The sequence below is a fragment of the Hydrogenophaga sp. genome (assembly GCF_965657535.1).
GTDB lineage: Bacteria > Pseudomonadota > Gammaproteobacteria > Burkholderiales > Burkholderiaceae_C > Hydrogenophaga.
Window position 1 is genome coordinate 277,114 of the sequence record NZ_CBFHOP010000002.1, and the last position, 55,155, is coordinate 332,268.

At 65.8% G+C, this 55,155-nt stretch carries 55 protein-coding genes (2 of these 55 cut by a window edge); 28 read left to right on the forward strand and 27 right to left on the reverse strand.

Features of this window, described 5'->3' with window-relative positions:
• The 14 genes from gspG to ACTG4K_RS04145 all read left to right on the forward strand — a co-directional run.
• Positions 1-122, forward strand: the end of a protein-coding gene (gene gspG / locus ACTG4K_RS04080) for a type II secretion system major pseudopilin GspG (protein WP_439112913.1). Its footprint begins 349 nt before the window's first position; the window shows 122 of its 471 coding nt (coding positions 350-471); the start codon falls outside the window, past its left edge; it ends in the stop codon at positions 120-122.
• Positions 123-205: 83 nt separating this feature from the next.
• The gene (locus tag ACTG4K_RS04085) at positions 206-658 is read left to right on the forward strand and encodes a prepilin-type N-terminal cleavage/methylation domain-containing protein (RefSeq protein ID WP_439112914.1); all 453 of its coding nucleotides are present in this window, start codon (positions 206-208) and stop codon (positions 656-658) included.
• On the forward strand, positions 655-1,020 hold the full coding sequence (gene gspI, locus ACTG4K_RS04090; RefSeq protein ID WP_439112915.1) for a type II secretion system minor pseudopilin GspI: 366 nt from the start codon (positions 655-657) through the stop codon (positions 1,018-1,020). Before ACTG4K_RS04085 ends, gspI begins: the two co-directional genes overlap by 4 nt.
• 116 nt (positions 1,021-1,136) lie before the next feature.
• Positions 1,137-1,898, forward strand: coding sequence for a PulJ/GspJ family protein (locus ACTG4K_RS04095; protein ID WP_439112916.1), 762 nt, complete (start codon positions 1,137-1,139; stop codon positions 1,896-1,898).
• Positions 1,895-2,896: a type II secretion system minor pseudopilin GspK gene (gene gspK, locus ACTG4K_RS04100; RefSeq protein ID WP_439112917.1), complete on the forward strand. Its 1,002-nt coding sequence runs from the start codon at positions 1,895-1,897 to the stop codon at positions 2,894-2,896. The genes ACTG4K_RS04095 and gspK overlap by 4 nt, the downstream gene beginning before the upstream one ends.
• Positions 2,897-2,988: 92 nt before the next feature.
• Positions 2,989-4,278, forward strand: a complete 1,290-nt coding sequence (gspL, locus tag ACTG4K_RS04105) for a type II secretion system protein GspL (RefSeq protein ID WP_439112918.1) — start codon at positions 2,989-2,991, stop codon at positions 4,276-4,278.
• Between the two features lie 2 nt (positions 4,279-4,280).
• Entirely contained in the window at positions 4,281-4,811 is a 531-nt protein-coding gene (gene gspM / locus ACTG4K_RS04110; RefSeq protein ID WP_439112919.1) for a type II secretion system protein GspM, read from the forward strand.
• Positions 4,812-4,814: 3 nt separating this feature from the next.
• Entirely contained in the window at positions 4,815-5,609 is a 795-nt protein-coding gene (gene gspN, locus ACTG4K_RS04115; RefSeq protein WP_439112920.1) for a type II secretion system protein N, read from the forward strand.
• Positions 5,610-5,761: 152 nt separating this feature from the next.
• On the forward strand, positions 5,762-7,909 hold the full coding sequence (gspD, locus tag ACTG4K_RS04120; protein ID WP_439112921.1) for a type II secretion system secretin GspD: 2,148 nt from the start codon (positions 5,762-5,764) through the stop codon (positions 7,907-7,909).
• A gap of 10 nt (positions 7,910-7,919) precedes the next feature.
• Positions 7,920-9,362, forward strand: a complete 1,443-nt coding sequence (gspE, locus tag ACTG4K_RS04125; RefSeq protein WP_439112922.1) for a type II secretion system ATPase GspE — start codon at positions 7,920-7,922, stop codon at positions 9,360-9,362.
• A gap of 151 nt (positions 9,363-9,513) precedes the next feature.
• Complete coding sequence (gene gspF, locus ACTG4K_RS04130) at positions 9,514-10,743, forward strand: type II secretion system inner membrane protein GspF (RefSeq protein WP_439112923.1); 1,230 nt, start codon at positions 9,514-9,516, stop codon at positions 10,741-10,743.
• A 366-nt stretch (positions 10,744-11,109) separates the two neighbouring features.
• Positions 11,110-12,006 (forward strand): 5'-nucleotidase, encoded by an 897-nt coding sequence (locus ACTG4K_RS04135; RefSeq protein ID WP_439112924.1) that lies wholly within the window; start codon positions 11,110-11,112, stop codon positions 12,004-12,006.
• Between the two features lie 105 nt (positions 12,007-12,111).
• Positions 12,112-13,902, forward strand: a complete 1,791-nt coding sequence (locus ACTG4K_RS04140) for an ABC transporter ATP-binding protein/permease (protein WP_439112925.1) — start codon at positions 12,112-12,114, stop codon at positions 13,900-13,902.
• Positions 13,903-14,038: 136 nt separating this feature from the next.
• Positions 14,039-15,280: an MFS transporter gene (locus ACTG4K_RS04145; protein WP_439112926.1), complete on the forward strand. Its 1,242-nt coding sequence runs from the start codon at positions 14,039-14,041 to the stop codon at positions 15,278-15,280.
• Positions 15,281-15,391: 111 nt separating this feature from the next.
• On the opposite strand, the gene ACTG4K_RS04150 is transcribed toward ACTG4K_RS04145, so the two are convergent.
• The 15 genes from ACTG4K_RS04150 to flgB all read right to left on the reverse strand — a co-directional run bounded on the left by ACTG4K_RS04150 (position 15,392) and on the right by flgB (position 29,736).
• Complete coding sequence (locus ACTG4K_RS04150; protein WP_439112927.1) at positions 15,392-16,528, reverse strand: type I restriction endonuclease; 1,137 nt, start codon at positions 16,526-16,528, stop codon at positions 15,392-15,394.
• An 80-nt stretch (positions 16,529-16,608) separates the two neighbouring features.
• Complete coding sequence (queC, locus tag ACTG4K_RS04155; RefSeq protein WP_439112928.1) at positions 16,609-17,343, reverse strand: 7-cyano-7-deazaguanine synthase QueC; 735 nt, start codon at positions 17,341-17,343, stop codon at positions 16,609-16,611.
• A 56-nt stretch (positions 17,344-17,399) separates the two neighbouring features.
• Positions 17,400-18,653 (reverse strand): HDOD domain-containing protein, encoded by a 1,254-nt coding sequence (locus ACTG4K_RS04160; protein WP_439112929.1) that lies wholly within the window; start codon positions 18,651-18,653, stop codon positions 17,400-17,402.
• Between the two features lie 35 nt (positions 18,654-18,688).
• Entirely contained in the window at positions 18,689-19,903 is a 1,215-nt protein-coding gene (gene flgL / locus ACTG4K_RS04165) for a flagellar hook-associated protein FlgL (protein ID WP_439112930.1), read from the reverse strand.
• A 24-nt stretch (positions 19,904-19,927) separates the two neighbouring features.
• Positions 19,928-21,841: a flagellar hook-associated protein FlgK gene (gene flgK / locus ACTG4K_RS04170; protein ID WP_439112931.1), complete on the reverse strand. Its 1,914-nt coding sequence runs from the start codon at positions 21,839-21,841 to the stop codon at positions 19,928-19,930.
• 69 nt (positions 21,842-21,910) lie between these two features.
• Positions 21,911-22,780, reverse strand: coding sequence for a flagellar assembly peptidoglycan hydrolase FlgJ (flgJ, locus tag ACTG4K_RS04175; RefSeq protein ID WP_439112932.1), 870 nt, complete (start codon positions 22,778-22,780; stop codon positions 21,911-21,913).
• Between the two features lie 11 nt (positions 22,781-22,791).
• Positions 22,792-23,025 carry a hypothetical protein gene (locus ACTG4K_RS04180; RefSeq protein WP_439112933.1) on the reverse strand — a complete coding sequence of 78 codons (234 nt, stop codon included), beginning with the start codon at positions 23,023-23,025 and terminating at the stop codon, positions 22,792-22,794.
• A complete protein-coding gene (locus ACTG4K_RS04185) occupies positions 23,022-24,215 on the reverse strand; it encodes a flagellar basal body P-ring protein FlgI (protein WP_439112934.1) in 1,194 nt (397 codons plus the stop codon). The genes ACTG4K_RS04180 and ACTG4K_RS04185 overlap by 4 nt, the downstream gene beginning before the upstream one ends.
• Before the next feature lie 20 nt (positions 24,216-24,235).
• On the reverse strand, positions 24,236-24,940 hold the full coding sequence (locus ACTG4K_RS04190; RefSeq protein ID WP_439112935.1) for a flagellar basal body L-ring protein FlgH: 705 nt from the start codon (positions 24,938-24,940) through the stop codon (positions 24,236-24,238).
• A gap of 193 nt (positions 24,941-25,133) precedes the next feature.
• The gene (gene flgG, locus ACTG4K_RS04195) at positions 25,134-25,916 is read right to left on the reverse strand and encodes a flagellar basal-body rod protein FlgG (RefSeq protein WP_439112936.1); all 783 of its coding nucleotides are present in this window, start codon (positions 25,914-25,916) and stop codon (positions 25,134-25,136) included.
• A 151-nt stretch (positions 25,917-26,067) separates the two neighbouring features.
• Positions 26,068-26,805 (reverse strand): flagellar basal-body rod protein FlgF, encoded by a 738-nt coding sequence (gene flgF, locus ACTG4K_RS04200; protein WP_439112937.1) that lies wholly within the window; start codon positions 26,803-26,805, stop codon positions 26,068-26,070.
• A 146-nt stretch (positions 26,806-26,951) separates the two neighbouring features.
• Positions 26,952-28,166 (reverse strand): flagellar hook protein FlgE, encoded by a 1,215-nt coding sequence (gene flgE, locus ACTG4K_RS04205; RefSeq protein WP_439112938.1) that lies wholly within the window; start codon positions 28,164-28,166, stop codon positions 26,952-26,954.
• Between the two features lie 72 nt (positions 28,167-28,238).
• Positions 28,239-28,904, reverse strand: coding sequence for a flagellar hook assembly protein FlgD (locus ACTG4K_RS04210; RefSeq protein WP_439112939.1), 666 nt, complete (start codon positions 28,902-28,904; stop codon positions 28,239-28,241).
• A 15-nt stretch (positions 28,905-28,919) separates the two neighbouring features.
• Positions 28,920-29,324, reverse strand: coding sequence for a flagellar basal body rod protein FlgC (gene flgC, locus ACTG4K_RS04215; RefSeq protein WP_439112940.1), 405 nt, complete (start codon positions 29,322-29,324; stop codon positions 28,920-28,922).
• A gap of 10 nt (positions 29,325-29,334) precedes the next feature.
• On the reverse strand, positions 29,335-29,736 hold the full coding sequence (gene flgB, locus ACTG4K_RS04220; protein ID WP_439112941.1) for a flagellar basal body rod protein FlgB: 402 nt from the start codon (positions 29,734-29,736) through the stop codon (positions 29,335-29,337).
• A gap of 250 nt (positions 29,737-29,986) precedes the next feature.
• On the opposite strand from flgB, the gene flgA reads away from it, so the two are divergent.
• From flgA to ACTG4K_RS04235, 3 genes are all read left to right on the forward strand, one after another.
• Positions 29,987-30,754: a flagellar basal body P-ring formation chaperone FlgA gene (gene flgA, locus ACTG4K_RS04225; protein ID WP_439112942.1), complete on the forward strand. Its 768-nt coding sequence runs from the start codon at positions 29,987-29,989 to the stop codon at positions 30,752-30,754.
• A 137-nt stretch (positions 30,755-30,891) separates the two neighbouring features.
• A complete protein-coding gene (gene flgM / locus ACTG4K_RS04230; protein WP_439112943.1) occupies positions 30,892-31,221 on the forward strand; it encodes a flagellar biosynthesis anti-sigma factor FlgM in 330 nt (109 codons plus the stop codon).
• A gap of 26 nt (positions 31,222-31,247) precedes the next feature.
• Positions 31,248-31,619 carry a hypothetical protein gene (locus tag ACTG4K_RS04235; RefSeq protein ID WP_439112944.1) on the forward strand — a complete coding sequence of 124 codons (372 nt, stop codon included), beginning with the start codon at positions 31,248-31,250 and terminating at the stop codon, positions 31,617-31,619.
• 282 nt (positions 31,620-31,901) lie between these two features.
• Here the strand turns inward: ACTG4K_RS04235 and ACTG4K_RS04240 are convergent, their stop codons facing one another.
• The 11 genes from ACTG4K_RS04240 to flhD form a co-directional block, all read right to left on the reverse strand.
• Entirely contained in the window at positions 31,902-32,618 is a 717-nt protein-coding gene (locus ACTG4K_RS04240) for an RNA polymerase sigma factor FliA (RefSeq protein WP_439112945.1), read from the reverse strand.
• 5 nt (positions 32,619-32,623) lie between these two features.
• Entirely contained in the window at positions 32,624-33,439 is an 816-nt protein-coding gene (locus ACTG4K_RS04245) for a hypothetical protein (RefSeq protein ID WP_439112946.1), read from the reverse strand.
• The gene (gene flhF / locus ACTG4K_RS04250; RefSeq protein ID WP_439112947.1) at positions 33,432-34,967 is read right to left on the reverse strand and encodes a flagellar biosynthesis protein FlhF; all 1,536 of its coding nucleotides are present in this window, start codon (positions 34,965-34,967) and stop codon (positions 33,432-33,434) included. The genes ACTG4K_RS04245 and flhF overlap by 8 nt, the downstream gene beginning before the upstream one ends.
• Positions 34,964-37,048, reverse strand: coding sequence for a flagellar biosynthesis protein FlhA (gene flhA, locus ACTG4K_RS04255; protein WP_439112948.1), 2,085 nt, complete (start codon positions 37,046-37,048; stop codon positions 34,964-34,966). The genes flhF and flhA overlap by 4 nt, the downstream gene beginning before the upstream one ends.
• Positions 37,045-38,202 (reverse strand): EscU/YscU/HrcU family type III secretion system export apparatus switch protein, encoded by a 1,158-nt coding sequence (locus ACTG4K_RS04260; protein WP_439112949.1) that lies wholly within the window; start codon positions 38,200-38,202, stop codon positions 37,045-37,047. Before ACTG4K_RS04260 ends, flhA begins: the two co-directional genes overlap by 4 nt.
• Positions 38,203-38,451: 249 nt before the next feature.
• Entirely contained in the window at positions 38,452-39,063 is a 612-nt protein-coding gene (locus tag ACTG4K_RS04265) for a protein phosphatase CheZ (RefSeq protein ID WP_439112950.1), read from the reverse strand.
• Positions 39,064-39,084: 21 nt separating this feature from the next.
• Complete coding sequence (gene cheY / locus ACTG4K_RS04270; RefSeq protein WP_439112951.1) at positions 39,085-39,471, reverse strand: chemotaxis response regulator CheY; 387 nt, start codon at positions 39,469-39,471, stop codon at positions 39,085-39,087.
• 52 nt (positions 39,472-39,523) lie between these two features.
• Positions 39,524-40,522: a flagellar motor protein MotB gene (gene motB, locus ACTG4K_RS04275; protein ID WP_439112952.1), complete on the reverse strand. Its 999-nt coding sequence runs from the start codon at positions 40,520-40,522 to the stop codon at positions 39,524-39,526.
• A gap of 249 nt (positions 40,523-40,771) precedes the next feature.
• Positions 40,772-41,632: a flagellar motor stator protein MotA gene (gene motA / locus ACTG4K_RS04280; protein WP_439112953.1), complete on the reverse strand. Its 861-nt coding sequence runs from the start codon at positions 41,630-41,632 to the stop codon at positions 40,772-40,774.
• A gap of 162 nt (positions 41,633-41,794) precedes the next feature.
• Entirely contained in the window at positions 41,795-42,334 is a 540-nt protein-coding gene (flhC, locus tag ACTG4K_RS04285; protein ID WP_439112954.1) for a flagellar transcriptional regulator FlhC, read from the reverse strand.
• A gap of 58 nt (positions 42,335-42,392) precedes the next feature.
• Positions 42,393-42,728 (reverse strand): flagellar transcriptional regulator FlhD, encoded by a 336-nt coding sequence (flhD, locus tag ACTG4K_RS04290; RefSeq protein ID WP_439112955.1) that lies wholly within the window; start codon positions 42,726-42,728, stop codon positions 42,393-42,395.
• A 642-nt stretch (positions 42,729-43,370) separates the two neighbouring features.
• Between flhD and ACTG4K_RS04295 the strand changes: the two genes are divergently transcribed.
• The 4 genes from ACTG4K_RS04295 (at position 43,371) to ACTG4K_RS04310 (ending at position 46,694) form a co-directional block, all read left to right on the forward strand.
• Positions 43,371-44,207 (forward strand): flagellin domain-containing protein, encoded by an 837-nt coding sequence (locus ACTG4K_RS04295; RefSeq protein WP_439112956.1) that lies wholly within the window; start codon positions 43,371-43,373, stop codon positions 44,205-44,207.
• Positions 44,208-44,353: 146 nt separating this feature from the next.
• Positions 44,354-45,766, forward strand: coding sequence for a flagellar filament capping protein FliD (fliD, locus tag ACTG4K_RS04300; RefSeq protein WP_439112957.1), 1,413 nt, complete (start codon positions 44,354-44,356; stop codon positions 45,764-45,766).
• Between the two features lie 194 nt (positions 45,767-45,960).
• Positions 45,961-46,395 carry a flagellar export chaperone FliS gene (fliS, locus tag ACTG4K_RS04305; RefSeq protein WP_439112958.1) on the forward strand — a complete coding sequence of 145 codons (435 nt, stop codon included), beginning with the start codon at positions 45,961-45,963 and terminating at the stop codon, positions 46,393-46,395.
• Between the two features lie 2 nt (positions 46,396-46,397).
• Positions 46,398-46,694, forward strand: coding sequence for a flagellar protein FliT (locus ACTG4K_RS04310; protein ID WP_439112959.1), 297 nt, complete (start codon positions 46,398-46,400; stop codon positions 46,692-46,694).
• 315 nt (positions 46,695-47,009) lie between these two features.
• Here the strand turns inward: ACTG4K_RS04310 and fliE are convergent, their stop codons facing one another.
• A complete protein-coding gene (fliE, locus tag ACTG4K_RS04315) occupies positions 47,010-47,324 on the reverse strand; it encodes a flagellar hook-basal body complex protein FliE (RefSeq protein ID WP_439112960.1) in 315 nt (104 codons plus the stop codon).
• Between the two features lie 187 nt (positions 47,325-47,511).
• Between fliE and fliF the strand changes: the two genes are divergently transcribed.
• The 7 genes from fliF to ACTG4K_RS04350 all read left to right on the forward strand — a co-directional run.
• The gene (gene fliF / locus ACTG4K_RS04320) at positions 47,512-49,194 is read left to right on the forward strand and encodes a flagellar basal-body MS-ring/collar protein FliF (protein ID WP_439112961.1); all 1,683 of its coding nucleotides are present in this window, start codon (positions 47,512-47,514) and stop codon (positions 49,192-49,194) included.
• Between the two features lie 39 nt (positions 49,195-49,233).
• Positions 49,234-50,232, forward strand: a complete 999-nt coding sequence (gene fliG, locus ACTG4K_RS04325; RefSeq protein WP_439112962.1) for a flagellar motor switch protein FliG — start codon at positions 49,234-49,236, stop codon at positions 50,230-50,232.
• Positions 50,216-50,920, forward strand: a complete 705-nt coding sequence (locus ACTG4K_RS04330) for a FliH/SctL family protein (RefSeq protein WP_439112963.1) — start codon at positions 50,216-50,218, stop codon at positions 50,918-50,920. Before fliG ends, ACTG4K_RS04330 begins: the two co-directional genes overlap by 17 nt.
• 132 nt (positions 50,921-51,052) lie before the next feature.
• Positions 51,053-52,534: a flagellar protein export ATPase FliI gene (fliI, locus tag ACTG4K_RS04335; RefSeq protein ID WP_439112964.1), complete on the forward strand. Its 1,482-nt coding sequence runs from the start codon at positions 51,053-51,055 to the stop codon at positions 52,532-52,534.
• Positions 52,531-53,058 carry a flagellar export protein FliJ gene (gene fliJ / locus ACTG4K_RS04340; RefSeq protein WP_439112965.1) on the forward strand — a complete coding sequence of 176 codons (528 nt, stop codon included), beginning with the start codon at positions 52,531-52,533 and terminating at the stop codon, positions 53,056-53,058. The genes fliI and fliJ overlap by 4 nt, the downstream gene beginning before the upstream one ends.
• Entirely contained in the window at positions 53,055-54,416 is a 1,362-nt protein-coding gene (locus ACTG4K_RS04345; protein WP_439112966.1) for a flagellar hook-length control protein FliK, read from the forward strand. The genes fliJ and ACTG4K_RS04345 overlap by 4 nt, the downstream gene beginning before the upstream one ends.
• 194 nt (positions 54,417-54,610) lie before the next feature.
• Positions 54,611-55,155: the 5' portion of a flagellar basal body-associated FliL family protein gene (locus ACTG4K_RS04350; protein WP_439112967.1), read on the forward strand. Its footprint extends 31 nt past the window's final position; 545 of the gene's 576 nt are visible here — the first part of the coding sequence; it begins with the start codon at positions 54,611-54,613; its stop codon lies beyond the right edge, outside the window.

Sequence of the window (55,155 nt, forward strand, 5' to 3'; positions counted from 1 at the left end):
GGAGCCGCCCTTACCAGTACCTCAACCCTGGCGTGCATGGCGAGGTGGACGTGCTGTCGCTCGGTGCCGACGGCCAGCCCGGCGGCGAAGGCCGCGATGCGGATATAGGCAGCTGGCAGTGAGCCAGCGCCCTTTTGCCAGCTGCGTGGCCACCGTTTCCCTTGGGAAATGCGGCGCGTTGGTTGGCGACCACTGAATCTTGGGCATGCCCAGCCAGGCGCGCGGTTTCACCCTGCTGGAGCTGATGGTGGTGGTGGCCATTGTGGCGCTGGCCACCGCTGGCGCCACGCTGGCCCTGCGCGACAGCAGCGCCACGCAGCTGGAGCGAGAAGGCCTGCGCTTGTCGGCGTTGCTGGAGTCGGCACGGGCGCAGTCGCGCACCAGCGGCGTGCCGGTGGTGTGGCGCCAGCGGCCAGACGGATTTGAATTTTTGGGTGTGAAACCCCGGCGCAACAGCCAAGATTCCCTGGCCGAACCGCGCGCCTGGCTCAACCCCGAAACCCGCGCCGAGGTGACGCAACCGACCGGCGCCCAGGTGCTGGTGCTCGGCCCCGAGCCGCTCATTGCGGCGCAGCGGCTGGTGCTGCTGCAGGGCGACAAGCAGCTGACGCTGGCCACCGACGGCCTGTCGCCCTTTGCGGTGGTGCCCACACCATGAAACAACGCGGCTTCACGCTGGTCGAAATTTTGGTGGCGCTGGCGGTGGTGGCCATTACCTTGTCGGCTGGACTGCAGGCCACGGGCGCCCTGACCCGCGCAGCCTCCCGCCAGAGCGACCAGTGGCTGGCCCAGCTCTGCGCCGAAAACGAATTGACGCGGCTGCGCCTTGCGCGCCAGCTGCCGGGGGTGGGCGACAGCACCGTGAGCTGCGAGCAGGCCGGGCAGGCGCTGCAGGTGCGGTTGGCGGTGCTGCCCACGCCCAACCCAAACTTTCGCCGCGTTGACGCGGTGGTGACGGCGCCAGTGGACGGGGTGGCGGTGCAGCTGCTCACACTGTCCACGGTGCTGGGGAGGTATTGATGGCTCCCCCCCGCAGCGCTTCGCGCTACCCCCTCCAGGGGGCAACGCCTGCGGTCCGGCAAAGCCGGCCCCGCGGCATTCTGGGTTCGGGCATGTCGCGCCGGTCAAAAGAACGTTTGGGACCTCCTTCACGGTCGCGCGGCTTCACGCTGATCGAATTGCTGGTCGCCATCACGATCATGTCGATGCTGGCGCTGCTGAGCTGGCGTTCGCTGGACGGCATGACGCGCACCCAGACGCTGACCCAGCAGCGCGCCGACGAGTTGCTGCGGCTGCAGGCAGCGCTGGGCCAGTGGGGCGCCGATCTGGACGCGGTGGTGGAAACGGGCGAAGTGACCGCGCTGGAGTTCAACGGCCAGGTGCTGCGCATGACGCGGCGCGACAGCAGCGAAGCGGGTTTGCAAAGCCCTGGCATTCGCGTGGTGGCCTGGGCGCGGCACACGCCAGATCAGCGCTCGGACCCGGCAGCAATAGGGTCGGCTGGCAACGCCAGCGCGGGCTCGGCCCAATGGGTGCGCTGGCAGTCGCCCCCGCTGGTGCGGCGCGACGAGCTGGCACGGGCTTGGCAGCGAGCGGCCGAATGGGGCAGCGGCTCGCGGCTGACCGCCAGTGGCAGCGCGGGCGGTGGCAACGACAGCGCGATGGCGCTCTTTGGCCTTGACCAGTGGCAACTGTTCTACCACCGTGGCGAGACCTGGGTGAACCCGCAGTCGTCGGTGGGCACAGAGGCCACCGGCGGTGAAGTGGCGGGCACCACGCCAGCCACCGAGATGCCCGATGGCGTGCGGCTGGTGTTGACGCTGTCGACCGGGCAAAGCCTGTCGGGCCAGCTGGTGCGCGACTGGGTGCGCCCCAATTTGCAGGCGGGCCGGCCATGAGCCGCCCACGCCAGCTCCGGCACGCTGCACAGCGCCAGCGCCAGCGCGGCGCGGCACTGCTGCTGGCCATGCTGGTGGTGACGCTGGTGGCCACGCTGGCTTCGGCCGCGCTGTGGCAGCAGTGGCGGGCCACCGAGGTGGAAACCGCCGAACGCCAGCGCTTGCAGGCGGGCTGGATTCTCACCGGCGCTTTGGACTGGGCGCGCCTGATCTTGCGCGAAGACGCTCGCGGCAACCAGAACAACGGCAACGCCGACCACCTGGGCGAGCCCTGGGCCATGCCGCTGGAAGAGGCCCGCTTGTCCGGCTTTCTGGCGGCCGATCGCGACAACAACACCGACGATGTGCTGCAGGCTTTTTTGTCGGGCGAAGTGATTGACATGCAATCGCGGCTCAACTTCATGAACGTGGTGAAGCTGGACAACACCGGCACAGCGACCACGGCCGAGATCTCAGAACCCGACTTGGCGGCCCTCACGCGCTTGTACGAACAACTGGACCTGCCATTGCCTGAACTCACCGCCGCAGTGAACGAACTGCGCAGCACCATCGAGCTGGCCGCCAACGACCCCATGCCCTCGCGCACCGCGCTCAAGCCCCGCAAGCTGGCCCACCTGGGCTGGCTGGGCATTGGGCCGGGCAGTCTGGCGGCGCTGGAGCCGCATGTGGCGGTGTTGCCCGAGCGCACCACGCTCAACATCAACACGGCCAGCCCGCAGGCCCTGGCGGCCAGCATGCCGCAGCTGGATATGGCGCAAGCGCAGCGCCTGGTGACCGAGCGCGAGCGCAGCCCCTTCAAGACCCTGGCCGAGGCCAGTCGACTGCTGCCGGCGTTGGAGGGCCAGTTGTCCGGCGCCCGGCACGGCACCCGAAGCCGCTATTTCGAGGTGCTTGGCCGCCTGCGGCTGGACGACGCGGTGATTGAAGAGCGCTCGCTGGTGGTGCGGAACAACCTGGATGTGCGCGTGAGCTGGCGCGAGCGCACCGCCGGGCGGTAATTCGGCCACGGACTGCACCCCCTCAATTCACTGCCTTGCAGGCTCTCTAGAATGGTACCCACCCGTTTCCCACCCCACCGACGCTCCACCCTGTGCTGATCCTCACCCCATCCGACTTCTCCGTCGCGCCCGCCAGCGGGCCCACGGCCCTGCTCGACTGGGCGACGTCCAGCGACGGCCAGCTGGTGCTGGACCACGGACACTGCGCGGCCTCGCTGTTGCCGCGCGACGACGATGTGGTGCTGGTGTTGCCCCTGCGGGCCATTTCGTGGCACCGCCTGGCGCTGCCCAAAGTGGCCAGTGCCAAGCTGCGGGCCGTGCTGGACGGCTTGCTGGAAGAACGCGTGCTCAGCGACACCGGCGAGCTGCATTACGCCCTGGAACCGGGCGGTCGCTCGGGGCAGACGGTGTGGGTCGCCGCCTGCAACAAGGCCTGGCTGCAAAGCTGGCTGCAGGCCCTGGAAGCCGCAGGGCGCCCGGTGGCGCGCATCGCGCCCGCGCTGTGGCCATTGCCTGCGTCGGCGCTGACCACCCCCGAGCACCCCGCTTCACCCACGCTGCACTGGGCGCACGACGAGGGCAACCAGGTGTGGCTGGCCAGCGCCAGCCCGCTGGGCGTGCGCTGCACCCCGCTGCGCGAAGGCGGCCACAGCACATTCGGCGAGTCGGCCTTTGGCGCCCTGGCGGCAGCCACCGGCACACCGCCCACCGACCCCTGGGCAGCCGACCCGCAGACCACGCGCTGGCTCGCCGACCCGGCTGCAGCCTCACTGGCCGAGCGCACGCTGGACCAACGCTTTGAACCCGTGCCCCGACCCGTGTGGCTGCTGCAGTGCGCGCAGTCCGACTGGAACCTGGCCCAGTTTGACCTGAGCCTGTCATCGGGCGCACGGCGCGGGCAGCGCTTGAAACAACAGCTGCGCCGCTGGCGCAGCGCACCCGCCTGGCGGCCAGCCCGCTGGGGCTTTGTGGCCCTGCTGGCGGTGCAACTGGTGGGGCTGAACGTGGCGGCGTGGTCTGAACGCAGCAGCCTGGACGCCAAGCAGCAAGCCATGCGCCAGACCCTGCAACAAGGCTTTCCGCAGGTGGCGCTGGTGCTGGACGCGCCGCTGCAAATGCGCCGCGAGCTGACCCGGCTCCAGCAAGCCAGCGGCACGCTGTCGGCCGGCGACCTGGAAACCATGCTGGGTGCGCTGACCCAGGCGGCCCCTGGCGATCTGCCTGTGCCCACCGTGCTGGGCTACACCCCGGGTGAAGGCCGTTTCAGTGGCTGGCGTGCCAGCGAAGACCAGGTGCGCGCCCTGCAGCAGAGCCTGGAGCGCAGCGGCTGGCGAGCCCGCTTTGACGGCAACGAACTGACGCTGCAACCCACCGAGCGCTGACCATGGCCAAGACCCTCAACACAACCCCCTTGACCCGCTGGGCCGCGCCACTGCAAGCCGCGCTGGCCCGCTTGGCCCCGCGCGAACGGCGCGCCGTCACCTTGGCGGCCTGGGTGGTGGGCCTGGGCCTGCTGTGGTGGCTGGCGGTGGCGCCCGCCCTCTCCACGCTGCGACAGGCACCCGAGCGCCACGCTCGCATCGACGCTCAGCTAAGCCAGATGCGCAGCATGGCTGCCACCGCAGACAACTTGCGCGCGCAAAACAGCGCCAGGCCCATGAACCGCGACGACGTGTTGCGCGCGCTGGAACAAGCCACCGCCGGCCTGGCCGGCACCGCCCAGCTGGCGGTGCTGGGTGACCGCGCCACCCTGACGCTGAAAAACACACCTCCCGATGCGCTGGCGCAATGGCTGTCGCAGGTGCGCGTGAATGCCCGGCTGATGCCGCTGGAAGCCAAGCTCAACCGCGCCACCGAGCCCGCCGCCTGGAGCGGCACGCTGGTGCTGGGCGGCCCCGGATTGGGCGGGAGCTGACGCATGGCAGGCACCTGGCCCCAACGCGCCGCCTGGCTGGGCGCTCTGGCCGGGCTGGCGCTGGCGCTGCTGCTATTTGCTCCGGCACGCTGGCTGGCACAGGCGCTCAACAGCGCCACTGGCGGTCAGCTGCAACTGGTCAACCCCAGCGGGACCCTCTGGCGAGGCCAGGCCGACCTGCTGCTGACCGGTGGCGAGGGCAGCCGCAGCGAGTCGGCCCTGCCCCAGGGTGTGCGCTGGCGGCTGAGCCCGCAGTGGGCCTCGGGCGCACCGGCTGTGGGCTTGCTGCTTGTGGCGCCTTGCTGCACGCCCAAGCCCGTCGCGCTGCGGCTGCTGCCCCGCTGGGGTGGCGCCGAATTGCGCGTGGCAGCGTCCAGCAGCCGCTGGCCAGCCGACCTGCTGGTGGGCCTGGGAACCCCCTGGAATACGCTGCACATGGAAGGCCAGCTGGCCCTGCAGACCGAAGGCCTCACGCTGCGCTGGGACCAGGGCCGCACCAACCTGCAAGGCAGCCTGGTGGTTGACGCACAAGACCTGTCTTCGCGCCTGTCGCGCCTGCGCCCCCTGGGCAGCTACCGTTTTGAACTCAAAGCCGCTGCCGATGGTCACACCGCCACACTGGACCTGAGCACCCTGCGCGGCGACCTGCTGCTGCAAGGCAACGGTCAGTGGGTGGGTGGCCGGCTGCGCTTCAAGGGCGAGGCCCAGGCCGCCGCTGGCCGCGAAGAAGCCTTGGCCAACCTGCTCAACATCATGGGCCGGCGCCAGGGGCCGCGCTCGGTGTTCAACATTGGCTGACCGAGCCACAACCGCCACGATGGCCCCTGCCTTATGCCCGCAAGACCATGCCGATCACGTGCCCGGAACCCTTGGGCGGTGGACCGGTTCATTCAACGCAACATTGCGCCACCCCACGGCCTGCGCACCGGTGTTCGCGATAGGATCAAAACATGAACAAGAATGACTTCTGTGGCAACGCGACACGCCCCGCCTCTGGGCCGCGTACACCATCCCACAGCGCCACGTTGACCGGTTTGGCCCTGAGCACCTGCCTGGCGCTGAGCCTGGGTGGGGTGCCCGCGCCCTCGCAGGCCCAGAGCCGCGCCAGCGAGCCGGTGGTACTGAATTTTGTGGGCGCTGAAATTGAGGCCGTGGCCCGCACCATGGCCACCATCACCGGGCGCAATGTGGTGGTGGACCCGCGGGTGAAGGGCACCATCAACCTGGCGACCGAACGCGCCGTGACGCCCGCCGCAGCGCTCAACCAGTTTGCGGCCGTGCTGCGGCTGCAGGGTTTTTCGCTGGTGGACACGGGGGGCCTTTACAAGATTGTTCCCGAGTCCGACGCCAAGCTGCAAGGCACCGTGGTCAATGCGGGGGCGGTGGCCTCGCTGCCCACCTCCAACCAGATCGTGACGCAAATCTTCCGACTCAACCACGAATCAGCCAACAACCTGGTGCCGGTGCTGCGCCCACTCATCGGGCCCAACAACACCATCAACGTCAACCCCGGCAACAACTCGCTGGTGATCACCGACTACGCCGACAACCTGCAGCGGATTGGCCGGATCATCTCAGCGCTCGACATTGCCGGTGCCACCGATGTGGAAGTTATCCCGCTGCAGCATGCGGTGGCGGTGGACATGGTGGCCTTGGTGAGCCGCCTGATTGAATCGGGCAGCGGTGGCGCTGCCGGACAGGCGGACCAAAGCTACAAAACCACGCTGGTGGCCGAGCCACGCAGCAACAGCCTGGTGCTGCGCGCGGCCAACCCGGCGCGGCTGGCGCTGGTGCGCTCGTTGGTGGCGCGGCTGGACCAGCCCACCTCACAAAGCATGAGCGGCAACATCCACGTGGTGTACCTCAAAAACGCCGACGCCGTGTCGCTGGCGACCACGCTGCGCGCGGCCATGGCCGGTGAGTCGGGTGGCGGAGGCGGTGGTGGCTCAGCCGCTGCAGCCCGCCCAGCCACGGCAGGCAGCCCGGCCACTTCGCCAGTGGCGGCCAGCGCGGCGCCATCAACCGGCGGCCAGATTCAGGCCGACCCGGCCACCAACGCGCTGATCATCACCGCGCCCGAGCCGCAATACCGCCAGCTGCGCGCCGTGATCGACCAGCTCGACTCGCGCCGGGCGCAGGTGTATGTGGAGAGCCTGATCGCGGAGGTCAATGCCGACAAGGCGGCCGAGTTCGGCATCCAATGGCAAGGACCCCTCGGCAACTCAGGCAGCAGCCTGATCGGTCTGCTCGGCACCAACTTCGGCGCTGGTGGCAACAACATTTTCAACCTCGCCGCAGCCGCTCCAGGCACCGTCGCACCCGGGGCGGGTTTCAATCTGGGCTTGGCTGCGCAGAAAAACGGTGTGTACTTCCTGGGTTTCCTGGCCCGCTTCCTGCAGTCCACGGGCGAGGGCAACGTGCTGTCCACCCCCAACCTGCTGACGCTGGACAACGAAGAAGCCAAGATCGTGATCGGCCAGAACGTGCCGTTTGTGACCGGCCAGTTCACCAACACCGGCAGCAACGAGGGCTCGGTCAACCCGTTCCAGACCATCGAACGCAAGGACGTGGGCATCACGCTGCGGGTCAAGCCGCAGATCAGTGAAAACGGCAGCATCAAGATGACCCTCTTCCAGGAGGTCAGCAGCGTGCAGGCCTCGTCGGTCGGGTCCAGCAACGGCCTCATCACCAACAAGCGCACCATTGAGTCGACGGTGCTGGTGGACGACGGCGCCATTGTGGTGCTGGGCGGTCTGCTGCAAGACGAGTATTCGGGCAACGAAGACAAGGTGCCCGGACTGGGCGATGTGCCGCTGTTTGGCAACCTGTTCAAAAACCAAAAGCGTGCCCGCAAGAAAACCAACCTGATGGTGTTTTTGCGACCGGTGGTGATGCGCGATGCGCGCGAGACCAGCAACCTCACCATGGACCGCTACGAGTTGATGCGCGCCATACAAAAGGACAACCAGCCCAAGGCCAGCAGCATGCTGGGCGTGAACGAAGCGCCGGTGCTGCCGCCGCAGCGAGCCCCCGCTGCGCTGCTGCCCACCGAGCCGGGCGTGCCCGCACCGCTGGCACCGGCAACCGCTCCGCAGTGAGGCCCCGGCTGTGAAATACCCGCTGCCCTACGCCTTTGCCCGCGAACACCACTGGCTGCTGGAAGACGACGGTCAGGCCCTGACCTTGCTCGGCAGCAACTCGCAGGCCGCCGACGCGGCCGCACAAATCCGCCGGCTGTCGGCGCTGTCTGAAATTTTGCGCCGCCACGACGTGCGCGACATCCACTGGGAAAGCGGCGACACGCTCAAGCAGCGCATCAGCGCCGCTTATGCCCAGGGCGAGTCCAGCGCGGCGGCGGTGGTGAGCGAAGTGCAGAGCGACGTGGACCTGAGCCGCATGATGCAAGACCTGCCGGCCATTGAAGACCTGCTGGAAGCGGCCGACGACGCACCCATCATCCGCATGCTCAACGCCCTGCTCACGCAGGCCGCGCGCGACGGCGCCAGCGACATCCACATTGAGCCCTACGAACGCCATTCCAGCGTGCGGTTTCGGGTGGACGGCACGCTGCGCGAGGTGGTGCAGCCCAACCGCGCGCTGCACGCCGCGCTCATCAGCCGCCTGAAGATCATGGCCGAGCTGGACATTTCAGAAAAACGCCTGCCGCAAGACGGCCGCATTTCGCTGCGTATCGGCACCCGCGCAGTGGACGTGCGCGTGTCCACCCTGCCGAGCGCCCACGGCGAACGCGCGGTGCTGCGCCTGCTGGACAAAAGCGAAAGCAAGCTCAGCCTGGAAGCGGTGGGCATGCAAGGCGATGTGCTGGCGCGCTTTCGCCACCTCATCACGCAGCCCCACGGCATCATTCTGGTGACCGGCCCCACCGGCTCGGGCAAAACCACCACGCTCTACGCCGCCCTGCAGCGCCTGGACGCCAGCGCACAAAACATCATGACGGTGGAAGACCCGATTGAATACGAGCTGGCCGGCGTGGGCCAGACGCAGGTGAACGCCAAGATCGACCTCACGTTTGCCAAAGCGCTGCGGGCCATCCTGCGGCAAGACCCGGACGTGATCATGATCGGCGAGATCCGCGACTTCGAGACCGCGCAAATCGCCATCCAGGCCTCGCTCACCGGCCACCTGGTACTGGCCACGCTGCACACCAACGACGCGGCCAGCGCCGTGACCCGACTGGCCGACATGGGCATTGAGCCGTTTTTGCTGTCCAGCTCGCTGCTGGGCGTGCTGGCACAGCGGCTGGTGCGCAAGCTGTGCACCCACTGCCGCCGCCAAGACGACCAGGGCCGCTGGCACCCGGTGGGCTGCGCCCACTGCGGCAACACCGGCTACAAGGGCCGCACCGGCATTTATGAATTGCTTGTGGTGGACGACGCGATCCGCCCGCTCATTCACAACCGCGCCGCCGAAAGCCAGATCTTCGCGGCTGCCCAGGCCGGTGGCTTGCGCTCCATGCGAGAAGACGGCCAGCACCTGATCGATGCCGGCATCACCTCACTGGAGGAGGTGATGAGTGTGACCAGGGATTGACCCCCCACGCCGCCTGCGGCTTCACCCCCCAGGGGGCGATGCGGTGCGGTCGGCCAAGCCGGTTCCGCTGCCTCCTGGATGGGGGGCTCGCGCACAGGACTGGTCAGATGTACGCTAGCGACGGCTCACCTCATACCCCACTCTTCTTCACATGCCCGCCTACACTTTTGAAGCCCTGGACGCCCGGGGTGCCACGCAAAAAGGCCTGATCGACGCCGACACCGCCAAGGCTGCGCGCAGCCTGTTGCGCGCGCGCTCGCTCGTGCCCCTGTCGGTGGAGCCCGCCACTTCGGCCGGGGGTGAACAGCGGGCGCAGGGGCTCAACATCACGCTGTGGGGCGGTAGCGTGTTCAACGCCACCACCCTGGCGGTGTGGACCCGCCAGCTCGCGGGCCTGGTGGCGGCAGGCTTGCCGCTGGAACGCGCCCTGGCCGCCCTGACCGAAGAAGCAGAAGAAGACAAGCAGCGCAACCTGATGGCCGACCTGCGCTCCGAGGTGAACGGTGGCTCGCCATTTGCGCGTGCGCTGGCGCGGCACCCCAAAGAGTTTGCCGACATCTACACCGCCGTGATCGCGGCCGGGGAGCAAAGCGGCCAGCTCGGCACGGTACTGGAGCGCCTGGCGGACGACCTGGAAACGCGCGAAGCGCTCAAAAACAAGCTGATTGCCGCCTCGCTCTACCCGGCCATCGTCACTGTGGTGGCCATCGTCATCGTGGTGTTTCTGGTGGCTTATGTGGTGCCGCAGGTGGCCGGGGTGTTTGCTGGCAGCAAGCGCGCCCTGCCGTTTTTGACGGTGGTGATGCTGAACCTGAGCGACTTCGTGCGCAGCTACGGCTGGCTGATGCTGGGCGCTCTGGTGCTGGGCAGCGGCGCGCTGACGATGGCGCGGCGCAACGCCGGCCTGCGCCTGACCATGGACGCCGCCTGGCTGCGTCTGCCACTGGTGGGCAAGCTCGCCCGGGGCTACAACGCGGCCCGCTTTGCGGGCACGCTGGCCATGCTGGCGGCGGCGGGGGTGCCCATTTTGCGGTCGCTGCAAACCGCCGCCGAAACCCTGAGCAACCAGGCCATGCGTGCCGACGCGCTGGACGCGCTGGTGCTGGTGCGCGAGGGTGCGCCGCTGGCTTCGGCCCTGGGCAGCAAAAAACGCTTTCCGCCGCTGGTGGCCATGTTTGCCCGGCTGGGCGAACAAACCGGCCAACTGCCCGCCATGCTGGGCCGGGCCGCCGACCAGCTCAGCGCCGAGGTGCAACGCCGCGCCATGCACCTGGCCACCATCCTGGAACCGCTGCTGATCGTGGGCATGGGCCTGGTGGTCATGCTGATCGTGCTGGCCGTGTTGATGCCGATCATTCAGCTCAACCAGTTGGTTGGTTGACCCCCCGCGCCGCGCCGGGAGCCTGTCGGGCTTGGAGCGCCGATAGCGAAAATCGGCCCCAGCGAGGACAGTTTTTGCCGGATTCGCAGGTCCATAGCCACGCTATGGGTCAAGAAGGCGGTAAAAAATGGACCGCTGCGGTCGATTTGCAGCCGGCGACTTCCAAGCACGACAGGCTCCTGAGGGCGCGTCACCCCCCAGGGGGCGATGCGAGTGGACTGGCAAAGCCAGATCCACCGCATCCTGGGATGGGACATCCCGCGCCGGTGAACGCTTCGGCTGGGGTGCTTCCCTGCTCCGCTCGCGCCGTCGCAATTGGGCTACGCTTGCCGCTTCTGTTGGCTTTGTACGCGGAGACTCTGATTTATGCCTGTGACGCTTGATGGACAACTGGTCGTGGCGATTTCTTCGCGGGCGCTGTTCGATTTTGAAGAAGAAAATCGCCTGTTTGAAACGGGCGACGACCGCGCTTACATGAAGCTGCAGCTGGACCGGCTGGAGCAGCCCGCACAGCCGGGCGTGGCGTTTTCGCTGGTGCGCAAGCTGCTGGCGTTCAACGACGCCGACGCGCAGCGCGTCGAAGTGGTGATCTTGTCGCGCAACGACCCGGTGTCGGGCATGCGGGTGTTTCGCTCGGCGCAGCACTACGGCCTGCCCATTCAGCGCGGCAGCTTCACGCGCGGCCAGCCGCCCTGGCGCTACCTGCGTCCGCTACGCGCCAACCTGTTTTTAAGCACCCACCTGGCCGACGTGCGCGCCGCGCTGGACGCCGCTGTGCCCGCCGCGCAGGTGTACCCGCAATCGGTGCACGCGAGCGACGCGCACCCACATGAAGTGCGCATTGCCTTTGACGGCGACGCGGTGCTGTTTTCGGACGAGGCCGAGCGCGTGTACCAGGCCGAGGGCTTGTCGGCCTTTCAGGCGCACGAAGCCAGCCGCGCCGGGCAGCCGCTGGCCGGTGGCCCGTTCAAGCCGTTGCTGGAAGCGCTGCACCGCCTGCAAACCGAAGGCACCAGCAACATGCGTGTGCGCACCGCGCTGGTGACCGCGCGCAGCGCACCGGCGCACGAACGCGCCATTCGCACACTGATGGACTGGGGCATTGACGTGGACGAAGCGATGTTTCTGGGTGGCCTGCCCAAAGGCCCGTTTTTGCGTGAATTCGAGCCCGACTTTTTCTTTGACGACCAGACCGGGCACATCGAATCGGCCTCCATGCACGTGCCTTCGGGGCACGTGGCAGCGGGCATTTCCAACGGCTGAAACCCACGCTCGGGCGGTTACCGCGTCCACAGCGCAGCGAGCGCACGGATGCGCCACCGCCAACCACAGCACCGATAACCATTGGCCTTCTGAAGCGATTGCCCCATGACACTGACCGAAAAATTCCGCAGCTTTAGCCACTTTGCGGGCCAAGTGCGCCGGCTCGCCGCGCCCTATTTCAACTCGGAAGAAAAGTGGCGCGCGCGCGGCCTGCTGGCGGCCATCGTGGCGCTGAACCTGGCGGCGGTGTACATGCTGGTGCTGCTCAACGAGTGGAACCGGGTGTTTTACGACGCGCTGCAAAACAAGGACGCGCCGGTGTTCTGGCGCGAGCTGGGGCGCTTCACCTACCTGGCGTTTGGCTTCATCGTCATTGCGGTCTACCGCTTTTATTTGACGCAACTGCTGGAAATGCGCTGGCGCGCCTGGATGACCGTCCATTACGTCAACCGATGGCTGGCTAGCCAGGCGTTCTACCACCTGGAACTGGCGCGCTTCACGGGCAACAGCAGCGGCGGAGGCGAAAAGACGCCCGACAACCCAGACCAGCGCATCGCCGAAGACATGAACCTGTTCACCAGCTACTCGGTGAGCCTGTCGATGGGACTGCTCAATGCGGTGGTCACGCTGCTCAGCTTCGTGGGCATTTTGTGGACGCTTTCGGGCAGCTTTGCCTTCAGCTTCAACGGCGACGACTTTGTGATTCCCGGCTTCATGGTGTGGATGGCGGTGGTGTATTGCGTGCTGGGCAGCGTCATCACGCACTACATTGGCCGCCCGCTGATTGGCCTGAACTTTCGCCAACAGCGGGTAGAAGCCGACTACCGGCACCACCTGGTGCGGGTGCGCGAATACAGCGAATCCATTGCGCTCGACCGGGGTGAGCCGGTCGAAAAACGCCAGCTGGGCAGCCGCTTTGGCGAGGTGCTGGGCAACTACCTGCAGCTCATTCGCGCGCAAAAGCGGCTCACCTGGTTCACGGTGGGTTTTGGTCAGGCGGCCGTGGTGTTTCCGTTCATCGTCGCCGCGCCGCGCTTTTTCAGTGGCGCCATCCAGCTCGGTGAGCTGATGCAAATTGCATCGGCCTTTGGCCGGGTGCAAGACGCGCTCTCGTGGTTTGTGGACAACTACGACCGCCTGGCCAGCTGGCGCGCCACCACCGACCGCATTACCAGTTTTGAAGCCAGCTTTCAGGCGCTGCAGGCCAGTGCCCACGCACAAACGGTGGCCACACCCCATACCGAAGACGCACTGGCGCTGGACGACCTGCACCTAAGCCTGCCCGGCGGCACCGCCCTGCTCGCGGTGAACGGATTGCAACTCAACCCCGGCGACACGGTGCTGGTGAAAGGCCCATCGGGCAGTGGCAAGTCCACGCTATTTCGCGCACTGGCGGGTATCTGGCCATGGTCTGTGAGCCGGCTGCGCCCACCGGCCGACTTTGACGCCCGTGTGATGTTTCTGCCGCAGCGCCCTTACTTCCCCAACGGCGCCCTGCGCCACGCACTGGCCTACCCCGAGGCGCCCGAGCGCTACACCGACGCAGAATTGCAGCAAGCCCTGACCCACGCCCTGCTGCCGCAGCTGGCCAGCCAGCTCGACACCGAAGACACCTGGGGCCAGAAGCTTTCGGGCGGTGAGCAGCAGCGCCTGGCCATGGCCCGCGCTTTTCTGAAAAAGCCGCGCTGGCTGTTTGTGGACGAAGCCACCAGCGCGCTGGACGAAACCGCCGAAGCCACGCTGTACGAGCGCCTGAACGCCATGGTGGCGCAAGAAAACGGCGCGCTGGTGTCCATTGCCCACCGGCCCACGGTGGCCGCGTTTCACAACCGACAATGGACGCTGGTGCCCAACGAAGCCGGCGACACGCGCTACCGCCTGGTGAACGCGGTGTAACAAGCCACCGCCCGACACAGGCGCTGCAGCGCACGCTGGCCATTTCAGCCACGGGGGTTCGCCGCTGCGCGCGCCGCCTGCATCCCCTTCCCTGGCTTCCTGTCTTCCTGTCTTCCTGTCTTCCTGCTTCACGCCCATGTCCGCCCCCCTATCCACCGACGCCGGTTTGCCCGGTCTTTCCACCCCGTTGGCCCACCCCGGCCGCGCCATGCTGGCGCTGGGCATCGGCAGCTTTGCCATTGGCACCGGTGAATTCGTCATCATGGGCCTGCTGCCCGAGGTGGCACAAGACCTGAGCGTCACCATTCCCCAGGCCGGCCATGTGATCAGCGCTTATGCGCTGGGTGTGGTGGTGGGCGCCCCGGTGCTGGCCGTGCTGGCCGCCACCTGGGGGCGCCGCGCGCTGCTGGTGGCGCTGATGCTGGTGTTTGCACTGGGCAACTTTGCCAGCGCTGCAGCGCCCGGCTATGCCCGGCTCAATGCACTGAGGTTCGCGGCCGGCATGCCGCACGGCACCTACTTTGGCGTGGCCGCGCTGGTGGCGGCCGGGCTCGCCGCGCCGGGCCAGCGGGCGCGCGCCATTGGCCTGGTCATGACCGGGCTCACGCTGGCCACCCTGCTGGGCGTGCCGTTGGCAGCCTGGCTGGGCCAGCTGTTTGGCTGGCGGGCTGCCTTTGTGCTGGTGGGCGCCATGGCCCTGCTCGCTGCCGCGCTCATCCACCGTGAAGTGCCCGCCATGGCCGCCCCGCCCGGCGCCAGCCCGCTGCGCGAGCTGGGCGCGCTGCGCAACCATCAGGTGTGGCTCACGCTGGGCATTGGCGCCATTGGCTTTGGCGGCCTGTTTGCGGTGTTCAGCTATGTGAAGCCCACCATGATCAACGTGGCCGGCCTGCCGCTGGCTGGTGTGCCCGTGGTGCTGGCCCTGTTTGGTCTGGGCATGGTGGTGGGCAATGTGCTGGGCTCGCGCCTGGCCGACCGCGCCCTTATGCCCACCGTGGGCGGCATGCTGGTGTGGTCCATCGTGGTGCTGGTGGCCTATGTGTTCACCGCCCAGAGCGTGGTGCTGGGCGCCATCAACATCTTCCTCATTGGCACCACCGTGGCCATCTGCCCGGCGCTGCAACTGCGGCTGATGGACGTGGCCGGTGAAGCGCAGGTGCTCGCCGCCGCCCTCAACCACTCGGCCTTCAACATGGCCAACGCCCTGGGCGCCTGGATCGGCGGCCTGGCCATCAGCGCCGGCCTGGGCTGGACGTCCACCGGCTGGGTGGGCGCGCTGCTGGCGCTGGCCGGGCTGAGCGTGTTTGCGTGGGCGGTGCTGGACGCCCGCAGGCGCCCCGTTGGGGTGGCCAAGGGGCTGGTGCGGGTGGTGCCGTAGTTCAGTGGCTGGCGCCTGGCGCACTCAAGAGACCTTTGGCCTGAAGTCCCTGCGCACCACGCGGGGCGCGTGAATGTTTTGAGATTGGAATCTGATCTCAACTCACTGGAACTACTTGGCGACAGCATCACCGGCACTCAGCAAAAACGCTAGTGTTGTCTTGAGTCGATCAGCATGGTTAAAAATATCGTCTACACAAGATAAATCCACTACTTCTTCCTCCTTGTTGATTCCGAACAATCCCAATCGAAGACGCTGAGTGTTGTTAAAGCGCAGACGGGCAACTGGCTTTCGGTTGTTGTCGTCAAGGAGGATGGCGCAGTAGCTTTGCGCGTCTCGCATGAATAAACGCTTCGAAGGAACAACGTCCCGGAGGATTGCTCGCATGGAGTGGAAGGCCTCCAGCTCTTCAGGCGAGGTATTTATCAGCCCAGCAATCTCGGTTACGGGAGCAACATTTGTTGCACTCTCTTGTGCGTTCGTCACGGACACAGCAGCTGGCAAGCTGGCAACACTCGCGATGGAAACCGTTTCCGCTGTCATGGCTCCCTTGAGACGCTCGTTTATTCTTGCGCCAATTAACTGTTCAAAGGCCCTCTTGGTCAGCGCGGTGAACTGGTCCCTGATCGCAGGCGTAAAACGACGCGAACCCAACAGGTCGCTGGACACAAGTCGAACGAAGTCCTCTGAAGGCTGGGTGACCCATTCTGAAAGCCGCGCTTGGATCGCTCGGGTGTACTTGAGCTCATTTGCGGTAGCCAAAATGATATCCAAGTCGAATTTGGACTTGGCGAATTTCTTAAGTTCTGCGACATCGCGCTCGCGAAACTCAAGTATGTTGAACTCAAAGAACGGCTTCTCGTCCATTTTGTTGGGTTGTTCCAGATCCGTAAAAAACTTGTAGACCAGCCCATTAGTCAAAACGCCAAACCGTGCTTCGGTGACATGGAAATATCGGAACAACTGACCGGCGTGATTGATGTGCAGATCCGCCCCAGACTTCTTGCACTCAAAAAGCATGATAGGTTTACCGTCACGTAACACCGCATAGTCAACCTTTTCACCTTTTTTCGTACCCACATCGGCGATCAACTCTGGTGTCACCTCCAATGGATTGAAAGGGTCGTACCCTAGGAGCTTGATCATTGGCATGATCATGGAGTTCTTGGTTGCCTCCTCGGTTGAGACCATGTCTCTGGTTGTCGAAATCCGGGTAGCAAGCAGGCGAAGTTCATCGATAAAGTCCACGTCCGTTCCTCTCTTCGTTGATATTTATTATGAAACAGCGATGTTTATACCTGAATTAATTGGTACAAAACGCGTGGTATTCAGCTTTCGCAATACCCCACCCAGCCCCGCGCCCGCAGCTCACAAGCCGGGCAACTGCCGCACCCATAGCCCCAGGCGTGCCGGTGTTCGCGGTTGCCTAGGTAGCAGGTGTGGGTGTGTTCCACGATCAGATCTACCAGTGCCTGCCCGCCGCTGGCCACACCGCTGGCTTCGCCCAGCTCGTGGGCCATTTGCCAGGTGGCGGCTTTGTCGATCCACATGAGTGGGGTGTCGATGAGGAAGCGGTGGTCCATACCGAGGCTGAGCGCCACTTGCAGGGCTTTCATGGTGTCGTCGCGGCAGTCGGGGTAGCCGGAAAAGTCGGTTTCGCACACGCCGGTGACGATGACCTGGATGCCACGGCGGTAGGCGAGCGCGGCGGCCAGCGTCAGGAACAGCAGGTTGCGCCCGGGCACGAAGGTGTTGGGCAGGCCGCTTTCCTCCATACGAAAGGCCATGTCGCGGGTGAGCGAGGTTTCGCTGACGGTGCCGAGCACGGCGAGGTCGAGCACATGGTCCTCCCCCAGGCGCTTGGCCCAGGCGGGGAATTGCTGGCGCAGCTGGCGCAGCACGACCAGGCGGGCTTGCAGCTCAACGCTGTGGCGCTGGCCGTAGTCGAAGCCGATGGTTTCGACGCGGGGATAGCGCGCGAGGGCATGGGCAAGGCAGGTGGTGGAGTCTTGCCCGCCTGAAAACAGGACGAGGGCGCTGGTGTGGTGGGGCGTGGTGCTCATGGGCGCGATGGTAGCGCCGTGGCTGTTGCGGTGCCCGCGCCGGGACCGCAGCCGTTTCAGAGCAACCGCTGGGAGCGCTTGCCGGCGTGGTCGCGGCTGGTGGCGAGCATGCGGATGAGGGCGCGGTTGGCGTGTTCGAGCGATATCTCGTGGCGCTCGCAAAGGGCGGGCAGCTGGCGCAGTTGGTCGGGGTTGCCCTGGGCCTGGGCCACGTCGAGCAGCGGGAAGTACGGGCCGTCTCGCCGCGTCACGGCCTCCAGCACGCGGCCCGACAAGGGCAGCTTACCGAGCAGTTCCCCCAGCGGTTTTTGCATCAGGCGGTCGAGCTGGGCAAACAGCGCGGTGGTGTAGACCTCAGCGCGCAGGTTGTCTTCGGAACCGGGCTCCAGCAGGTGCTGGGCGAGGCGCGAGCGCATGACCATGGCGTAGCGCACGGGGTGCAGCTCGGGGTTGTTGTCGCTGCCGGGCAACTGGTCGTGCAGCCAGCGGCCGAGCGCGGTGAAGCCGAGCATCATCAGCGCGTGGCGCAGCGAGTCGATGTCGCGTCGCAGCCCAAAGGCGGCGGAGTTGACGAGCAGCAGCAGGCGGTACACGAGCACGGGGTCTTGGCGCACCAGACGCTCCAGGTGTTCAAGCGAGCTTTCGTCGTCAATGGCTTGCAAGATCTGCTCGATCACGCGGGTGTCGCAGGCGAGCGGCTGGTGGCGGTGGGCGAAGAGCACGTCTTCGTCGGGCCAGCCCAGCAGGCCCCAGGCGCCGGCTTGGTCGAGGCAGACGGCGGCGAGATGGCGGTCGGCAATGCCTTGGTAGATTTGCCCGGGACACAGCGCGGCAGGCATGGGCGCGGCAAAGGGGTGGCCTGACGCTTGCTGCGCATGGGCCCGCAGCGCCTGCAAAGTGTCTTCGGGACTCAGGCTGAGCAGGCTGCGTGCGTCCAGCGGCGCATTGAACGCGCTGCAGGTGGCTGAGGGGCCCGCGTAGCGCAGCAGTTGGTGGCCATTGCGCTGGGCCACGGCCAGGCGGGCCAGGCTTTCGGGCGTTTCAAACAGGGCGGCGGGCACTTCCAGCCAGGTGTTGTGCACGGGCGGGCACACCAGCGCCTGCTGCAGCAGCGTGGGGGAATCGACCGACAGCATGAGCACCGGGGCGGCGGCAGGCCAGTCGCTGCCCAGCAGCTGCAGCAGGTGCTGGGCGTCCACCGATTCGGGGTGGGTGGTGTGCACCCGCAGGCGCACCGCGGCCAGCTGGCGGGCGGCGTTCCAGACCGGCTGGTAGCCCAAGGCAATGCTGTCTAAAACGGTGTGGCTCATCATGGTATGGCAGCCCGGTGGCGAGAATGCGGGGGTCAGCCCACGTACTGGAACAGCGACAGGCGCTGCACCTGGGCGTAGGACTTGAGCGCGGCTTCCAGGCCCACTTGCTGGCTCTGGAAGTCTGAAATGCCTTGCACCATGTCAAGGTCTTCCAGGCGCGAGCGTTCGGTCTGGTAATCCACAGCACGGTCACCCAGCAGGCCGTCGATGGCTTCGGCGCGGTTGAGCCATTCGCCCGACTGGCTGCGCGCCTGCAGCACGCGGTCGTGCCCGGCGTCGAGTTCAGCCAGGGTGCGCGACAGGGTGTGGGTGAGCGGCGTGCTGCCGCTGGCGGTGGCACGCAGGGCGTCGATGGTGTCTTGCACCACCTTGAAGATGTTGGTGGGGCCGGTGGTGGGACTCACGTTGACGGTGTCGCCATCCGCCGGGTTGCCAGTCATCTGAAACGACATGCCGTCGAACTCAATGGCCTTGCCCGGCAGGTAGGGCAGGTCGGTTTGCCCGGACACGGGCACGCCCGTGGTGCTGTTGGTGACGCTGTATTGCATGGCGCCACCGACGTTGGCAAAGCCCACGCTGTAGGCGTGTCCAGTGAGGGCCGAGGGGTTGGTGACCTGGCCCACGTCGGTGCGCACGCCGCCGGTGTTGCTGGCCGAGAGGCCGAGCGTGAAGCTGCCGTTGCCTTGGGGAATCCGCATCCAGATGGCTTCGCCGTCGAGCGCTTGTGGCAGGCTGTTGTTGCCGGCGGCTTCCTGGCCGCGCAGGCCTTCAAAGCCCACGGCCGAGCCGCTGGCGTTGTACACATCCACAAACGGCGTGGACGAACCGCCCAGGCCGCCAAACAGGGTGCGCCCGGCGCTGTCTTTGCGGTTGGCCACCGACAGCATCTGCTCGCGCAGGCCTTCAAGCTGGGTGGCCAGGTCGCGGTGTTCACGCGGGCCGTAGGTGGCGTTGCCGGCGGCGATCATGAGCTCGCGCACCTGCTGAATCAGCTCGCCAGACTCGCCCAGCGCGCTTTCGGCCTGGGCCAGGCTGGTGCGAGAGGCTTCCACGGCGCGCAGGTCGGCGGTCACACGCGAGAGCCGGTTTTGCGCGGTTTCCGAGAGCACGGCCGCCACCGGGTCGTCGCTGGCGCGCTGCACCCGCTTGCCGGTGGAAATGCGCTCTTGCTGCGCGTTGAGCTCGCCCTGGCGCTTGACCAGGTTGGAGATCGTGTTGTCGTAGCTGTTGGCGGTGGCGACTCTCATGGGGTGTCCTTACCGGGCCGGCGTTCAGCGGCCCACGGTTTGCAGCAAGGTGTCAAACGTGCTTTGCGCCACCTGCAGAAACTTGGCGGCCGCCTGGTACGACTGCTGGAACTGCAGCAGCCGGGCGGCCTCTTCGTCCAGGTTCACGCCGGACACCGCCGCGCGGGCGTTGTCTGCGCTGCTGGCCACCTGGCTGGAATAGCCGGTGGCAAATTGGGCGCCCTGCACCTGGGTGCCCAGCACCGAGAGCAGGCTGCTGTAGCCGTCGGCCAGCGACACGCCGTCAAACGTGGCCAGGTCGCGCAGCGCCAGCACGGCTTTGACGTTGCCGCTGTTTTGGGGTGTGGAGCCCGCCGGTGCGGCGGCCACGGTGAAACTGTCGCCGCCCGCTGGGCTGCCGCGCAGGGTCAGGCTCCAGCCGTTGAACTGCAGGGCCTTGCCGGGGGTGTAGTTGTAGCTCGGGGGTGGGCCGGCGTTGTCGGGGGCGGGGTTGCCCGGTCCCAGGCCGGTGGCGGTGAAGCTGCCGTCGGCCAAAAACGTGAGGGTGACCGGGTCGGTGAGGTTGGCCGAGGGCGAAACCGCGTACAGGGTCTCGATGCTCATACCGCCGGCGTTGGTGGCGCCGGGCGTCACCTGCACCGGGCTGGCCGAGGCCAGGCGGTCGGGGGCGCCCAGGGCCACCTGCATGTTGCGCGCAGCGTCGGCAAAAGGCCGCACGCGGAAGCTGTCGCCCGGGTTGGCGGCGCCGGCGGTCACGCCAAAGCGCAGCCCATCCAGCTCGGCTGGCAAGCTGGCAAATGCGGTGCTCACACCGTCGGACAGGCGCACCACGTTGACGCCCAGCGCGTCAAAGCGCACCTCGTAGTCAGAGGCCTTGAGCGCGGTGGGATCGCTCACCGTGGCAGCCAGTTCGGCCGAGCCGGTGTTGGCCACAGCGGGCATGCCCGCGCTGGGAGCGGCCGGCACAAAGAAGTCGGCACCCGCGTTGCCCTTGAGGTCCACACCCAGGCGGTGCTGGGTGTTCATTTCGGTGTTCAGCGCCAGCGCCATGCGGCCCAGCAGGTTTTGCATCTGCGGCAGGTCTTGCCCCAGAAAGCTGAGCAAGCCGCCCAACTGCCCGCCCACCGAAGCGTCGTCCAGCAGTTGCGTGGTGCCCCCCTGCACAAAGCCGATGTGCAGGCGCGAGGGGTCCACACTGTCGCGCACCGTGGCGAGGGTGTTGGCGCGCTGCCCCAACACCAGCGGCTGGCTGCCGGCCACAAACACGCTCATGGAGCCGTCGTCGGACGCCACGGCGCTGATCTGTACGTATTGGCTGAGCTCGCCCAGCAAGGCGTCGCGCTGGTCCAGCAGGTCGTTGGGTTCGCCGGTGGTGCCCTGGCTTTCAACGATGCGCTGGTTGACCTTGGCGATGTCTTGCGCCAGCCGGTTGATGGAGGTGACCGAGCTGTCCAGCTGCATGCGCCCGCTGTAGGCCAGCGAATCGATTTCGCCCGCCGTGTCGCGCAAGCGGGCGGCAAGGTCTTCGGCCCGCGCCAGCACCACCACCCGCGCCGACAGGTTGGTGGGTGAAGACGCCACGTCCGACCAGGCGTTGAGCATGTTGTTGATGGCTGCGCCCATGCCACCTTCGCCAATGGGGAACAGGCCTTCCAGCTGCTGCATGCGCGAGAAGCGCTCGCTGTCGGCGGCGGCTACCGAGGTGGCCAGTTGCGCTTCACGCGTCAGGTAGGCGCTGTGGGTGCGGCTCACGGTGCCAATCTCGACCCCTTTGCCGTAGTAGTTGCCACCCAGCGTCTGGTAGCCCGCGGTCTGCATCGTCACCGACTGGCGCGAATAGCCGGCGGTGTTGGCGTTGGCAATGTTGTGGCCAATGACCTGCAGAGTGGCCAGGTTGGCGTTCAGGGCGCGGGAGCCAATGTTGAGTGCGGCAGACATGTCAGAAACTCCCCCAACCGGAACGGGCGGGGCACGTCAGCCACCAGGCGCGGGCCAGCCAGCGGGCGCTCATGACTGGGCGCGCTGAATGTTCAGCGTGGTGTTGATGGCGCGGCTGAGCTTGGCGGCGTATTGCGGGTCGGTGGCGTAGCCGGCCTGTTGCAAACCGGTGGCAAAGCCGTGAACCGAACCCATCTGGTCCATCACCTTGTCGTAGCGCGGGCTGTTGCCAATAAGGCGGGCGTAATCGCGAAACGAGTCGGCGTACGAGTCGTAGGCGCGGAACTTGGCGGTCACTTTGCGGGGCTCGCCGTTGGTGTATTCGGTGGTGGTGATCTCGGCCACTTTGCCCTTCCAGCCGCCCGTGGCCTTGATGCCAAACAGGTTGAACGACGGCGCGCCGTCGGCATGGCGAATTTCGCTCTTGCCCCAGCCGGTTTCGTGGCCGGCCTGGCCGATCATGAAGCTGGCCGGAATGCCCGTTTCGCGTGACACAGCGGCAGCCGCCTGGCTGTGCTGCGACACAAAACCGGCCTGGCGCGGCCCGGCGCTGGCGCGGCTTACCGTGCTGGGCTCGCTGGCCTCGGGCAGCGCGCGGGTAGCGCCGTTGAGCGCATCGCGTGCGGCCGCAGCGGGGTCGATCTGGCGGCCCAGCTGGCGCTCAATGGCTTCGGACAAACCGCCCGGCAAGCCCGAGAGCTGCACGGCAAACTGCTGGTCGAGCAGGTCGGTGCCCAGGTTGCTGCCCTCGCCGTCCATCAGGCCCGACTTCTCGGTGGCCTCGCGCATGCTCTTGATGAGCTCGCGCATGAACAGCGATTCAAACTGCTTGGCCGCCTCTTTCAGCGCCGCCTTGTCGCCCTTGGCACCCGCAGCCCCGCTGCCGTAGCGCAACGCGTTGAGCGCGTTCGGGTCGGCGGCAAGGCCTTGGGTGGACATGGACAAGGGGTTCACACCAGCCTCCCGAGCGCAGACGCTGACACCACACGCCGGCGATTGGCCACCGCCACCACGCGCAACATGCCCGTGGTGGCGCAGCGCTGGGTGCAAACGGAGATCGCAACCGCACGCACAGCCAGCCCCCAGCCGGGAACACCGTGGAACTGGCTTTGCCAGGCCGCAGGTGTTGCCCCTTGAGGGGCTGAGCGGCTACGCACAGCGAGCAAGCGATGGGGGTGGTTCATATGACTTCCAGTTCGGCGTTCATAGCGCCCGAGGCCTTGATGGCCTGCAGAATGGCCAGCAGGTCTTGCGGCGTGGCGCCCAGCGAATTGAGCACGCGCACCACGTCCGACAGCTGGGCCGCTGCGGGCATGGCAATCAGCGACCCGGTGTCCTGGCTGATCTGGATGTCGGCTTTTTCGCTCACCACCGTCTGGCCGCCGGTGGACAGCGGGTTGGGCTGGCTGATGACCGGGGTGGAGCTGATGCTGACCGTGAGGTTGCCGTGAGACACAGCGCACGCCCCGAGCGTGACCGCCTGGTTCATGACGATGGAGCCAGTGCGCGAGTTGATGATGACGCGGGCCATGGGGGTGGACGCTTCCAGGCGCACCTCTTCCACCGCCGCCAGAAAACCCACGCGGGCGTTCGGGTCGGCCGGGGCGCGCAGGCGCACCACGCGCCCGTCCACCGCGCTGGCCACGCCGGCGCCCATCGCAAGGTTGATGGCTTCGGTGACGCGGCTGGCGGTTTGAAAATCGGTTGAATTCAAGCCCAGGTCAATGGTTTCGCCGAGCGCAAACGGGGTGTCCACCGTGCGCTCGACCTGCGCACCACCCGGAATGCGGCCTGCGCTCAGGTGGTTGATCTGCACCTTGCTGCCGCCGGCAGAAGCGCCCGCACCGCCCACCAGCAGGTTGCCCTGGGCCAGCGCATAAATTTCACCGTTGGCACCCTTGAGCGGCGTGGTGATGAGGGTGCCGCCGCGCAGCGATTTGGAATTGCCGATGGACGAGACGGTGACGTCGATCGTCTGGCCGGGCTGCGCAAACGCAGGCAACTGCGCCGTGACCAGCACCGCCGCGACGTTTTTCAGCTGCATGCTGCCACCGGGCGGCAGCGAGAGCCCGAGCTGTTGCAAATAGTTTTGCATGCTCTGCGCGGTATAGGGCATCTGGGTGGTCTGGTCGCCGGTGCCGTCCAGCCCCACCACCAGGCCATAGCCGGTGAGCTGGTTGCTGCGCACGCCCTGCACCGCCGCAATTTCCTTCACGCGAATGGCCTGCGCTGCCGCCGGCTGGGCCAGACCCAGTGCGGCCCCAAGCAGCAGCAGCCCACTCAGCACATGCCACCCGCTGGGGCGCACTGCGCGACGCGTGAACAGGCGGCGGCTGGATGCGATACCCATGATCGGCAGATAGTCGGATTTCATGAGCCCAATGCTATGCACCCTCAGAACGGGATAACGCTCAAAAAGAACCGTCCCAACCAGCCAATTGAAAGCGCTTCACCTTGCGCACCTCTGCCACGCGACTCCACGCGCGCGTTGGCCACCTGGGTGGACGCGACCACATTGCCGGGCCGAATCTGGCGTGGGTCCACCGTGCCGCTGAAGCGCAACACGTCCACGTTCTGGTTCACGCCAATCTGTTTTTCACCGGCCACCACCAAATGGCCGTTGGGCAGCACCTCCAACACGGTGGCGGTGATCGAGCCTTCAAACTTGTTTTCGCTCTGGGTGTTGCCCTTGCCGGCAAAGGTGTTGCTGGACTCGGCGCCGGTCTTGAGTTTGTCCAGCAGCGGCGCCTTGAGGAACGGCAGCGCCGACACGCTGGCCGAGGCCTCACCCGAACGGTCGATGTTGGCCGACGACTTCTGGCTGGCGGTGATGTTTTCCGAAATCTGGATGGTCAGCGTGTCACCCGGCAGTCGTGCGCGCGGGTCTTCAAACGCCGGGCGGTAGCTGGCCGCCCGAAACAAGCTGCCGCTGGCCGGCGCAGTGGCTGCAGGCGCGGCGGCATAGCGCACCGGTGTGACCGGCACCACGTCCACCTGCGGCGTCTGGCGCAGGGTTTCGCAACCCGCGCTCAGCACCGCCAGCACCAGCAGCGCCGATGTGCGCAGCTGCCAAGAAGAGGGAATAACCAGATGTTTCATGTCAAGCTTTCAAGCAACCGACCGATACAAGCCACAAGGCCAAGCGCGAGCGCCCAGAGCGCAAAACCAGAAAAAAAGCAGCCAGCAAACAAGCCCCCGCTGGATCGCCAAGGAGCCCGATGCGCCGGGGCCGCCCGCGTGGCTCCCGGCGGGGTGCAGCCGCTGCCAGCAGCGCGCCGCAGACGGCGCCGGGTCAGAGCTGCGCCAGCCGCTGCAACATCTGGTCGCTGGTCTGTATGGCTTTCGAATTCATCTCGTAGGCGCGCTGGGTCTGGATCATGGTCACCAGCTCCTGCACCACGTTCACGTTGGACGTTTCCACAAAACCCTGCATCACCGTGCCCATGCCGGCGCCGCCGGGTGCGCCGTTCACGGGGTTGCCCGAAGCCTGGCTTTCGGCAAACAGGTTTTGCCCGCGCGGCTCCAGACCGGCCGGGTTGATGAAGTTGGCGAGTTCGATGTTGCCCACCACCGCAGGCGCAGGGTTGGCGGGCAGCTTGACCGACACCACACCGTCGCTGGAGACGGTGATGCTCTCCGCGTCGGCCGGAATGGTGATGCCCGCCGTGAGCGGGTAGCCGCTGCTGGTGACCATGCGGCCCTGGGCGTCCAGCTGCAGGCTGCCGTCGCGGGTGTAGCCCACGGTGCCGTCGGGCATTTCCACCTGCAAGAAACCACCGCCGTTGATGGCCAGGTCCAGGTTGTTGCCGGACTGCTGCAAGCTGCCCTGCGCAAACGAGCGGCTGGTCGCCACGGTGCGCACACCCAGGCCCAGCTGCAGGCCGGTGGGCAGCTCGCTTTGTTCGGCGGTGTTGGCACCCACCTGGCGCAGGTTTTGGTACATCAGGTCTTCAAACACGGCGTTGACGCGCTTGAAACCGTTGGTGGAGGTGTTGGCCAGGTTGTTGGAAATCACGTCCAGCTGGGTCTGCTGGGCCTGCATGCCGGTCTTGGAAATGTGCAGGGAATTGATCATGGGGTGCTCCTTGTTTCGGTCTGTTCAATGGCGCTGCCGCGCCGCAAAGTCGCCCACTGCGCGTGCTGCGGTCCTGCCGGGGACACCAACGGGCTGGCTTTGCCAGACGGCCGGTGTCGCCCCCGGGGGTGACGCGAAGCGGCGCGGGGGGTCATCCATTCATGCTGAGCAGCTGGCCGGCCGTCTTGTCGTTGGCCTCGCCGTTCTGCAACATGCGCATCTGCACTTCAAACTGGCGTGCCACGGCGATCATTCCCACCATGGCTTCAATCGGGTTCACGTTGCTGCCTTCCAGCGCACCGCTTTGCACGCGGGCTGTGGCGTCGGCCGGCAACGGGTCGCCCAGGGGGCCACGAAACAGGCCGTCGCCGCCGCGCTGCAAGCGGTTGTCTTCATCGGGCGTGACCAGCTTGAGCCGGCCCAGCGCCTGCGGCGGCTGGCCGCTCACACGCGCGCTGACGGTGCCGTCTTCGCCAATGTCCACCTGTGCGCCGGCAGGCGCCACCAGCGGGCCGGCGTCGCTCAGCAGGGGAAGGCCCTGGGCGTTCACCACGGTGCCGTCGGTGTTCACTTCCAGCGCACCGGCGCGGGTGTAGGCCTCGGTGCCGTCCAGCGCCTGCACCGCCAGGTAGGCGTTGCCGCGCGCGGCCACGTCCAGGTTGCGCCCGGTGTGGGTGATGGGGCCGGGCGCATCCGAATGGCCGGCCGTGGCTTCCAGCGCAAACACGCGGGTGCTGGCGCCGTCGCCCCGAATCGGCGCCGCCCGGAAGGTCGACAACTCGGCCCGAAAACCGGGCGTGGATGCATTGGCCAGGTTGTTGGACAACAACTGTTGCCGGTGCTGCGCCGCACTGGCGCCGGTCATGGCGGTGTAGATCATGCGGTCCATGCGGGACTCCGGAATGTGTGGCGATGGGTACCGAAAACAGACCACCGCATCGCGCGAAGGGCCTTGGCCCCAGGGCACCGCGGAACCGGCTTTGCCGGGCCGCCAGTGCCGCCCCTGCAAGGGGGTTGCGCGCAGCGCGGCGGGGGTTATCTGAGGTTCAGCAAGGTGCTGAACACCTGGTCTTGCGTCTTGATGGTCTGGGCATTGGCCTGGTAGGCGCGCTGCGCAGTCATCATGCTGACCAGCTCGCTCGTGATGTCGATGTTGGAGTCTTCCAGCGCACCAGCGCGCAGGCTGCCGAACTTGCCCTCGCCGGGCGCGCCGTGCACCGGCTCACCGGTGGCATAGTTGGCCTGCCAGTTGCCGTTGCCGGTGGGTTGCAGGCCCTGCACGTTGCGGAAGTTCACCAGCGCGATCTGCCCCGCAGCACGGGTCTGCCCGTTGGAATAGCTGGCGGTGATCACACCGCCCTCGTTGATCTTCAGGCTCGTGAGTTCGCCAGGGCGGTAGCCGTCTTGCTCCAGGTTGTTCACAGCAAAGTCAATACCAAACTGGGTCACCGACCCGAGATTGAGTTCGACCGGAAAGGTCACGGCCGGGTCATTGGGCGAAGCCAGCGTGAGCGGCGGAATCACCGACGTGGAACTCAGCGTGCCGTCGATGTTGAACGCCAACGTGAACGGCACAGAGGCGGCGGGGTCGCTGCCGTTGACGCTGGTGTACACGTTCCACTGGTTCACGCCCGTCTTTTCAAACGCCAGGCCGACCGGAATTTCCAGGCCCTGCGGGTCGTAGGCCACCACCGAGGTGCCGTACTTGGACAGTGGCGTGGGCGGCGTGGCGGTGGCGGCCACCGGTGCGCGCGCGTCGAGGTTGAATTCGGCCGCAATGCTGCTGGTGGCGCGCGCCGGAATGGGCCCGCCCGTGGGCAGGCTCAAGGGCTGTGCGGTGAAGCTCAACCGGGTGCCTGCGGGGTCGGTTGGGTAGCCCATGAGCTGGCCGCCAATGTTGGTCACCACCTGGCCTTCGTTGTTCAGCTTGAACATGCCCGCGCGGCTGTAGGCCATGGTGCCGTTGGGCATGGTCAGTTCGTAGAAGCCGTTGCCGTTGATGGCCACGTCCAGGTCGTTGCCGGTGACGGTGATGTTGCCCTGGGTAAACACCTGTGTGGTGGCGGCCACGGTCACGCCAATGCCGGCGTTGGTGCCGCCCGAGGCATTGAGGGAGCTGGCGTAGACCTCGGAAAACTCGGCCCGCGACGCTTTCATGCCCACCGTGTTGGCGTTGGCGATGTTGTGGCCAATGATGTCCAGGTTTTTGCTGGAGCTGTTGAGGCCAGAGAGTCCTTGCTGAAACGACATGGTGGAGTCCTTTGGGTCGGGAAAATGGGGATGGGATGGAGGTCGGTAGGGGTGGCGGTGGCGGTGGCGGGCTTACATGAACGCCCGCACCTGGCTGTAGGCCAGGGTGCGGCCGTCCTGCAGCTGCAGGTTCATGGCGCCTGAAGCAAAGCCAACCGACGACACCGACAGCTGCATGAGCGGGGTGGCAGCCACTGGCTGGCCCCCCTGCGTGGCCCGAATCTGGAAGCTGCCCACGCTGGCGGGGCGGGTGTCTTGCGCGTCCCAGTTGAACGCGTGCTGGCCTGGGCCCAGTGCGCCCAGGTTCACGCTGCCCAACAGCGCACCGTTGGTGCCGATCACGTCCACCGTGACCTGGCTGGCGGCGGCGTCCAGCGCAATGGCGCCCTTGCCCACGCTGCCATCAAATGTGAGCTGGCTGCCTTCCACCAGCGCCTGGCGCCCAATGAGCGAGGTGCCTTGCATCGCCTGCATGGCGCTGTATTGCTCGGCCATGCCTTTGAGCGTGAGGTTGAGTTCCTGGATGCCGCTGACCGTGTTGATCTGCGCCATCTGGGTCGTCATTTGCGCGTTGTCCATCGGGTTGAGTGGGTCCTGGTTGTTGAGCTGCGCGACGAGCAGCTTCAAGAACCGGTCTTGCGAGGCCTGCGGGCTGGTGGCGTTGCTGGCCGACGTGCTGCCGGTGGAGCTGCCCACGGTGGTGCCGAGGTTGCTGAGGTCAAGGGGTGAAGAAAGCATGGTGCGGCGTCCGGTTTATTGGCCCATCTGGAGCGTTTTGAGCAACAGCGACTTGGCCGTGTTCATGACCTCGACGTTGTTTTGGTACGAACGCGAGGCCGAAATCATGTTGACCATCTCCTCCACCGGGTTCACGTTGGAATGGGTCACGTAGCCCTCGCCGTCGGCGCTGGGGTGGCCCGGGTTGTGCACACGCCGCCCAGGCTCCTCGCTCTCGCGGATGTCCTGCACCTTCACGCCGGCCGAGCCGGATGCGCCCATGGGCACGGTTTGAAACATCACCTGGCGGGCCTTGTAAGACTGGCCATCGGGCCCAGCCACCGCGTCGGCGTTGGCCAGGTTGCTGGCCACCACGTTGAGCCGCTGCGACTGCGCACTGACCGCGCTGCCCGAGACCCCGAAGATGGAAAACATCGACATGCGGAACTCCTTATTGGCCGGTGATGGCGCTGAGCATGGTTTTCACATGCCCATTGATGAAGCGCAGCGTGGACTCGTAGCGGATGCTGTTGTCCACAAAATTCGCGCGCTCGCGGTCCAGGTCCACCGAGTTGCCGTCCTGGCTGGGCTGGGTTTGCACGGTGTAGGCCATGTCCGGATTGCCGGCACCGGCTGCGCCCAGGCGCATGTGCTGCGCGCTGGTCACGCTCACCGCTGGGCGCGCCGTGCTGCCCGACGCCGCCTGCAGCGCCTTGGCAAAGTCAAAGTCCCGCCCCACGTAGCCAGGCGTGTCGGCGTTGGCGATGTTGCTGGCAATCACCTGCTGGCGCTGGGAACGCAGCACCAGCGCGTTGGCCTGGAAGTCCAACCGGGCGGTCATCTGTTCAAGCATGTGCACCTCTGCGCGGGGTTAAGGGGAAGGCAAAAGCGGCCAGCTTTCACCGGGATGAAGGCAAGTATGGGGAAACTTGAGGCTGCGCAATGGCCGAAACAAACGGCACATTGCCGGGTATTTCGCTGCTTTGTTCTGGCCAGCCCCGGCCTACAGTGATCCCCTGCCGGCATGGACGCCGCGCTCCACCAGCGCCCGTGTTTCACCCATGCCCGTCGCCCCCCGCCCGGGGCTTTGCCAGGGGAATTCGATGCACCACCACAAACACCACCCCAAGCGCCCGAGCCGGTGCACGCCGCTGGCGGCTCTGGCCTGCATGCTGCTGGCCACGTTGGCCCAGCCTGCCAACGCGCAAGCACAAATGGCGCCCCGCGGCGACAGCGCAGCGCTGCAGCAGCTGGCACGCGACTTTCTGGAGCCTTCGCTGGCCACGGCCATGGGGCAAACCGATGGGGCGCCCCTGCGGGCCGAGGTGGTGATGGGCGCGCTGGACAGCCGCCTGCGCCTGGCGCCTTGCGCCCGGGTCGAACCCCACATGCCCCCGGGCACCCGGCTGTGGGGCCGCAGCCGCATTGGGCTGCGCTGCGTGGACGGCACCACCCGCTGGAACGTGTTTTTGCCCGTGACCGTGAAAGCCTGGGGACCCGCCTGGGTGCTGACCCGCTCCATCACCGCCGGGACGCCCCTGACACAAGAAGACGCCGAAATGGCCGAAATCGACTGGGCCGAGCAACCAGCCAGCGTGCTGGCCAACCCGGCGCTGTGGGTGGGCCAGGAAGCGGCCTACACCCTGCTGCCCGGCCAGGCGCTGCGCCAACACATGGTGCGCCCGGCCCAGGCCTTTGCCGCCGGGTCGCAGGTGCGGGTCACCCAGTCGGGCACTGGTTTTCAGATTGCGGTCACGGGCCAGGCCCTTGCCGCCGGCCAGATCGGGCAGACCACCCGCGTGCGCCTGGCCAGCGGCCGGGTGGTGACCGGTCTGGTGCGCGACGGGCAAACGGTTGAACTGGCGCTGTAAAAAATACCCTGCAACACCCCGAATGCCGTTTTGCCACCGTTTTGCGTGACGTATTCAACAAAAAAGACCTCAAGTTCCCCCGCTTTTGAGCCGATAGTCCTTCCACAACGCCCCAACCACGGGGTTTGGAGAGTGAAATGAAAGTCGAATCATCACCGGACTCGTACATAGGTTCCGTGGCAGGTGGCCCGCAGAAAGCGGCAGCGGCCCCCGCAGCAGGCGCCGAAGCGGTGGCGGCGCCAGCGCCCGCCGCTGCGGCCAAACCGCAAGCGGGCGTCACCGTCACACTGTCTTCGACCAGCCAGGCCATGGCGGGCGGCGGCAGCAGCAGCGACGTGTTCAACGCCGAAAAAGTGGCCGCCATGAAGCAAGCCATTGCCAGCGGCAGCTTCCAGGTCAACCCCGAAGCGATTGCGGACAAGATGCTGTCCAACGCGGCAGAAATGCTGAGCATCAGCCGTTCCTGACACCGCTTTTTAACCAGGTACCCACCATGAACGCCCTGGCACCGACGCCCACACACCCCTGGATCGTTTCGCTGCAGTCCGGGCTCGACACGCTGGAAACCGCGCTGTTGCATGGCGATGCGACCGGCGTGGAAAAAGCCAGCGCCAGCATCCAGACCACGCTGCAGGGTGCCCCCAAAACCGCCGCGTTTGCGGTACCCGGCACCGCCCTGCGCCAGGACATGCAGCGCGCCGCCCACCGCTTTGGCCAGCTGCGCCAGGCGGTGCTGCGCGCCAGCACGCAGAGCCAGCGCGCGGTGAACAGCGTGTTGCCACAAAGAGCCCCCGCCACCTACGGCCACCTGGCCGGCGCAGGCAGCTCCACCGGTGGCGCGGGTCGGGCTTTCGTGTCGGCCTGAGCGCTGCACGCGCGGTGTGGAGCCTGCCCGAGGCCCAGCACGCCCCACCATCGAACCCTTTGGTTGAGAGGCTTCAGGCGTGAGAACACCGTCCGAAGCGGCGTGGCTGCGGGACATGCCATACGCATCTGCTCAAGGGACACTATGGATCAGGCCACGGCGCTTGTTGCGCCCATCCAGTCAAGCCCCAACCGGTAAACCTGCAGTAGCCAAAGGCTGTCCCCATGGGTGGCACAACGGGTGGTACAACAGGCGGCGATTTGCCGCCCTCACCGCATTTGCTCAATGCTCGCGCAGCTTGGCGCGCAACCGTGCGATGGACTGGCTGTGCAGCTGGCAGATGCGCGACTCGGTCACACCCAGCACGGCGGCGATTTCTTTCAGGTTCATGTCGTGCTCGTAGTACATGCTCATGATCTGTTGCTCGCGCTCGGGCAACACCTTGATGGCGGCCACCAGGGCCATGCGCATGCGCTGGTCTTGCAGCACGGCGGAAGGCTCCACGTCACTGGTGACCTGATGGCGGTCCAGAAAACCGTCGTCGTCGTCGCCGTGACCGCTGATGTCTTCCAGGTACACCAGCTGGGTGCCGCGCACCTTGGCCAGCAGGTGCTGGTAGGCCGCCAGGTCCATGCCCAGCTCTTTGGCAATTTCAGATTCCAGCGGTGTGCGCTGCAGCTTTTGCTGCAGGCGGTGCACCGCTTGTTCAATGTCTTTTTGGCTCTTGCGCGAGCCGCGGCTCATCCAGTCGCCTTCGCGCAGTTCGTCGATCATGGCGCCGCGTATGCGCTGGCTGGCAAAGGTTTCAAACTGCACGCCCTGCGAGGGCTCGAAGCGGGCAATGGCCTCGGTCAGGCCGATCATGCCGACCTGTATCAAGTCGTCAATTTCGACACTGGGCGGCAGTTTGGCGATCATGTGGTGGGCCAGGCGGCGCACCAGCGGGCTGTATTTGCGCAACTGAGCGTCCCGGTTGAGGGTGCCTTTGGCGGTGTACATGGTCATCAGCTCCAGAGGTGGACGGCCGCTGAACGGTCTGCGCCCAAGGCATCCAGGGTCAGCCCCCGGTGCGTGTGTGGGGTTTGCTGGTGGCGGGTGCGGGCTGGCGGCGTGATGGCGCTGGCCTGCACACAGGCGCCCCAGGTGTTCACGGGCCAGGCGTGCACCGCCACACCCAAGTGGCGCTGGGCGCAGTCGGTCACGGAAACCACCACCTGCTGCAAGGGAATCTGCGCGGTCGTCTCGTCGGTGGCCAGCGGCGCCAACACGGGCGACAGGCCTGCGGCGTGCAGCAGCTTGAGCGCACCGTAAGCGTCCACCGTGGCTTGCGGCTGGTTGAGCACCGGCACCAGCGCGTGTGCCGGCAAGCCACCCAGCAGCTGGCCGAGCACAAAAGCAGGCGCAAACAGCAGCACCAGCACACCCGGTGCGAAGGGCGAGAGCAGCCGGGAGACCGCCACCGCAGCACCGGCGGCCCGGCTGGTTTGCTGCAAGGCTTGCAGACCCAGGGCGCCGGGCATCACCAGCCATTCGGCGTGGTCCACCGGGCGGTCCAGCCCGGCGATGGAGGGGTCGTTCAAGGCATGTTGCAAACCGAGGTGGCTGCCGTCGTTGGAACGGCGTGCAGCGGCTTCGGTGGCGGTGCCGTCGATGATGACCACCGCACGGCCCAGCGCCGTGAGGTGGGCGGCCAGGGTGCACAGCATTTCGTAGGCCCGCGCAGGCTGCGCCGGGCTGGCCACGGGCATGAGGCTGGGACCGGTGGCTGGCACGGGTTGGGCGCGTAAGCCGGCGGCCTGGTCAAAGCCGATGTCAAACATGGGAGGCTCCCAGATCAAGGCCACGGCCAGAAGACTGCGAGAAGTAAAAACCCATGTCGGTGGACAGCGGGTCAAACGCCGACTTGGTCTGGCTGCCCATGGACATGCGCACCAGCGCTGCGGCGTCGGGGTTTTGCCAGTCTTCGGGCACGCGCTGGCCGTTGGCCACACCGCGCAGCACCACCTGGTGGCGAATGAGGGCGTCGATGGCGGGGCCGAGCTTCACGGCTTCGTCCACCTTGCTCAGCACCACACCGTGCAGCGTGCTGGCCTTGAAGGCGGTGAGCACATCGTCCAGCGTGTCGCCGTGCGCGCCGGCGTTGAGCACCAGGCACTTCTTGACCTTGGGCATGTCCAGCACGTCCAGCATGTCCTGGATGCGCTGGTCGCGCTGTCCCAGGCCAGCGGTGTCGATGACGACCATGCGCTTGTTGGCCAGCAGATTGAGCAGGTCTTTGAGCGCGGCGCGGTCGTGCGCCAGGTGGGCCACCACACCGAGCATGCGGCCATAGGCGCGCAGCTGTTCGTAGCCCGAGACGCGGTAGGTGTCCAGCGTGATCAGGCCCACGCTGCCGGCACCAAACTGCTTGACGCACTGGGCGGCCAGCTTGGCGGCGGTGGTGGTTTTGCCCACGCCGGTGGCGCCAATCAGCGACACCACGCCGCCTTCGTCACACAGGCTGCTGGTGGGTGTCACCACCTTGAGGTTGCGGGTGATCACATCCATGAGTGTGCGCACCGCTTCGGGGGCACCGGCTTCGGTGGGCACGCGCTCCAGCACGGCGCGGGACAAGGTGGGCGAATAGCCGGCCCGAATGAGTTTAAGCATCAGGTTGGACTGGATCGGGTTTTGCTTGGACGAACCGAGCCAGGCCAGCGTGTTGAAGCGCTCTTCAATCATGTCCTTCAGGGCCGACAGCTCCACCGCCACGCCACTGTCGCGCGGCTCGCGAGCGTCTTGGGGCGCGCGCGGGTCGGCGTAGCGCCGGGGCGGTGCCGAGTCTTCCCAGGCTGTTTCGGGGGTGCTGCGGGTGCGAATGGGCTGGGGCACCTGGGCAACGAGCGGGACGGGTGCTGCGTTGAAGCGCTGCACCGGCGCCTGGATGGGCGCGGCGCGGCGCACAGCGGGTGGGGGCGCAGCAGCGGGGGCTTCGGGCACGGGCTCGCTCACACCGCCCATCGCTTCACGGCGCTTGCGCAGCATGCGTTCGCGCACATATTCCTGAAACGACAGGGTGCTCATGGCCAGGGCTTCGGTGTCTTCTTCCACCGTGCTGGGCAGCGCAGGCGCAGGCTGTGTCGCGGGCTGTGGCGCCCGGGTGCGGATGGGCGCCGGGGCGCGCTCGGCGCGGGCGTTGGCCTGGGCGCTGACCGCCAGCGAAGCCAGACTTTCTTCCGAAGCGGCCATCACCTCAAAGCCGTCTTCGGTGGAGCGGGTGGACAAAATGACCGCGCTGTCGCCAAAGGTGTTGCGCGCCTTGGCCATGGCTTCACGCGAGGTGGGTGCGGTGAATCGCTGGATGTTCATTGGGCTAGCTCTCCAAGAATCGGGCCAATGCGGATGAGGTGGGTGTCAGGAATTTCGCTGTGCGACAGCACCTGCAAGCGCGGCGCAGCGCGCCGGAGCAGGCGGGCCATGGCGTTGCGAATGGCGTCGGGCACCAGCAGGCAGGCAGGCACGCCTTTTTCTTCCTGGCGGTTGGCCATTTCGGTGGCCGACTTGCTGAGCATTTCGGCCACACCGGGGTCCAGTGCGCCGTTGGCCGCACCCGACAGGGCCTGCATCAGCAGGCGCTCCAGGCCGGGCTCGATGGCGATCACTTCCAGCTCTTTCACCGGGCCGTAAATTTGCTGCACGATGGCCGGGGCCAGCGCCATGCGCACCCGCCGGGCCAGCTCCACCGGGTCGGTGGTGGCGGTGGCGTGTTCGGCAATCGACTCGATGATGGTGCGGATGTCGCGCACATGCACAGACTCTTCCAGCAGCAGCTGCAAGACTTTCTGGAAGGCGGCGACAGAGATCATTTTCGGGACGACTTCTTCGATCAGTTTCGGGGCCAGGCGGGTCACGTGTTCAACGAGGTCCTGGGTCTCCGTCCGGCTCAGCAACTTGGCTGCCTGGACTTGCATCAAGTGTGAAAGATGCGTGGCCAGCACGGTCTCGGAATCAACCACCGTAAAACCCGCCATTTGCGCGTGTTCCCTTTGCTTGTCTTCGATCCAGTGCGCGGGCAAACCAAAGGCGGGGTCGGTGGTGGGGGTGCCAATGAGGGGGGTACCAATGCCACCGGGGTCGATGGCCAGGAACATGCCGGGGAACACCTCGCCCTCGCCCACCACCACGCCGCGCAGGGTGATGCGGTAGCCGCTGGGGCGCAGTTCCAGGTTGTCGCGCACGTGCACAGCGGGCGGCAAGAAGCCCACCTCTTGCGCAAATTTCTTGCGCACGCCCTTGATGCGGGTGAGCAGGTCGCCCTGGCGGGCCTTGTCCACCATGGCAATGAGGCGGTAGCCCAGCTCAAGGCCCAGCAGGTCCACCGGCTGCAGGTCGTCCCAGGTGGCTTCGCCGTCGGGGTTCACCGCCTGGGCCTCGGGCTCGGTGGCCACCGGGCGGTTGTCAGCCTGCAGCCGCCACCAGGCGATGGCGCCTATGACGGCCGCAAAGCTCAGAAACACCGCGTGCGGCATGCCGGGCACCACCCCCAGCAAAAACAGCACCGCTGCCGTGATGCCCATGACCTTGCTGGACAGAAACATCTGGTCCATGACCTGGCCACCGAGGTCGGCGTCTTTGCCCACGCGCGACACCACCATGGCCGCTGCCACCGAGATCAGCAGACCTGGAATCTGCGCCACCAGCGCGTCACCCACGGCCAGCAGGATGTAGCTGTCGGCTGCTTCGCCCACCGACAAGCCATGCTGCATCACGCCCACGGCAAAACCGCCAATGATGTTGATGATCAGAATCAAGATGCCGGCAATGGCATCACCGCGCACAAACTTGGAAGCACCGTCCATGGAGCCAAAGAACTCGGCCTCTTCACCCACTTCGGCGCGGCGGCGTTTGGCTTCCTTCTCGTCGATCAGGCCCGCGCCCAGGTCGGCGTCAATGGCCATTTGCTTGCCGGGCATGGCGTCCAGCGTGAAGCGGGCCGACACCTCGGCAATGCGCTCGGAGCCCTTGGTGATCACGACAAAGTTGATCACCACCAGAATGGCAAACACAATGAAACCCACGGCAAAGTTGCCGCCAATCAGGAAGCTGCCAAAGGCCTCAATCACCGCGCCGGCGGCGCCGGGACCGGTGTGGCCCTCCAGCAGCACCACCCGGGTGGACGCCACGTTGAGCGACAGGCGCAGCAGCGTGGTGAGCAGCAACACCGTGGGAAACACCGAGAAGTCCAGCGGGCGGCGCATGTAGGCGGCCACCATCATCACGATCAGCGCCAGCGCAATGTTGAGCGTGAAAAACGTGTCGAGCACCCACGGGGCCAGCGGCAGCACCATCATCGACAGCACCGTGATCACCAGCAGCGGCGCTGCCAGGCCCTGGGCCCAGGCGGCGTGGCGGGCCAGCCATTGCCTGGCAAAGGTCAACTGGGCATTCATGCGGCGGTCTCGCTAGCGGGTTTTTTCCAATGCGGGTCCAGCTCTTGCGGCACCACCGGCGTGGGTGCGGCGCCGGGCATGGCGCCCTGCCCGCCCATGGCGGCCTTGAGCTGGTACACATAGGCCAGCACCTGCGCCACGGCGGTGTACAGCGCCGTGGGCACTTCGCCGTCCAGCTCGGCGTGGGCATACAGCGCGCGCGCCAGCATGGGCGACTGCAGCACCGGCACGTCGTGCGCCTTGGCCATGTCGCGGATGCGCAGAGCCAGCAGGTCGGCGCCCTTGGCCACCACGCGCGGGGCGTTCATGGTGGCGTCGTCGTACCTAATGGCCACGGCGTAGTGGGTGGGGTTCATCACCACCAGGTCGGCCCGGGGTACCGCCCCCACGCTGTTGCGCTGCGCCAGTTCGCGCTGGCGCTGGCGGCGCTTGCCCTTCATCTGCGGGTCGCCTTCGCTTTCCTTGTGCTCGCGCTTCACCTCTTCCATCGACATCTTCAGCCGGCTGGCGTGCAAAAACTTCTGGATCGGCACGTCGATGATGGCGAAGAACGCCACCACCAACAGCAAAAGGCTCACGCCGGTGGTCATCCAGGCGCCCAGCTGGCCCAAGGCGCCTTCCAGCGGCCGCATCAGCAGCGTGCCAAAGGCTTCCATGTGGGCCGCCAAAAATTGCCAGGCCACCACGCCCACCACCGCCGCAATGCCGGCGAGCTTCAAGGTGTCCACCACCTGCTGCTTGGAAAACAGGCGGCCCAAGCCTTTCAGCGGGCTCAGGCGCGTGAGGTCGGGCGTGATGGGTTGGGTGCTGATGGCCCAGCTGCCCGACGCCAAGGCCGAGCCCAGCGAAATGGCCAGCACCAGCAAGCCCAGCGGCAAGATCAGCGAAAGCCCGTGCACCGCGCCGTCCACCAGGCGCTGCAGCAGCAGCTCGGGGTGTTGCAGTGCGCTGTGGTCAAAGCGCATCTGCTGGCCCATGCCACTGCGCAGCATTTCAAAGCCCGTGGGTAGCAAGGCAATGAGCACCATGGCGCCGCCCCCGAGCACCGCCAGGTTGGACAGGTCTCGGGAACGCGCAACCTGGCCGTCGTCGCGAGCCTTTTTCAGGCGCTGCGCGGTCGCGGGTAGGTTCTTGTCCTGACTGGAAGATTCCATGGCTGTGACTCATCGGGTGGATGAGACAGATTGTGGAATTCAGGTGGGAAAACTAAAGGGGAATAAGCCGGTGTGGAACCACGCTTTTCCGGGAGCAAAGACGCAACGTCACCGTATCTGCATGAAATGCGAGCGATGCACCTACCGGCGCGAAACGCCCCAACCTAGGCCACCGCGGAACTGGCTTTGCCAGGCCGCCAGTGGCGCCCCCTCGCAGGGGGTCGCGCGCAGCGCGGCGGGGGTGGGTCGTTAAAAGCCCAAACTCGCCAGCAAGTCGTCCACCTGCGCCTGGTCGTTCACCACGTCGGTGCGGCCCTCGGGGCTCACCACCGGGCCAGCCAGTTCATAAGCATGGTCTTGACCGGGCTGGCCGCTGGGGGCCGACTGCAACAGCAAACCCAGCAACTGCTCTTCGATCGTGCTGGCCAGCTGCACCACGCGGGCAATCACCTGGCCGGTCAGGTCATGAAAGTCTTGCGCCATCATGATTTCGGTCAGGCGCGCATCGCTCTTTTCGCTGGTGCTCACCACGTCCTGGCTCCACGCCAGCAGCTCGGGCATGGCTTTGGCCAGGCCGGGTACGCGGCGAATGGTGTCGGTCAGCTGGCGCCCGCGCTCGGCAATCAGGGCCTGCTCGGTCTTGGCCACCTCCACCTCGTTCAACACCTTTTCAGCGGCCTCACCCGTGAGCCGCGCGATGTAGGACAAGCGGCTCTGCGCGTCGGGCAACTGGTCGACCGTGCCCTTGAGCCTGTCGGTGTAGCCGAGCTCTTTGAGCGCGTCGTGGAGCTGGCGGGTGATGGAGCCCAGCTGTTGAAACATGTCGGTACTGCTGGGCGAATCTTGAACACTGCTGACCATGGTGGTGCCTCCCTGAAAGCCTCAAAGGCCCAGTTTTTTAAAGATGTTGCTCAGCTTGTCTTCCAGCGTGGCCTTGGTGAAAGGCTTCACGATGTAGCCCGCCGCGCCACCCTGTGCGGCCATCACGATGTCTTCCTTGCGCGCCTCGGCGGTCACCATCAGCACCGGCAGGTGCTTGAGCGCCGGGTCTTTCTTGATCTCGGTCAGCAGCTCAAACCCGTTCATGTTGGGCATGTTGATGTCGCTGACGACGAAGTTGAAGGTGCCGTTGCGCAGCTTGTTGAGCGCAATGGCACCGTCCTCGGCCTCATCAGCCTCGGTGTGTCCGATCTCCTTGAGCAAGTTGCGCACAATGCGGCGCATGGTGGAAAAGTCGTCAACGATCAAGAATTTCATCGGGCTGGCCATGAATACCTCCACGGGAGGAAAGAGGAAAAAAACAGGGTGCAGCGGTGGCGCCTCAGCGCCCTGTCTCTGCTTGGGGTTTCGTCACTTCTGGGGAAATCTGAAGCCCGGGCAACGCACCGGCGGGCAAAGCGGGGGGTGAAGGGATCGATTCGTTCACGGCCGGCGCACTGGAGGCGCTGGCTGCAGCCGCCGGCAACATGCGCGCTTCGGCTTCTTTGGTCAAGATCACGATGCTGATGCGCCGGTTGACGGCGTCGCCAGGCGCCTCGGGCGTGCGCAGTTGGCTCGACGCCAGGCCCTCCACGCGCAACAACTTGTTGTCGGGCAGGCCGCCGGCCACCAGCTCGCGGCGCGTGGCGTTGGCCCGGTCGGCCGACAACTCCCAGTTGCTGTAGCCCCGCTGCCCGCTGCCGTAGGGGGTGGCGTCGGTGTGCCCGGCCAGCGCAATGCGGTTTTCCACATCGCCCAGCGAGGCACCAATGGCCCGCAAAATATCGCGCATGTAGGGCTTCACCAGGGCGCTGCCGGTGTCAAACATGGGCCGGTTTTGCGCGTCCACAATCTGAATGTGCAGGCCGTCGGCCGTTTTATCGAGCTGGATCTGTGCACCAAACTCGGCCAGCTGCGGGGTGTTGGCAATCAAGGCCGTGATTTTTCGCTGCAAGGCGTCGATGCGAATCTCGTCGCGGCGCGCCTGCTCGGCGCGCGCCATTTGCGCCCCCATGAGCTTGGCGGCGCGCTGGGCATCGCCGCCGTCCACCTGCCCGGCCGCCTGGCTCAGGTCGCGCCCGCCACCGGGCAAGATGCTGTCGCTGTTGCCCGTGCCGTCGCCCCCCATGAGCGACACCTTGATCGGGTTGCTGAAATAGTCGGCAATGCCGTTGCGGTCGCCACTGGACGTGGAGCCCAGCAACCACATGAGCAGAAAGAACGCCATCATCGCGGTCACGAAGTCGGCATAGGCAATTTTCCAGGCCCCACCGTGCGCCGAATGCCCCTTCTTCTTGATGCGCTTGATGATGATGGGCTGCAGTTTTTTGCCTTCAGCCACGGTAGTCTCCCCCCCGCTGCGCTGCGTGCGACCCCCCTAGCGGGGCGGCACTGGCGGCCCGGCAAAGCCGGTTCCGCGCTGCCCTTGGGCAAGCCACGCGCGCCGAAAAAGTTGTGTCCGCTTGCTGCGTGTTGCGCGCAACCACTCTCCAGCGCAGGTGCCCCCGACCGAGGGCAGCGAGGTGCCGGCTTTGCCGGAGCGAGATGCCGCCCCCTTGGGGGGGTGACGCGAAGCGGCGCAGGGGCGCTTTCATTTCTTGCCTTTCACATGGCCTTCAAGTTCTGTAAAGGAAGGCCGCACGGTAGACAGCAACACCTTGCGGCCGAACTCGATGGCCGTGGCGGGTGCGTAGCCCTGCATGCTGGCCAGCAGTGTGGTCTTGATGCATTGCAATTCTTTGCCGCTTTCTTCCACCTTCTGCTCCATCAGGCCGGCCAGCGGCTCGGCAAAGGCGTAGGCCAGCAAAATGCCCAGAAAGGTGCCCACCAACGCCGAACCGATCATGGCCCCCAGCACCGCCGGCGGCTGGCCCACGCTGCCCATGGTTTTCACCACACCCAACACCGCCGCCACAATGCCAAACGCGGGCAAGCCGCCGGCCACGCGCTGCATGGCAGCCACCGGGGCATGGGCTTCGTGGTGGTGGGTTTCAATTTCGCTGTCCATCAGCGACTCGATTTCATGCGCATTCAAGTTGCCCGACACCATCATGCGCAGGTAATCGGTGATGAACTCCACCACATGGTGGTCGCTGCCCACCGTGGGGTACTTCTTGAACAAGGCCGACTGCTCGGGTTTTTCCACGTCCTGCTCAATCGCCATCAGACCTTCCTTGCGGGCCTTTTGCAAAATATCAAATTGCAGGGCCAGCAGCTCCATGTAGCGCGCCTTGGTGTACTTGCTGCCCTTGAAGCACGCCACGGTACTGGCGACGGTGGACTTGATGACCGTCATCTGGTTGTTCACCAGAAAGGCCCCCAGCGTTGCGCCGCCGATCATGGTCATTTCCCAGGGCAGCGCCTTCAAAATCGGGCCCATGTTGCCGCCGTGGGCAATGAACACCCCGAACACGCAACCCAGCACGACCACCCAACCAATGACGACAAACATGTTTTTGACCCTGAAAAATGACCGTCTCACGCGCTGTGCGTGAGCACTTCAGCACCGCTCTTTCTATCGGTTGACTCTAGGACCGATTGAGGCTTTGCATAAACGCGAAATGGGCCCACATAGGGGCCCATTTCGATTGATGGCGCAACACGCGCCGCGCGTTCAGTGCAGGCGCAACCCGCCGCTGGCGCTGCCCTTGCCGGCGCGTGCCGGTGGCTCGCACATGCCGCATACAAAGTTGCGGGCGTTTTCATAGGGCTCGGTCACAAAGTGGCCGCTGCAGCAAGAGCACTTGGTCAGGGTGAGCATGCCGTTGTCGACAAACTTCACCAGGCGCCAGGCCCGGGTCACCGACAACAGCGGCTCAATGGCGCTGGCCTGCATTTGCTCGTTGTACAAGCCAAAAGCCTTGATCACGGTGTCAATCTCTTCCAGCTCACTCGTCTTCGACAGGTACTCGTGGATGTTGAGAAACAACGAAGCGTGGATGTTGGGCTGCCAGGTGAGGAACCAGTCGGTGGAGAAAGGCAGCTGGCCTTTGGACGGGCTTTTGCCCGCCACTTCCTTGTACAGACGCAACAGCCGCTCGTAAGACAGGCTGGTCTCGTATTCCAGCACCTGCAGCCGGGCGCCGAGCTTGATCAAGGAGATGGCGCGCTCGATGTCGCGCGATTCGCCGAGGATGCTTTTTTGCGTTGCCATGTTGTTCTATCCCTGTGTGACGTGCGGTGCGCAAGCGGACGGTGCAGATGAGCAGGGCTCAGTGCGCAGACATTGACTCGGCGTAGCGGCCGGCCATCAAGATGCTGGCGTGCAGCTGGGTGGTGGTGCTGTTGTCCACCTTCTTCACGTTGTGGTTGGTCAGCAGGTTCCACACCAGGTCGTCGTCCACCCGGAAGCGGCACAGCAGCATGTTGCTCGAAGCAATTTTGAGCAACTGAGCGGTGGACAGCATGCCCAGCAGGTCAGCGGCTTCTTCGGTCAGACCCAGGCGGAACAACGCTTCTGCGCGGTCCTTGCGAATCAGGTTCTGAGCCAGCATGAGGTAGGTCAGATTGGCTTCGCGGATTTCGGCCAAGAGTTGTTCGCTGTCCATGGGGTGCTCCTTGATGAGTGGTCGGTTTGGTGTGCGGGGTTGCTTACGTTTCCTGACCTGATGTATGCAATTGTGTCGAGCGTAAAAATTTCTTTAATCGGCGAATGGCTGTTTGACCTGTCATCCAGTCACCCGTTTTGTGTAGGTGTTTGCCTTACAACCTTGGTGCTCAAAAATGAGGCCGGCCGGGCCTCCTGTCACAAGCCTGACCCAGGCCCGGGTCACAGCGTGGCGCCCCCGTTGGGTTGCGTCGCGCAAGAGCGCTCGGGGGCGTGCACACAGCCGCACACCCGCTGTGCAGCGCCCCGGGCGGTGCACCTGAAAAAAGTATTTGCACCCCCCACTCACCCCTCCACCTGCAGAGCGAGAAAGGCCAGAAAAGCCGGCAACAAGTCCGGTTTATTTGCAGCACTCTTTACAACTCGCCGCTAAAGAATAGGCCAGGACCACCGAAATTGAACTCAACGAACTTCTAGAAAGGTTCGTCGTCCGGCAAGCAGAAGCGGCGAGGCGGTGAGCGGTCCATGGGCCCAGCCGGCAAGCGCAGCCAAAAGCACCGGTCATGGCGGCCAGCCCCCCTGGCTGGCGTTGAGACAGGCAGCAATGCCGGATTACTTTGTTTCCATTTTTTAGGAGTTAACCATGAGCACCATCAACACCAACGTTCAGTCCCTGAATGCCCAACGCAACCTGGCCGCTTCGTCGGGCGCACTCTCCACCTCCATGCAGCGCCTTTCCTCGGGCTTGCGTGTCAACAGCGCCAAAGATGACGCCGCCGGCCTCGCCATTGCCGAGCGCATGAACGCCCAGGTCAAGGGCATGAACGTGGCTATTCGCAACGCCAACGACGGCATTTCGCTGGCCCAAACCGCTGAAGGTGCGCTGGGGAAAGTGGGCGATTCGCTGCAGCGCATGCGCGAACTGGCTGTGCAATCGGCCAACGGTTCCAACTCTGACGACGACCGCACCAACCTGGACGCCGAGTACCAGCAACTGGCGCTGGAAGTGACCCGCGTTCTCGAGGGAACCAAGTTCAACGGCCAAAACCTCTTTGACGGCACCGGTGGTGTGACGGGAACGTTTACCTTCCAGGTGGGTGCCAACAACGATACAACCGACCAAATTGATGTCGAAGTGACCGACTTGACGGCCGACACCGACATGACCGCAGCAACCGGCAGCGACATCACCACGCTGACGGATGCACAAGGCGCCCTCGATTTGCTGGACACGGCGATCGACACCATCACCACCACGCGCGCTGAACTGGGTGCGGTGCAGAACCGTTTTGATTCCGTCATTTCCAACCTGCAGGTGGCCGCAGAAAACGAGGCCTCTGCTCGAGGTCGCATCGTGGACGCCGACTTCGCCAAGGAAACCGCCAACCTGTCGCGCGGTCAGATCTTGCAGCAGGCCGGCACGGCCATGATTGCGCAGGCCAACCAGCTGCCCCAGGGCGTGCTGTCCCTGCTGCGCTGAGCGCCAAGCCACACCACCGCCACCCCCTTGCGGGGACGGCGAAAGCGCGGTCGGGGCCCTGCACGGCTTCACCGCGCATCCCATTCGTGGGATGCACAGACCGCATGCCTTCGCGTGCGGTGCGTCCATCTTGAGGAGGGCACACCATGGCCACCATATCTTCGCCCGGCATCGGAAGCGGGCTTGATGTCCAGAGCATCGTGACGCAATTGGTGGCGCTGGAAAAAGCACCCATCAAGCAGCTGCAAACCCAGGCCACGTCGTTCCAGACCCGGCTGTCCACCTACGGCACCATCAAGTCGCAGGTGTCGGCGCTGGGCGACGCTGCGGCCAAGCTGTCCACCAGCAGTGGCTGGAACGCGGTGACGGCCAGCTCGTCCAACGCCACGGCCATTGGCGTCACCGCCGCAGCGGGTGCGCAAGCCACCTCGATCACCATGCAGGTGCAGCAACTGGCCAAGGCGCAGTCGGCAGCGTCTGGCGCAGTGCCCACGGGAAGCGCCATGGGTTCGGGCACGCTCACCATCGCACTCGGTAGCTGGGCCACCGGCTCGTTTGAAGCCGGCGCTGGCGCCCCTGTGAGCGTAGCCATTGCAGCCGAAGACTCACTGTCGGCCATTGCGGCCAAGATCAACGAAGCAGGCTCGGGCGTGAGCGCCACGGTGTTGCGCGATGCCTCGGGCGAACGCCTGTTGCTGCGCTCCAAGGAAACCGGTGAAGCCAACGGCTTTCAGATCTCGGCCGTGGACGGCGATGGCGCCGACGGCAACGACCTCGGCCGGCTGGCCTTCAACCCCGGCAGCGGTAGCGGTATGGGGCAAACCCAGGCCGGTCAAAACGCATTAGCAACCGTCAATGGCGTGTCCATCAGCACCGCCAGCAACCGCCTGAGCGACACCCTGCCGGGCCTGACGATCCAGCTGTCCCAGGTCACGACCGAACCGGTGGAGATTGACATCACGGTGGATATGGACACAGCCAAGAAAAACATCCAGTCTTTTGTAGACGCCTACAACACGCTGTCCACCACGTTGGCCACCGCCACCCGCTACGATGAGGCGACCAAGCGGGCGGGGGCATTGCAGGGAGATTCCACGGCAACGGGCTTGCAGAATGCGTTGCGCAGCATGATGCGCTCGGTCACCTCCAGCAGCCCGTTTGAACGCTTGTCGGCGATAGGCATTGAAGTCAAAACCGGCGGCACGCTGGAGATCAAAACCGACAAACTGGACGCAGCGCTCTCCAATCTGGACGGCGTCAAAGCGCTGTTCACCGCCACCAGCAGCGACCCCACAGCGCGTGGCTTTGGATTGAAAGTGAAGGCCTTTGCCGACGGACTGGTGGCCGCCGATGGCCTGGTGAGCAACAAAACAACGTCCATCCAGACCTCCATCAAACGCAACGGGCTGGAACAGGAACGCGTGAACGACCGGGCTGCGCGGGTCGAGTTGCGCCTGCTGGCCCAATACAACGCCATGGACGCCGCCGTGGGCAGGCTCAACGGGCTGGGCGCTTTTGTGTCGCAGCAAATTGCACTCTGGAACCGGAGCAGCAGCTGACCCCGCAGACCCTGGAAAAAGCCAACACCTGGACCATGCGCAGCGCGCTGCCCGACCAGGTTTTTTTGGTTTGAACCTAGCCAAGCACAGGAGCCATCACCATGCACTTTCACCCGCATTTACCTGTGCAGAACGCTACAGTCCCGCCCCTTGGTGCCGATATTAAAAGGCATCAGACACAAGGAATGGACACCATGTTTACCTCGGTCAAATTTCGCGCTGCATCGGCTTACCAACGGGTTGCCGCTGAAACCAGCGTGCAGGGCGCAGACCCCCACCACCTCGTGGGACTGCTGTTCGACGCCCTCTTGCAATCCATCGCCCAAGCGCGCGGCGCTCTGGCCCGGCAAGACATTCCCGCCAAGGGTCAGGCCATTGGCAAGGCGGTGCGTATTTTGGAAGAAGGCCTGAAGGCGGGCCTGAACACGGCACAAGGCGGCGAGATAGCGGCCAACCTGCGCGCGCTGTACGACTACAGCATCGTGCGGCTCACGCACGCCAACCTGCGCAACGACGACCAGGCGCTGGCCGAAGTGAGCGCACTGCTGGAGCCCGTGGCGCAGTCCTGGAAACAAATGAAGCACGGCAGCCCCGCCTTCTTGCAGCCTGCCACGGGCCCTGGAGCCTGATCATGGAGCCCACCTTGTTGGACTATTACAAAGCGATTGAAAACGCGAGTCAGAAAATGCTGGAAGCGGCACAAACCGAAAATTGGGACCAGGTGGTGCGGCTGGAAAGCACCTGCGCGGTGCTCATCGCCCAGCTGCGCGGCAAAGCCCGCACGCTGCAACTGGCCCCCGAAGAGCGCCCAGAAAAGGTTCGCATCATGCAGCGCATCTTGCGCACCGACGCCGAAATACGCAACCTGGCCGAGCCGTGGTTGAACGACCTGGCGCTGTTGATGGACAACGGCGGGAAGATCCATTGACCCCCCCCGCGCCGCACCTGCGGTGCGTCACCCCCCCAGGGGGGCAACGCTGGCGGCCTGGCAAAGCCAGTTCCGCGGCGTTCTGGGTTGGGGCATTGCTCGCCGAAAGCGGCTTGGCGAGAAGCAAGATTCAGTCAACCAAAGATCGCGCAGGGAAAAGCGGAAGCAACTCGCTGAAACGGTGCAGCGGCTACACGCAGTGAGCCGCGGTGAGAAACAAGTCCCCAGAACGCCGCGGAACTGGCTTTGCCAGGCCGCCAGCGTTGCCCCCCGGGGGGGGGGTGACGGCCCCTTAGGGCTGGCGCGGGGGGAGCCTCAAACACTCATATTCATGATGTCGGTATAGGCCTGCACCATGCGGTTGCGCACGTGCAGCGTGGCCTGAAAGCCGATTTGGGACTTTTGCATGGCGAGCATGGTTTGTTCCAGGCTCACGGCGGGGTTGCCCAGCTGCACCTGGGTTTGCAAATTGGAGGCTTCCGTTTGCGCCGCACTGACCGATTTCAGGGTGGTCTTGAAGCTTTCAGCGAACTGGCCACCCACGGCGCCGGTGGCGGCGGGGCGCTTCATGGCGGACTGCCCGACGCCGGTGGGTGCCTGGCTGCCCAGGGCGTTGATTCGCAGGTCCATCACGGATTCCTTCCACAAAATATGCGTACGCTTCGATGCTAGTGAGCCGGCCGTGGCGCCGCCGTGGGAATAGGGGCACAAACCCCCGCCTTTTCATGGCTATGGCTGGGTTGGTGGGGCCAAATAATCGTCTGCAACGGGGTGGCATTCATCCCGATTGAGCCGAACCGCAAAGCCCGACCTCCCCATGAGCACCACCGTCGCCGAAATGGAACTCCAGCCTGTGAGCCGCAATGCGTTCAGCGACGGGCTGACGCGCATGGACCCCGCTCAGAAGCTGAAGATGGGCCTGGGTGCCCTGGCGCTGCTGGCGCTGGCGCTGGCGTTCTTCTTCATGGGGCAGCAGCCCGAATGGCGGGTGCTCTACAGCAACCTGGGCGACAAAGACGGCGGCGCCATCGTGGCGCAGCTGACCCAGATGAACGTGCCTTACAAGCACACCGAGGGTGGCGGCGCCATCATGGTGCCAGCCGACAAGGTGCACGACACCCGCCTGCGTCTGGCCTCGCAAGGCCTGCCCAAAGGCTCGGTGAATGGCTTTGAGCTGATGGAAGCCAACCGCTTTGGCATGACGCAGTTTCAAGAGCGGCTGACATTTCAGCGCGGCCTGGAAGGGGAGCTGACGCGCTCGATCCAGTCGCTGTCGTCGGTGCAGGCGGCGCGCATTCACCTGGCGCTGCCCAACCAAAATGGCTTTTTTCGCGAGCAACAAAAACCCACTGCGTCGGTGCTGCTGACGCTGTTCCCCGGGCGCACGCTGGACAAGTCGCAGATTGCCGGCATCGTGCACCTGGTGGCTTCGAGCGTGCCCGAAATGAACCCCAAGGCGGTGAGCGTGGTGGACGACGCGGGCACCCTGCTCTCGGCCACGCCCGAGGGCCAGGCCCAAGGCGCCGACGTGCAGAAACTGCAATACACGCAGCAGATTGAGCAGCTCTACACCCGCCGCATTCTGGACATGATCGAGCCGCTGGTGGGCCAGGGCAATGTGAAGGCGCAGGTGAGCGCCGACTTGGACTTTTCGCTGGTGGAGTCCACCTCGGAACAGCACCGCCCCAACCAGACGGCCGAAAGCGGCGCGGTGCGCAGCCAGCAGATTGTGGAAGACGGCACCCCGGGCGCCGCCCTGCCCGCTGGCGTGCCCGGCGCGGTAAGCAACCAGCCGCCCGCCACAGGTACAGCCCCCATCAACGCGGCCGCCGCCCCGCTGGGCGTGGCCAGCAACGCCGACAAGCCCGGCACCTCGCGCCGCGAGTCGGTGATCAATTACGAGGTGGACAAGACGGTGAAGGTGGTGCGCGAGGCCAGCGGCACGGTGCGCCGCCTGAGCGCGGCGGTGGTGATCAACCACCGCACCACCACCGACCGCAACGGCAAAGAAACCCCGGTGCCGATTCCCCCCGAGCAGCTGGAGCAGATGACGGCGCTGGTGCGCGAAACCATTGGTTTCAGCCAGGAGCGCGGCGATTCGGTGAACGTGGTGAACGCGGTGTTCAACGTGACCAAAACCCCCGACGTGGAAACCGCCGCGTGGTGGCAGCAGACCGACACCCAGGAACTGGCGCGCAGCCTGGCCTGGCCGCTGGGCATGCTGGGCCTGGGCTTGCTGGTGCTCATGGGCATGGTGCGCCCGGGCTTGAAGCTGATGAAAGCACCCGCAGTGCCGCGCAAGGACAACCTGCCCGCGGTGCCGCAAATCAGCGCCCTGCTGAACGAAGCGCCCGAACGTCCTGGCCTGCCCATGCCGGACACAGACACGCCCACAACCGAGCAGTTGCGCCTGACCGATGCGAAGCGTTTGGCGCTGGAAAACCCGATGGCTGTGGCCAACATCGTCAAGGGCTGGGTCAATGGCGAAGCGCCGACTTGACCCGATTGCACCGTCACACAGACACACCGAGACCACCCGATGGAAGACCAGGGAATTCAGGACGCCGCGATCTTTCTGATGTCGTTGGGCGAAGAAGAGGCGGCCGAGGTGTTCAAGCACCTGAGCCCCAAGGAGGTACAGAAGCTGGGCGAGGCCATTGCCAGAACGCGCGCCGTGTCCCACGAACGCGTCGGGCAGGTGATGCAAAAGTTCACCGACGAAGCGGCCTCGCAGAGCCTGCTGGTGTCGGACACCGACAACTACGTGCGCGCGGTGCTGCGCCGCGCCCTGGGCGATGACAAGGCATCGCTGCTGATTGACCGCATCTTGCAGGGCGGCGATGTGTCGGGTATTGAAAGCCTGAAGTGGATGGACCCACTGTCCATTGCGGAACTGCTGCGCAACGAGCACCCCCAGATCGTGGCGGCCATCCTGGTGCACCTCGAAGCCGACCAAACCGCCAGCGTGCTTAAAAATCTGAACGATCGAAACCGCAACGAAGTGATGCTGCGCATCGCAACGTTGGAGGGTATTCAGCCGATTGCGCTGAAGGATCTCAATGAAGTGCTGTTCAAGGTGCTGGCTGGTGGCGACAAGGTCCGCAAGACGTCCATGGGTGGCGTCAAAACAGCGGCGGAAATCATCAACATGATGGGCACCCAGATTGAGAGTTCCGTGATCGAGTCGATCCGTGGCTTCGACGCCGATCTGGCGCAAAAGATCATGGACAAGATGTTCACCTTTGAAGATTTGCTCAAGCTCGATGGGGCGTCCATCCAGATGGTTCTCAAAGAGGTGCCCTCGGAATCCCTGGTGATCGCGCTCAAGGGCGCGCCTGCGGAACTGCGCGAACTGATCCTCGCCAACATGTCTTCGCGCGCTGCAGAGGGCTTGCGCGAGGACCTGGAGTCGCGGGGGCCGGTGCGCCTGTCCGAGGTGGAGGCTCAGCAAAAAGACATCTTGAAGATCGTGCGCCGGCTCTCGGACGAAGGCCAGATCATGATTGGCGGTGGAGGCGATGATGAAGGCTTCGTCTAAACCCAACCCCTACGCCCGGTTCATTCCGAGGGAGGAAATCGACGGCTGCTCGGCCTGGCTGTTCTCTTCCATGGACGGGGACAAAGACAGGGCCGGACCACAAGACAGCGCAGAGGAGGAGGCCGAGGAAACAGCCATTTCTGCCGAAGCCTTGCAGGCCGCGCGCGAGCAAGCCTATGCCGAGGGCTTTGCCTGCGGCCACGACGCCGGTGCCCAGGAGGTGCGCGACGCCCTGGAGGCCACGGTGCGCAAGACCGCCGAAGAAACCGCGGTGCGCATGGCCCAGCTGCTGCACAACACCCGCGAGCACCTGAGCAAGAGCGAAGAACAGATTTCGCGCCACATTCTGGCGCTGTCGATCGACCTGGCCCGCCAGGTGGTGCGCCAGGAAATCACCACCAACACCCAGCACCTGCGCCCGGTGATTGCCGAGGCCCTGAGCCAGCTGGTGGAAGACGGCTTGCCCGCCACCGTGCGCATGAACCCCGGCGACCTGGCCCTGATGAAAGGTGCGCTGCAAGAAACGCTGGCCAACCCGAAGCCCGAGTTCGTGGCCGATGCGGCGGTGAGCGCCGGCGGTTGCCTGGTCGAGTCGGCCAGCATGGCGGTGGACGCCACGGTTGAAAAACGCTGGGCCCGCGCCGTGGGCAACCTGGGACTGGACAGCACCTGGAACCCAGATGCCTAGAGAAACACCCCCGCCGCGCCGCGCGCGCGCCCCTCAAGAGGGCGCAGCCTGTGGTCCGGCCAAGCCGGTTTCACGGCATCTCTCGGTGGGGTTCAAGCGCGTCGGCCCGATTTTGAATACAAGGAAGGCCTCATGAACGACAGCACGCTGGGCACCGAGAGCCGTTGGGGCCACTTCATGGAGGACGTGCGCGAAAACGCCAGTGTGCACACGCCGCTGGAGGTGCGCGGCACGCTGACGCGGCTGGCCGGGCTGGTGCTGGAAGCGGTGGGGCTGAAGGTGCCAGTGGGCTCGCAGTGCCTGATTGAAAACGGCCACAAAGAACCGGTGCTGGCCGAGGTGGTGGGGTTTTCAAACGACCGCGCCTACCTCATGCCGGCGGGCGACACGCACGGTTTGTCCAGCGGCGCCAGCGTGACGCCGCTGGCCCCCTACCGCACAGTGCCGCGCGTGGGGCATATCAACAAACCGCCCTCGCCCAACGACCGCGGCGTGCTGCGCCTGCCACTGGGCCGGGGCCTGCTGGGGCGCGTGGTGGACGCGCACGGCCACCCGATGGACCACCTGGGCCCGATCACCAACGTGGAGATAGCGCCCATGGACCGGGCACCGCTGAACGCGATGGACCGCGACCCGGTGCGCGAGCCGCTGGACACCGGCGTGCGCGCGATCAACGCCCTGCTCACCGTGGGCCGGGGCCAGCGCATTGGCCTGTTTGCCGGCTCGGGTGTGGGCAAAAGCGTGCTGCTGGGCATGATGGCCCGCTACACCAAGGCCGACGTGATCGTGGTCGGGCTGATTGGCGAGCGCGGCCGCGAGGTGAAGGAATTCATCGAAGATATTTTGGGCGTGGAGGGCCGCAAGCGCTCGGTGGTGGTGGCCGCACCGGCCGACGCACCGCCGCTGGTGCGCATGCAGGGCGCGGCCTACGCCACGGCCATCGCCGAGCGCTTTCGCGACGACGGCCTGCATGTGTTGTTGCTGATGGACTCGCTCACCCGCTACGCGATGGCGCAACGCGAGATTGCGCTGGCCATTGGCGAACCACCCGCCACCAAGGGCTACCCGCCCAGCTGCTTTGCCAAGCTGCCCCAGCTGGTGGAACGCAGCGGCAACGGGCTCAACGGCGTAGGCTCCATCACGGCGTTTTACACCGTGCTCTCCGAAGGCGATGACCAGCAAGACCCGATTGCCGACGCCGCCCGCGCCATTCTGGACGGCCACATTGTGTTGTCGCGTGCGCTGGCCGAGTCGGGCCACTACCCGGCGATTGACGTGGAGGCTTCGGCCTCGCGGGTGATGCACAACGTGGTGAGCACCGGGCACTTGGAGCTGGCGCGCAAGTTTCGCAGTGTGTATTCGCGTTACATGAAGAGCCGCGACCTGATTCAGCTGGGCGCCTATGCCCCCGGCAGCGACCCGGAAACGGACCGCGCCATCGTGCTCTACCCGGCGCTGCAGCGCTTTTTGATGCAAGACATGCAAGACGCCGCCGCTTTTGATGCCTGCCTGCACCAACTGGCCAGCACGCTGCAAGAAGACCGGGGTACACGCGATGCGTCCCAGCGCCAGACCCGCCCGAACCACAACCCCTATGAAAGCCACACGCCATGACCGCTATCCAGACCCTGAACAAGGTGGTTGAACTGGCCGTGAAGCGCCGCGACCAGGCTTTGAGCACCCTCGCCCAGTTGCAGCGCGAGATGCAGGTGGCCCAAGCGCAAATGAACCAGCTGCAGGCCTACGCCCAAGAAGCCCAGCAACGCTGGGCCGTGCGCAGCAGCGTGGGGGTGGACACCGCGCTGCTGCACCACCACCGCCAGTTCATGGACAAGATCGACCACTCCATGGACTTTCAGCGCGGCGTGCTGAGCAGCCGCGAAGCCCAGATTGAACGCGGCCAGCAACAGGTGCACGCCGCCGAACGCGACGTGGCGGGCCTGCGCAAATACACCGACCGCAAGGTGCAAGACCTGCTGCAACACGCCCAGCGCCAGGAACAAAAGGCGACCGACGAAATGGCGCTGTCCATTCACCTGCGGCAAAGCCTGGCGCACGTCCAGGCTCAGGCCCAGGCACGTAAACCCACCCGGACACCCTCACGCACGGCCACCGCGCCACAGGGATCACGCGCATGAGCACCAGCACCCCAGCGCCCAGCAACGCCGGCCCCGCCCCGGTGAAGGCCCACACGGGCACCCAGCACGCCACCAAAAAGGCCGGTGGCGAAGCCCCTGCCGACCTGTTTTCCAGCCTGATGTCGCTGGTGAGCGCGACCCACGGTGAGCCCGCTGCCGCCGGGCCCGCGCCCGACACCAGCAGCGACGCGCGCGAAGAAACGCCCGGCGACCCGCGCCAACCCGGCGCCGACAACCCCGTGTACGCCCTGCTGAACTGGGCCAGCCCAGCGGCCCTGGCGGCCACCGCCGCCAACAACGCAGCGCTGGCGGGAGACACCGCAACAGCGGCACGCACCACCCTGGCAGGGCAGCGCAGCGTGACCACCGAGGGCATGGCGCTGGCGGGCATGACGCCCCTGAGCGCAAGCGCCCCGCTGGACGCCGACACCGCCGCCGCGCTGGCGCTCGCGAGCGCACCCAGCGCAAAGCCCGGCGCCGGCGAAGCAGCCGAGGCCGCCGCCCAAAGCATGGGCTCGGAAGGCCTGCGCACGGCAGCCCCTGGCCGGACCGACACGGCACACGCCCTGGGCGCACCCACAGCCACGTCTAACGGCACCTGGCGCAAAACGCCTGCCCATGCCAGCGCCACCGCCGCGCACGAAACGGGCAGCCTGAGAGCCTTGGCCGCCGACGGCCTGGCCGCCCGCCTGGGCGTCCAGGCACCGATGGTGCGCAGCACCGTGGCCATGCACGAGCGCCTGGGCCAGACGGCCACCCCCTTGGCTGGCGCCGCAGGCGAAGCCAGCCCACTGGGCACCCCCGGCCTGCGCCCCGCTGGCGCACCCACGGGCGAGGCCACGGCGGCCACCCCGGGCGCTGCGGTGTCCGAACTGCTGGACGGCGGCACACCACGCGACTTGCTGAACGCCGAAGACGCCACCCAGGCACTGGCGCAACCCGACCCGCTGGCCAGCCCCGATCGAGAAGCCGAGCTGATCAGCCACTGGAGCGCTCAAAACCTGCGCCATGCCAGCCTGCGGGTAGGCCAGAGCGGCGAGGACGCGATCGACATCCGGCTCTCCATGTCGGGCCAGGAAGTGCGCGTGGACTTCCGCACCGACAACGCCGAAGCCCGCGCCAGCCTGCAGCAAAGCGCGGGCGAATCGCTGGGTGAAATGCTGCAACGCAGCGGCATTCAGCTGGGCGACGTGTCGGTAGGCGCCCAAGGGCAACGCCAGGACGGCGGCGCAGAACGCCGCGAAGCCGGGCCCGGCAACGCACGCCGGCCCACAGAACCAGACGCCGAACCGAAGGCCACGCCCGCCATGAGCCGCCCGCGCGCCGACGGCAGCCAGCCGCTGGACGTGTTTGCCTGACAACCCAAGCCCCAGCCAGCTGGCCCCGGCCGAAACGCCGTGCCCTGAGCACGCAAGAGGCCGTCGAATAAGCGGTTTTTACGGTGCTTATCTGGCGACCGGCTCAGGGGTCGGAGCCCAATAATTCTTCCAGACCCACACGCTTCAGCGCGTGTGACGGCCCCCCGCTACCGGGGACCCACTGGAGGAAATAGATGTCTGCTGCCGCGCCCACCACCGCCGACGCCTCGGCTCCCGCCAAGCCCAAGAGCAAAAAGCTGCTGCTCATTCTGCTGGGTGTGGTGGTGCTCGCCTTGATCGGGGCTGGCGCAGCCCTGTTTGTGCTGAAAAAGAACACCGCCGAAGACGGCGATGGCGATGAAGAAGCGCCTGTGGTGCAGCAGCAAAGCGCTAAAACCAAGGTGCCGCCCACCTTTTTGCCGCTGGACAACATGGTGGTGAACCTGGCCGACGCCGGGGGCAACCGCTTTGTGCAACTGGGCATCACGCTGCAGCTGCAAGACGCGACCACCAGCGACAGCGTGAAGACCTACATGCCCTCGGTGCGCAGTGGCATCTTGATGCTGATTTCGCAGCGCACGGCCGAAGAAATGCTGCAGGTCAGCGGCAAGGAAAAACTGTCGAAGGACATCATCGCCGAGATTTCGGACGTGATGGGCTACGAGATCGACGACACAGAACCCCAGGCAGCGCCCGGCAAGAACAAGCGCCGCAACGCACCACCCAACCCAGTGCAAGC

What these genes read in the sequence shown, in the direction of transcription:
- gspK (WP_439112917.1), top strand. Translation starts at nt 1,895, where the DNA reads ATGAGCCGCCCACGCCAGCTCCGGCACGCTGCACAGCGCCAGCGCCAG.
- flgC (WP_439112940.1), bottom strand. Translation starts at nt 29,324, where the DNA reads ATGTCGATGTTTTCCATCTTCGGGGTCTCGGGCAGCGCGGTCAGTGCG.
- ACTG4K_RS04085 (WP_439112914.1), top strand. Translation starts at nt 206, where the DNA reads ATGCCCAGCCAGGCGCGCGGTTTCACCCTGCTGGAGCTGATGGTGGTG.
- flhF (WP_439112947.1), bottom strand. Translation starts at nt 34,967, where the DNA reads ATGAACATCCAGCGATTCACCGCACCCACCTCGCGTGAAGCCATGGCC.
- flhA (WP_439112948.1), bottom strand. Translation starts at nt 37,048, where the DNA reads ATGAATGCCCAGTTGACCTTTGCCAGGCAATGGCTGGCCCGCCACGCC.
- ACTG4K_RS04245 (WP_439112946.1), bottom strand. Translation starts at nt 33,439, where the DNA reads ATGTTTGACATCGGCTTTGACCAGGCCGCCGGCTTACGCGCCCAACCC.
- ACTG4K_RS04310 (WP_439112959.1), top strand. Translation starts at nt 46,398, where the DNA reads ATGGAGCCCACCTTGTTGGACTATTACAAAGCGATTGAAAACGCGAGT.
- flgM (WP_439112943.1), top strand. Translation starts at nt 30,892, where the DNA reads ATGAAAGTCGAATCATCACCGGACTCGTACATAGGTTCCGTGGCAGGT.
- ACTG4K_RS04240 (WP_439112945.1), bottom strand. Translation starts at nt 32,618, where the DNA reads ATGTACACCGCCAAAGGCACCCTCAACCGGGACGCTCAGTTGCGCAAA.
- gspI (WP_439112915.1), top strand. Translation starts at nt 655, where the DNA reads ATGAAACAACGCGGCTTCACGCTGGTCGAAATTTTGGTGGCGCTGGCG.
- fliD (WP_439112957.1), top strand. Translation starts at nt 44,354, where the DNA reads ATGGCCACCATATCTTCGCCCGGCATCGGAAGCGGGCTTGATGTCCAG.
- flgF (WP_439112937.1), bottom strand. Translation starts at nt 26,805, where the DNA reads ATGGACCGCATGATCTACACCGCCATGACCGGCGCCAGTGCGGCGCAG.
- fliG (WP_439112962.1), top strand. Translation starts at nt 49,234, where the DNA reads ATGGAAGACCAGGGAATTCAGGACGCCGCGATCTTTCTGATGTCGTTG.
- ACTG4K_RS04180 (WP_439112933.1), bottom strand. Translation starts at nt 23,025, where the DNA reads ATGAACCACCCCCATCGCTTGCTCGCTGTGCGTAGCCGCTCAGCCCCT.
- ACTG4K_RS04330 (WP_439112963.1), top strand. Translation starts at nt 50,216, where the DNA reads ATGAAGGCTTCGTCTAAACCCAACCCCTACGCCCGGTTCATTCCGAGG.
- motA (WP_439112953.1), bottom strand. Translation starts at nt 41,632, where the DNA reads ATGTTTGTCGTCATTGGTTGGGTGGTCGTGCTGGGTTGCGTGTTCGGG.
- ACTG4K_RS04145 (WP_439112926.1), top strand. Translation starts at nt 14,039, where the DNA reads ATGTCCGCCCCCCTATCCACCGACGCCGGTTTGCCCGGTCTTTCCACC.
- fliI (WP_439112964.1), top strand. Translation starts at nt 51,053, where the DNA reads ATGAACGACAGCACGCTGGGCACCGAGAGCCGTTGGGGCCACTTCATG.
- flgJ (WP_439112932.1), bottom strand. Translation starts at nt 22,780, where the DNA reads ATGTCCACCCAAGGCCTTGCCGCCGACCCGAACGCGCTCAACGCGTTG.
- ACTG4K_RS04265 (WP_439112950.1), bottom strand. Translation starts at nt 39,063, where the DNA reads ATGGTCAGCAGTGTTCAAGATTCGCCCAGCAGTACCGACATGTTTCAA.
- gspM (WP_439112919.1), top strand. Translation starts at nt 4,281, where the DNA reads ATGGCCAAGACCCTCAACACAACCCCCTTGACCCGCTGGGCCGCGCCA.
- flgA (WP_439112942.1), top strand. Translation starts at nt 29,987, where the DNA reads ATGCACCACCACAAACACCACCCCAAGCGCCCGAGCCGGTGCACGCCG.
- fliJ (WP_439112965.1), top strand. Translation starts at nt 52,531, where the DNA reads ATGACCGCTATCCAGACCCTGAACAAGGTGGTTGAACTGGCCGTGAAG.
- cheY (WP_439112951.1), bottom strand. Translation starts at nt 39,471, where the DNA reads ATGGCCAGCCCGATGAAATTCTTGATCGTTGACGACTTTTCCACCATG.
- flhC (WP_439112954.1), bottom strand. Translation starts at nt 42,334, where the DNA reads ATGGCAACGCAAAAAAGCATCCTCGGCGAATCGCGCGACATCGAGCGC.
- fliE (WP_439112960.1), bottom strand. Translation starts at nt 47,324, where the DNA reads ATGGACCTGCGAATCAACGCCCTGGGCAGCCAGGCACCCACCGGCGTC.
- ACTG4K_RS04260 (WP_439112949.1), bottom strand. Translation starts at nt 38,202, where the DNA reads ATGGAATCTTCCAGTCAGGACAAGAACCTACCCGCGACCGCGCAGCGC.
- ACTG4K_RS04210 (WP_439112939.1), bottom strand. Translation starts at nt 28,904, where the DNA reads ATGCTTTCTTCACCCCTTGACCTCAGCAACCTCGGCACCACCGTGGGC.
- ACTG4K_RS04345 (WP_439112966.1), top strand. Translation starts at nt 53,055, where the DNA reads ATGAGCACCAGCACCCCAGCGCCCAGCAACGCCGGCCCCGCCCCGGTG.
- flhD (WP_439112955.1), bottom strand. Translation starts at nt 42,728, where the DNA reads ATGGACAGCGAACAACTCTTGGCCGAAATCCGCGAAGCCAATCTGACC.
- gspD (WP_439112921.1), top strand. Translation starts at nt 5,762, where the DNA reads ATGAACAAGAATGACTTCTGTGGCAACGCGACACGCCCCGCCTCTGGG.
- ACTG4K_RS04235 (WP_439112944.1), top strand. Translation starts at nt 31,248, where the DNA reads ATGAACGCCCTGGCACCGACGCCCACACACCCCTGGATCGTTTCGCTG.
- flgG (WP_439112936.1), bottom strand. Translation starts at nt 25,916, where the DNA reads ATGATCAATTCCCTGCACATTTCCAAGACCGGCATGCAGGCCCAGCAG.
- gspF (WP_439112923.1), top strand. Translation starts at nt 9,514, where the DNA reads ATGCCCGCCTACACTTTTGAAGCCCTGGACGCCCGGGGTGCCACGCAA.
- fliF (WP_439112961.1), top strand. Translation starts at nt 47,512, where the DNA reads ATGAGCACCACCGTCGCCGAAATGGAACTCCAGCCTGTGAGCCGCAAT.
- flgL (WP_439112930.1), bottom strand. Translation starts at nt 19,903, where the DNA reads ATGAGAGTCGCCACCGCCAACAGCTACGACAACACGATCTCCAACCTG.
- fliS (WP_439112958.1), top strand. Translation starts at nt 45,961, where the DNA reads ATGTTTACCTCGGTCAAATTTCGCGCTGCATCGGCTTACCAACGGGTT.
- ACTG4K_RS04295 (WP_439112956.1), top strand. Translation starts at nt 43,371, where the DNA reads ATGAGCACCATCAACACCAACGTTCAGTCCCTGAATGCCCAACGCAAC.
- flgE (WP_439112938.1), bottom strand. Translation starts at nt 28,166, where the DNA reads ATGTCGTTTCAGCAAGGACTCTCTGGCCTCAACAGCTCCAGCAAAAAC.
- flgB (WP_439112941.1), bottom strand. Translation starts at nt 29,736, where the DNA reads ATGCTTGAACAGATGACCGCCCGGTTGGACTTCCAGGCCAACGCGCTG.
- ACTG4K_RS04185 (WP_439112934.1), bottom strand. Translation starts at nt 24,215, where the DNA reads ATGAAATCCGACTATCTGCCGATCATGGGTATCGCATCCAGCCGCCGC.
- ACTG4K_RS04135 (WP_439112924.1), top strand. Translation starts at nt 11,110, where the DNA reads ATGCCTGTGACGCTTGATGGACAACTGGTCGTGGCGATTTCTTCGCGG.
- queC (WP_439112928.1), bottom strand. Translation starts at nt 17,343, where the DNA reads ATGAGCACCACGCCCCACCACACCAGCGCCCTCGTCCTGTTTTCAGGC.
- ACTG4K_RS04190 (WP_439112935.1), bottom strand. Translation starts at nt 24,940, where the DNA reads ATGAAACATCTGGTTATTCCCTCTTCTTGGCAGCTGCGCACATCGGCG.
- ACTG4K_RS04140 (WP_439112925.1), top strand. Translation starts at nt 12,112, where the DNA reads ATGACACTGACCGAAAAATTCCGCAGCTTTAGCCACTTTGCGGGCCAA.
- gspN (WP_439112920.1), top strand. Translation starts at nt 4,815, where the DNA reads ATGGCAGGCACCTGGCCCCAACGCGCCGCCTGGCTGGGCGCTCTGGCC.
- flgK (WP_439112931.1), bottom strand. Translation starts at nt 21,841, where the DNA reads ATGTCTGCCGCACTCAACATTGGCTCCCGCGCCCTGAACGCCAACCTG.
- ACTG4K_RS04160 (WP_439112929.1), bottom strand. Translation starts at nt 18,653, where the DNA reads ATGAGCCACACCGTTTTAGACAGCATTGCCTTGGGCTACCAGCCGGTC.